We start from the raw sequence: 48,566 nt of genomic DNA, 5'->3' as shown, positions 1-48,566 counted from the left end.
AGGTGCCGTAACCGACGCCGTAATGGCCCAGCGTGCTACCGAAGCCGCGCGGCTCTTCCTTAGCCAGTTTCGGGTTGGCCATGGTCGCCACGTCAATAAAGCCGCCCATCCCCAGCAGGGTATTCAGGAAGAAGCGGTTGAAGTGCACCATCGCCTTGTACGGATTACCCTCAATAAAGTAGTTCACCATCGTGGACGGTTCATCAAGGTTGCTGAGGAAGTTGCCCAGCCCGGTACGCGCCGGCACCGGCACGTAATCGCGCCAGACCACCGCCACCGGCCTCACCACGTAGGGATCCAGCACGTTGTAGTTGAAGTTAAACATCGTGCGGTTGAAGCCTTCCAGCGGATCTGAACGGCCCTGTGGATCGTCGGCATTTTTCGAGCTGGCACAACCTACCAGCAGCACGCTTGCCAGCGCCAGGCCCGTCAGGCGATAGTTCATCATGTTCTCCCTGTACTGATTTATTGATTACCGCCCGTCACCTGCTGGTTAATCTCCACCGCAAGCTGCTGCTGACCGTCATAGGGGGTGACCGCGCTCTGACCGAACCAGTCACCCGGCTGCGGGTTGGCGCTGCCGTTGCGCGATATGCGCACCCGCACCTGCACCTGATGCTGCGCCGACAGCAGCCGCTGCGGCATCATGGCGTTGCTGTCATCCAGCGTGAGCGATAAAGGAAAATGGCTTAACGGCATCTTTTTTACCGCGACGGGAACCGGCGTGCTCCCGTCAGAGACGGAAATATACAACACTCCGCCCGCCGGTAACATTTTTTCTGCCCCGGCGGCCAGGCTGACCGTTAACGCCAGGTGACTGTTCTGCTTGCCGGATTCCGTCTTTGCCTGCTCGATACTGCGCTGAATCATCGCCACGCGCGCATCGTCAGGCGGTAATAACTGTAACATTTTTTGCCAGACTTCGATGGCCTGCGCATAGCGCTGACGCTCAAAAGCATTAAATGCCAACAAGCCCAGAATGCGCAGGTTACTGCCGTCCGCGGCCGCCATCTCATCCAGCAGCGCGGTGGCCTGCTGGTTATCCTGCGGGTCGGAAGAGCGGGTCAGCACTTCAGCATAGCTCAGCTTTGCCTCGGCATCCTGCGGTGACAGCTGCAACGCATGCCGGAACGCCTGGCCGGCGGTAGCGGCGTTGTTCAGCACCATCCCTAACCGGCCCAGCATCATCCAGTCGTTGACGTTCTGCGGATCCTGCTGCAGCTCGCTGCGGATACCCAATGCCAGCCGCGCCAGCTGCTCCATACTGAGCGGCTTCGCGTTCGGGTCCATCACCTGGGCGCGCAGCGCCGGCAGTTCGTTTTTCACCTGCTGCCAGGCCAGCACCTGCGGCAGCCCGCCGGTCTGCAGGTACAGCCCGAGGCTGGCCAGCACCAGCACCAGCGCCCCCGGCAGCAGCCACAGGCGGCTGACCTGCCGCGCCTGAGGCGGCTGCTGGCCCGGCACGTCCAGCAGCAGGGTTTGCTGCAGCTCACGTACCATCTCCGGCCGCTCCGCCACCACGCCCTGTGCCTCATCTTCCTCCAGCTCCTGCAGGCGGCGCTGGTAGAAGGCGGTATTCACCGTATCACGATCGTCGGTGACGCCAGGCGGGCGCCGGCTGCCGGCGATCAGCAGCAGGGCCACCGCCGCGATCAGCAGCAGCAGTATCGTCAACATCAGGGCGCTCATGGTTGTTTCCTGTCTTTCTGCAGCAGCGCATTGAGGCGCTGCTGCTGCTGTGGATCCAGTTCGGCGGGCTGCACGCGTCTGCGGCTGCGCAGAATAATCACCAGCGCGCCGATCGCCACAAACAGCGCCGGGCCAACCCACAGGATCAGCGTTGAGGGGGTGACCGGCGGCTGATAGGAGACAAAGTTGCCGTAGCGGGCCACCATCCACGCCTTGATCTGTTCCGGCGTCTGCCCCTGGCGCAGCAGCTCATACACCTTCAGCCGCATATCCGCCGCGATCATCGCATTGGAGTCGGCAATGCTGTTGTTCTGGCATTTCGGGCAGCGCAGCGATTCAGTAATGTGGCGGTACTGCTGCTCCTGATTTACCGAATCAAATTTATAGGTATCAATATTGTCCGCCAGCGCACAGAGGCTGCTGACCATCAGCGCCAGCAGTAGCAGGTAACGTTTCACGATCCGGCCCCCTGGCTGTATTTCTGCCACAGCGGCTTCACCTGCTCATTCCACACGCGTTCGTTGAGATCGCCGGCGTGACGGTAGCGAATAATGCCGTTGCCGTCGATCAGGAAGGTCTCCGGCGCGCCGTAGACGCCGAGATCCAGCCCGAGCATGCCGTCACCGTCGTACAGGCTCAGCGCATAAGGGTTGCCCAGCGTATTCAGCCAGTTCACCGCCTTTTGCCGGTCATCCTTGTAGTTCATACCCACCACCCGCACGCCCTCAGCGGCCAGCGTATTCAGGTACTGGTGCTCGGCGCGGCAGGTCGGGCACCAGGTGGCCCAGACGTTAAGCAGCAGCGGCTTGCCGTCATGCAGCACCGACTGGTCAAAGGTTTTTCCCGGCTGGTCCAGCGACTCCAGCGTAAATACCGGCACCGGTTTACCCACCAGCGCCGACTCCAGCCGGGTGGGATCGTCGCCGTTGGCGTTACGGGTCAGCTGCCACAGCAGCGCCGCCGCCAGCAGCAGAAACAGCACCAGCGGGATATAAAGAATTTTCTTGTTCATGCCAGCTCCTGCGGCGCTTTCTTACGCGCACGGTAGCGCGGGTCGAGCAGGCAGAAAATGCCGCCCAGGGCCATAAACAGGCCGCCGAACCAGATCCAGCGCACAAAAGGTTTGTAGTAGATGCGTACCGCCCACGACCGGTCGTCCAGCTGTTCACCGAGCGCCGCGTAGAGGTCGCGGGTGATACCGCCGTCGATCGCCGCTTCGGTCATCATGGTACGCGCCACGCTGTAGTAGCGTTTCTCCGCCCGCAGCGTGGCCTCCGGCTTGCCGTTGCGGGTGACGTCAATAATGCCGACCCCGCCCGAGTAGTTCGGCCCCTGCAGGTTATGCACGTCGCGGAAGGTGAAGTGGTAGCTGTGGATGTCCACCGTATCGCCGGCCTTCATCCGCACGTCGCGCTCGACGCTGTAGTTCTGGCTGAAGGCGATGCCGATCACCGTCACCGCCACGCCGAGGTGCCCGAGCACCATCCCCCAGTGGCTGCGCGACAGATGGCGCAGGCCGCGCAGCAGGCTGTGACGGTGGGTGGCACGCTCGTGCAGCTCCATCAGCGTCAGGATAATCACCCAGACCGCCATCAGCAGCCCGACCACGGTCATCGCTTCGATACGGTCCTGCATCAGCCACGGCAGCAGCACCGACAGCAGCAGCGTTGCCAGCATGGCGATCGCCAGCCGCTTCCACAGCTTCTGCGGCTCATCGCGCCGCCAGCGCACCAGCGGGCCGATGCCGAGCATCAGCGCCAGCGGTGCCATCAGCCAGCTGAACAGCAGGTTAAAGAAGGGTTCACCAATCGAGATGCTGCCCAGCCCCAGCTGCTTATGCACCAGCGGCAGCAGCGTGCCGAGCAGCACCACCAGCATCGCGGCGATCAGCAGCACGTTGTTGCCCAGCAGGAACGACTCGCGCGACCACACCTCGCTCTGCACGCGGCTGCGTACCTTGCCGCCCTTAATGGCGTACAGCAGCAGCGAACCGCCGATGACGATAATCAGGAAGGCGAGGATAAACATGCCGCGCGCCGGATCGGAGGCGAACGAATGCACCGACACCAGCACCCCGGAACGCACCAGGAAGGTGCCGAGCAGGCTGAGCGAGAAGGCGGTGATCGCCAGCAGCACCGTCCACGCCTTAAAGGTGCCGCGTTTCTCGGTCACCGCCAGCGAGTGGATCAGCGCGGTGCCGGCCAGCCACGGCATAAAGGAGGCGTTTTCTACCGGGTCCCAGAACCACCAGCCGCCCCAGCCCAGCTCATAATAGGCCCAGGCGGAGCCAAGCACGATGCCGATGGTCAGGAACACCCACGCGGCGGTGGTCCACGGCCGCGACCAGCGCGCCCAGGCGGTATCCAGCCGGCCGGCCATCAGCGAGGCGATGGCAAAGGCGAAGGCCACCGAGAAGCCAACGTAGCCCATATAGAGCAGCGGCGGATGGAAAATCAGCCCGATATCCTGCAGCATCGGGTTCAGATCGCTGCCGTCAATCGGCAGGTCCGGCAGCGTGCGGGTAAACGGGTTGGAGGTCAGGGTGATAAACAGCAGGAAGCAGAAGTTAATCATCCCCATCACCGCCAGCACGCGGGCGATAGCGTCGGCCGGCATGCTGCGGCTGAACAGCGCCACCGCCAGCGTCCAGGTGCTGAGCAGCAGCACCCACAGCAGCAGCGAGCCTTCGTGTGCGCCCCAGGTGGCGGCCACGCGGTACCACACCGGCAGCAGCGTATTGGAGTTATTGGCCACGTAGGCGACGCTGAAATCGTTGACCACAAAGGCGTGCACGAGGATCAGAAATGCCCCGGCGATGCAGGCAAACAGGCCGTAGCTGAGCGGACGCGCCAGCCCCATCAGCCGCTGGTCAAGGCGCGACGCCCCCCACAGCGGATAGACGCTGAGCAGCAGTGACAGCCCCAGCCCGAGGCACAACAGGAAACTGCCGATTTCCGGGATCATGGCTGCCCCTCCGCCGGCGCGGCGGCCGGATGGTTGTTCTTCATCGCGTCGCTGATCTCCGGCGGCGTGTACTTCTCATCGTGCTTCGCCAGCACCTCTTTAGCGACGATATGCGTGCCGTCCTGCAGCACACCCTGCGCCACCACGCCCTGCCCTTCACGGAACAGGTCGGGCAGGATGCCCTCATAGCTGACGCTGACCACGCCGCTGTTGTCATACAGCTGGAAGCTGACCTGCAGCGTTAACGGATCGCGGTGTACGCTGCCCGGCATCACCATGCCGCCGACGCGCAGGCGCTGGCCCGGCTGCGGCTTCTGCAGGTTTTCGCCCTTGCCGTTGATGATTTCACTCGGAGTGTAGAACAGGTCGATATTCGAACGCAGTGCGTACATCACCAGCGCCGTTGCCAGCCCCAGCCCGACGATCACCAGCAGCACCAGCAGCAGGCGGTTTTTACGGCGCGGATTCACGGTGCTTCTCCTGCCGCAGCGGCGGCTTTTTTGGCTTTGGCGGCGCGGATGCGCTGCTCGCGTAACTGGCGCTGGCGGATCTCATCCAGCAGGCTGCGGCGCTGCAGCAGGGTGTGCAGCAGCAGCCCGGCCAGCGGGATCAGCGTGCAGGCCACCGCCAGCCAGACGTAAAAGGCGTAGCCGCCCATGGCGAAGAACTGCGCCCAGGAAGAGAAAGCCGGATTCATGCTTTGCGCCCTCCGTGGTTAACCAGCGCCAGCACCCACGGGCGATGGCGCTCGGCGGAGAGCAGCAGGTTGCGCAGGCGCATCAGGGTCAGAGAGACGAACAGCAGCAGGTAACCGAGGATCGACCAGCGCAGCGGAATGCGCATGCTTGGATCTATCGCCTGCTGCAGCACGCCGGAGGAGCCCTGGTGCAGGGTGTTCCACCACTGCACCGAGTAGTGGATGATCGGCAGATTCACCACGCCAACCAGGATCAGAATGCTGGCCGCGCGCCCCGCCGTGCGGCGGTCGTCAAAGGCGTGATACAGCGCGATGGTGCCCATGTAGAGGAACAGCAGCACCAGTTCCGAGGTCAGGCGCGCGTCCCAGATCCACCAGGTGCCCCACATCGGTTTGCCCCAGGCCGAGCCGGTTACCAGCGCGATAAAAGTGTAGACCGCGCCCACCGGAGCCATCGCCGCGGCGGCGAGGTCGGCGGTTTTCCACTGCCACACCAGCCCGGTGAAAGCGGCGATGGCCATTGAGGCATAGATGCCCATTGACCACATCGCCGCCGGCACGTGAAGGTAAATGATACGGTAGCTGTTGCCCTGCTGATAATCGGCGGGAGCAAAGCCGAAGCCCCACGCCCAGCCGAGCAGCAGCGCGGCAACGCCGGGCAGGGCAAACCACGGGATAAAACGCCCGCATAACCGGTACAGCCGCTCAGGCTGGCCCAGCTGATGGATCCATTTCCACATTGTCTTCTTGCTCACAGTAAAAATAATCGTTCTGAATCAGGTGCGCCGTTAAGGGTGACAGTCGGTTTTATTATTTTCTTAACGTTTACTGCACGCTTACCCGCAGCGCGGCTGCGGTAGCAAAAGGTGCCAGCGCCGCGCTGCCCGCCAGCAGCGCGCCGAGGATCGCCAGGTAGCCGTCGATCGGCAGCCCCTGGCCGGCGGCATCGATCGCCGCCGTGGCAAAAATCAGCACCGGTACCGCCAGCGGCAGTACCAGTAAACTCAGTAACACCCCGCCGCGCCGCAGGCCGACCGTCAGCCCGACGCCGATCGCCCCGAGGAAACTCAGCGTCGGCGTGCCCAGCAGCAGGGTCAGCGCCACCGCCCGCCAGCTGGCCATATCCAGCGACAGCAGCAGCGCCACCAGCGGCGACAGGATCAGCAGCGGCAGCCCGGTCACCATCCAGTGCGCCGCCACTTTTCCCAGCACGGTCAGCGGCAGCGGCGTGGGCAGCAGCAGCAACTGCTCCAGCGATCCGTCGATAAAGTCATCGCGGAACAGCCGCTCCAGCGCCAGCAGCGAGGCCAGCAGCGCCGCCACCCAGACGATGCCCGGCGCGATGCGCGCCAGCAGCTGCGGCTCCGGCCCCACGCCGAGTGGAAACAGCGTAATCACGATCAGGAAGAACCACAGCGGATTGGCAATCTCGCCGCCGCTGCGCAGGGCGATGCGCAGCTCACGCTTTAACACCCGGATAAACATCAGGCGGCCTCCGGCGCGGTGAGGCAGATGCGGCCGATCGGGTGCATCGCCTCCGGCAGATCCTGGTGGGTGGTGAGGATCACCGCTCCGCCCTGCCGCGCATGGCGCACAAACAGCGCCGTCAGCGCCGCCACGCCGGCTTTATCGATCGCCGTCAACGGCTCATCGAGGATCCACACCCGCGCCTGGCTCAGCCACAGCCGCGCCAGCGCCACCCGCCGCTGCTGGCCGGCGGAGAGCTGGCCTGCCGGCACCGTTTCATAACCGGCGAGGTCCACCTGTTCCAGCGCCTGCCACAGCGCGTCCTGGCTGTGGTCAGGGTGGTAAAAACGCAGATTCTCAAACGGGGTCAGCACCGCCTTCACCCCCGGCTGGTGACCAAGATAGAGCAGCTGCTGATGCCAGCTCTCCCGCTGCTGCAGAATACTTTTCTGCTGCCACAGCACCTCGCCCTGCTCCGCGCGGCTCAGCCCGGTCAGCAGACGCAGCAGCGAGGTCTTACCGGCACCGTTCGCCCCTTCCACCTGCACGATATCCCCCGCCGCTACGGTAAAACTGAGATCGCAAAACAGCACCCGCTCGTCGCGGACAAGGGTCAGGTTTCTGGCTTCAAGCATGAGGGAAGCATCGCGTGATGTTAAATTTGATGGCGGATAGTACCACAATTATTGCGCCTTCCGAAGGCAAGGCAGGCCTGCAACCCCCAGCCGGCCGGGTATTAAGGGCTTTTTCTGCTCAAAATCGCGCCGTTTTTAAAGCTTTGTTACCCTTTTAAACGACTGATGTTACGTGTTGATGTCCGTCCCGCCCTCCCTGACGCGCCGCGTATTTTCTTCTTTTTTGCACCCGAGTGCAAGAAAAGCCGGGCTATGCTTACTATTTGACACTCAGATTGCCGGGGAAATGATGGAAAACGCTCAAAATGATAAAAACGAAACCAACGAAGTCGACAGCGAAGAGAGCGAACGCGGGGAGGAGATTGAGGTAGACGAAGAGGCCCTGCCCTCGCGGGCGGCGGCGGTGCATGAACAGATCCGCCAGGAGGGCGAAAAGGAGCTGGAGCGCGACGCGATGGCGCTGCTGTTTTCCGCCATCGCCGCCGGGCTGTCGATGGGCGCGTCGCTGATGGCCAAAGGCATTTTCCAGGCCAACCTGGAGGGGGTGCCCGGCGCGTTTCTGCTGGAGAACCTCGGCTATACCTTCGGCTTTGTGATCGTGATTATGGCGCGCCAGCAGCTGTTCACCGAGAACACCGTCACCGCGGTGCTGCCGGTGATGCACAAGCTGAACGGCGGCAACCTGCTGCTGCTGCTGCGCCTGTGGGGGCTGGTGCTGGCCGGCAACCTGCTCGGCACCGGGCTGGCGGCGCTGGCCTTCAACCATCTGCCGGTATTTGACGACGCGGTGCGCGAGGCCTTTGTCAGCATCAGCATGAAAATCATGCATAACTCGCCGTGGGAGATGTTCGCCAACGCAATGATTTCCGGCTGGATCATCGCCACCATGGTGTGGATGTTCCCCTCCGCCGGGGCCGCGAAGATCTGGGTGATTATTATGATGACCTGGCTGGTGGCGCTCGGCGACCTGACGCATATCGTGGTCGGATCGGTGGAGATCCTCTACCTGGTGTTTAACGGTGACATCAGCTGGCAGCAGTTTATCTGGCCGTTCGCCCTGCCGACGCTGGCCGGCAATATCATCGGCGGCACCTTTATCTTTGCGCTGATCAGCCACGCGCAGATCCGCAACGATATGAGCAATAAGGCCAAAGCCAAGGCGCAGGCCGAGGCGAAGAAGAAGAAGAAACAGCAGGAGCAGGGACAGAAACAGGAGCAGGAGCAGGAGGGTTAAAGTTTAGCCGCCCTGCCCCCCGGGCAGGGCAATGCTTTCTGTCAGCCAGCCGGCAAAATCGCGCATCGCGTCGGTCTCAACACGGGACTGCAGGCGGGTCAGCCAGTAGCCGCCGAGGCTGACGGTGGTGGCAAACGGCTGCACGATCCGCTCGCCGCGCAGCAGATGTTCAAACATCGACGGCGGGGCGAGCGCGATCCCCAGCCCGGCCTGTGCCGCTTCCAGCATATTCACCGACGAATCAAACATCATCACCTGCTGGGTGGGCAGCGGTGCGGGTTCCCCCACCGCCGCCAGCCACGTGGCCCACTCGTCGCGGCGATAGGAGCGCAGCAGCACGCAGCGCTGCAGATCGGCAGGCTCACGCAGCCCGGCCGCCAGCGCCGGCGTGCACAGCGGGGCCAGCGGCGCGTCACAAATCAGCTGCGCCTCGGTGCCGTGCCAGGCACCGCTGCCATAACGGATGGCATAGTCCAGCCCTTCGGCAACGCTGTCCACGCGGTTGTTATGGGTGGAGAGCTGCACGTCGATATGCGGATGACGCTGGGTAAACGCCGCCAGCCGCGGCAGCAGCCAGCCGGTGGCAAAGGTGCCCACCACGCCAATCTTGATTTTTTCCCGCAGCTGCCCGCGTGAAAAACGATCGAGACTCTCCGCTATGCGATCAAAGGCGTCGTTCAGCACCGGCAGCAGGCTTTCGCCCTCCGGGGTCAGCACCAGCCCGCGCGAGTTGCGGATAAATAGCTGACGCTGCAACTGCTGCTCCAGCGACTTAACCTGCTGGCTGATCGCCGCGTGGGTGACGTGCAGTTCGATAGCCGCCTTAGTAAAACTTAACTGCCTGGCCGATGCTTCAAACGCACGCAGCGCATTAAGGGGAAGATAGCTGCGGGTCACGGGGTTTCCTGTTAGATTTTCTATTATCAGCCGTTATTTATCATCGATTGCCCTCGCCGGTCAATCTCTGCACAATCCACCACAGGAACCCGCACCCCGCCGGGCCAGATCACCCTCCATGGAAGATGACACAATGCTAAAGAAAACCTTAACCACCCTGCTGTTCACCGCTTTTGCCAGCGCACCGCTGATGGCGCAGGTGCAGACGCCGCTCAGCCAGCAGCAGGTGGCAAAAATCGTTAACGACACCCTTAGCCCGCTGATGGCGGAACAGCAGATCCCCGGCATGTCGGTGGCGGTGCTGGTCAACGGCACGCCGCACTACTTCAACTACGGCGTGGCGAATATCAAAAGCGGCCAGCCGGTAACCGCCGGTACCCTGTTTGAACTGGGCTCGGTCAGTAAAACCTTTACCGGCGTGGCCGGCGGCGTAGCGGTGCAGCGTGGTGAAATCCGCCTCGATGACCCGGCAGCGGACTACGCGCCACAGCTGAGCGGCCACTGGCGCGGCATTACCCTGCTGCAGCTGGCCACCTACACCGCCGGCGGCCTGCCGCTGCAGGTACCGGATGCGGTGACCGACCAGGCCGCGCTGTGGCACTACTACCAGCAGTGGCAGCCGCAGTGGCCGGCGGGCAGCATGCGCAACTACTCCAACGCCAGCATTGGCCTGTTTGGCCAGCTGGCGGCGCAGCGCAGCGGGCTGTCGTTTGAAACCTATATGAATAAATACCTGTTTACGCCGTTAAAGCTTAACGACACCTTTATTACGGTGCCCAAAGCAAAGGAGGCTGACTACGCATGGGGCTACCGCGACGGCAAACCGGTGCGCGTCACGCCCGGCATGCTCGATCAACAGGCCTACGGCGTAAAATCGACCGCACGGGATATGGCGCGCTGGATGCAGGCCAATATGGATCCGCAAAGCCTGCCCGCAGGCGACGCCACGCTGAAGAAAGCCATCGCCAGCGCGCAGACCCGCTACTACCGGTTCGGCGATATGTACCAGGGGCTGGGCTGGGAGACGCTGGACTGGCCGGTTGATGCCAAACGGCTGGTTGCCGACAGCGCCAACGGCGTCGCGCTGCAGCCGAAGAAGGCCCTGGCGCTGCTCCCCGCGCAACCGCCGGTGGCCGCCTCGCTGGTCAATAAAACCGGCAGCACCAACGGCTTCGGCAGCTATATCGCCTTTGTGCCGCAGCAGAAGATCGGCATCGTGATGCTGGCCAATAAGAACTTTGCGCTGCCGGTGCGGGTTGAGGCGGCACTGAAAATTCTGCAGGCGCTGGACCGGGAGCAGAGTACGGCGAAGGAGCAACAGCAGAGCGCGGCGAAGGAGCAGCAGCAGAGCGCGGCGAAGGAGCAGCAGCAGAGCGCGGCGAAGGAGCAGCAGCAGAGCGCGGCGAAGCAGTAAGCGGAGGCTCCCGGTGCGGTTTCGTATCGGGAGAGTTCGATACGGCACGGCTGACTAAGGCCGACTGCTGGTTAAATGCGCAGTCAGCCGGGTAAGTGGTTAATCTTTGTCGAGTATTGCGCTATACTGCCCGCCGCTGTCTCCTTAGTTAAATGGATATAACGAGCCCCTCCTAAGGGCTAGTTGCAGGTTCGATTCCTGCAGGGGACACTTTCCTACAGTTCGCCACCCTCCGTAGTAGTTCGCAATAACCCTTTAAACTCAAGTAGTACCATAAACATCAGTTCGTGCCAGTTCGCAACAGTTCGTTGACAGCCGCACGCTTCAGCGGGTAAAAAACGAGTAAATAAATTTACTCACCGGAATTTTACCCATGCTCACGCTAAAGCAGGTAGACGCAGCCAAGCCCACAGAGAAGTCCTACTGACCTCTTCCCTTCGTTCATTACCGGCGTAAAGTAGGAGGTCCGACCTTTCTTTCTCTGAACAAATGAGGTCATCCGGCATGAAAAAAAACACAGTGTTCAAAAACAACCGCAGTCAGGCGATGCGCCAGACCAAAGCTGTTGCCCTGCCTGATGATATGAAGCAGGTCGATATCGTGGCAACTGTCCGCACGCGTATCATTACGCAAGCAACTGAAAGCTGGGACTCCTGGTTTGACAGCAACGGTGTCACCTCTGACTTCATGAGCGCCAGGGAACAACCAGATGGCCAGGTCAGACAGACTGGTCCCCCCCCACAGACGATGCTATCCGCGACTAACCCGAACCTTTAGATCTCTCCGCCCTACCCGGCAACCTCACCCTGAACCGATTCTCACCCTGCTGATGCACCACTTCAATCTCCCCGCCATGCAGCTGCACAATTGCACGGGTAATCGCCAGCCCCAGCCCGCTGCCGGGGGTGTGGCGGGCGTTGTCGGCGCGCCAGAAGCGGGTGAAGAGTTTATCGGCGTCCGCGATTGGGTCGCCGCGGTTGGTCACGCTGAGGGTAACGCCGTTATCGTCGCGGTCGCTGTCGATCCGCACGGTTTCCCCTTCAGGCGAGTGGCGGATGGCGTTGGTCAGCAGGTTGGTCAGCGCCCGCTGCAGCAGCAGTTCGTCAGCCATCACCTCGCCGCTGGCGGTGACCTCCAGGCGGATCTCGCGCTCTTCCGCCAGCGGCGTCAGAAATGCCACCACCCGGTGGGTAAAGCGCGGCAGGTCGACCGGCGTCAGGCTGAGGGCGATATTGCGGTGATCGGCGCGCGACAGAAACAGGATGTTTTCAATCAGCCGGGTCATCTGCTCCAGCTCTTCAATATTGCTCTCCAGCAGCCCTTCATACTCATCCGGCGGACGCGGGCGCTGCAGCATCACCTGATTCTGCGCCAGCAGCACGTTGACCGGCGTGCGCAGTTCGTGGGCGAGGTCGTCGGCAAACTGCGTCAGCCGGGTGAAGTCCTCCGCCAGCCGCTGGCGCATCTGGTTAAGCGCGCTTCCCAGCGGCAGCAGTTCGGCAGGCAGACCCTGCAGCGGCAGCGGCGCGGCCAGCCCGCGGCTGTCGGTCTGTGCGGTTTGCTGGCTGAGCTGCGCGATGGCGCGCAGGCTGCGGCGGATCGCCAGCGGGCCGATCGCCGCCGCCAGCAGCACCGCCGCCAGGCAGAACAGCAGGCTGTGCTGGCGATACTGCCGCAGCACCTGCTGACGCTCTTCGGCGATACGCGCCACGGTGATGATCAGCGGACCCGCCGCATCGCGGCCGCTCAGCGCCAGCGCCGCGGCGTCGGTGCCTTTGCCGGTGCGCCACTGGTGTAGCCGCGCAACGGTGGGGGCAACGTCGGCCGGCAGCGCCTCCATCGCCGGCAGCCGCAGGCCGCTGTGGTTAATGTCGACGATCGCCCCCGCCTCCCCGCGCGTGATGCGCAGGATATCCTGCCGCGTGTTCATCATGCGGTTGAAGTAGAGCGGCAGCGTGCGCGCCTCCGCGCCGTCCAGCAGCAGCTGGCGCAGCTGGGCGGCGCGGTTGACCAGCGTCTGGTTATCGCGCCAGACCAGTTCGGCGGCCAGCGAACGGTAGAGCGAAACGCTGACCAGCCCGCAGGTCAGCGCCACCAGCAGGGTAAAGGCCACCGTTAGTCGAACGGTCAGCGAGGGACGCTGCATCTCAGCCCTCCCCCACGCTAAGCCGGTAGCCCATGCCGCGCACCGTCTCAATCAGTTTCACCTCGCAGGGGTCGTCAATTTTGCGGCGCAGGCGGCGGATCGCCACGTCGACCACGTTGGTTTCACTGTCGAAATTGATGCCCCACACTTCGCTGGCGATCAGCGTGCGCGGCAGGATTTCGCCGGCGCGGCTGGCGAGAAACCACAGCAGCGCAAACTCCTGCGGCGTCAGGTTAATCGCGGTGCCCGCGCGGCTGGCGCTGTGGCGCAGCGCATCAATCTGCAGGTCGGCGAGGGTCAGCTGGCTGGCCACCTGGCTGTGGCGGCGCAGCTGCGCGCGCACCCGCGCCAGCAGTTCGGCAAATGAGAAGGGTTTGATCAGGTAGTCGTCGGCCCCCAGCTCCAGCCCCTTTACCCGGTCGGCCACCGAATCACGGGCGGTCAGGCACAGCACCGGGGTGGATTTGGCGGTGCGCAGGGTGCGCAGCACCTGCCAGCCGTCCATGCCCGGCAGCATAATATCCAGCACGATCAGCGCGTACTCCTGCTCCAGCGCCAGCTGCAGCCCGTCGCGGCCGTCGGCCACCGCGTCCACCTGGATGCCCGCTTCGCGCAGGCCTTTGACCAGCCACGCCTGAGTGCCGGCGTTATCTTCAATCAGCAAAATTTTCATGAGGGAATTCTGGCAGAGTTCCCGGCGTGCGGCACCGGCTTTTTGCTCAGATGACAGGATTGTCATCAGGCTGTCAGCATGGGCGGCGGCCGGGCATGCGAGGATGGCGGTCACTTACTCAGGAGAACTACGATGAAATACACACTGTTAAGCGCGACCTCCGCGCTGCTGCTGGCCGCTGCCTCCCCGCTGCAGGCCGCCACCCCGGCCGCTAACCTGCTGAGCGTCCACGTGCTGAACGAACAGACCGGCAAACCGGCGGCGGGCGTTACGGTTACGCTGGAGCAGAAACAGGGCAGCGGCTGGAAATCCCTCGCCCGCGACGTCACCGATGATCAGGGCCGCATCAAGGCGCTGATGCCCGACGCGGTGAAGCAGACCGGTACCTATCGCGTGGTGTTCGCCACCGGCGACTATTTCCACGCCCACCAGCAGGAGAGCTTCTTCCCGGAGATCCCGGTGGTGTTCACCATCTCCAGCACCCAGGAGCACTACCACGTGCCGCTGCTGCTCAGCCAGTACGGCTATTCCACCTATCGCGGCAGCTAAGTCCCGGTATCTGTGACCGCTTCCCCCGGCTGAACGGGGGAAGCCAGCCGCGCTGGAGGTAAACCCGGATATCGACGATTGTGGAACCTCTTCAGAACCTGCCTTTTATCTCCACTATCGCGGTGGAAAATCTGCTTATCCACTCAATTTCCTCCGCCAGCTGCCGATAACCCTTGCCTGAGCATCCAACTCCGCTTACTTCACCGCAAAGGGATTTCCTATGACCATCCGTTCCCGCTCTGAACTAAATTTCCGTTACACCGCTGGCGCACTGGCAACGGTAGAGATTAACCTGGACAGCCTGGAGCGCGCTGGCTTCGGGCTGGAGGATATTCTTGCCCCGGCGCTGGCCCGGCTGGCGGCAGAGGATCCGGCTGCGTCCGCAACGGTCTACAGCCAGTCTCTGGCCAGCGTTAATTTCGGCCAGCCGTGCTGGTCGCTGTTTCTCGCCGTCTGCGGCAGCCCTGCGGCGCTGCGCGCGCTGGCCGCTGCGTTTCGCCCGTTGCCTGGGGTTGAGTCCCATTTCAGCGATGAGATTGCGGTTAAGCGCGCTCAGGCCCGCTATCACCTGCAGGACGGTGCGCTGTGGCTGCCCGCCGACGAGTTCAGCTGGCAACGTTTCGCGCTGAACGACTCAGAGGGAGAAGATGGTGATGCCGTTGAACCCGCAGCCTCAGCGGACTCTGATGATTGTGCTTATGCCGACAGCGATGATGATAAAAGCCATCTGCAGGTGGGTGAAGACGAAGACGAAGACGAAGACGAAGACGAAGACGAAGACGAAGACGAAGACGAAGACGAAGACGAAGACGAAGATGAGTCTGAGCCGGACGACAACGGCGCGTCAACAGATACCGCACGCCGCAACGGCCGTAAGGTTCGCCGCCAAATCGCCCGCGCCGATGCCAGCGTGGGTACCATCAGGCAAACCATTGAGGAGCTGTTTGGCCTGCCTGCCGGATCGGTCGCGCTGCGCGGTCCCGATGGTCGCCCGCTGCGTGCCGATGCCACCATCAGGACGTTACGTAACCGCTGGTGGGGTGCTTAACGGCAAGCCTGAAAATCGCCCGGCACAGGCCGGGCGTTGTCGGCGCACCGGCTCAGTAAATCCGGTCGGCCTTCGCCTCGTCCAGCCAGGTCTTGAACTCCTCCAGCAGCAGGTCGTAAAGCCTTTCGTCCGGCAGGCTGGCAACGTCGTCGATGGCGAAGAAGTGGGTGTTATCTATACGCCGGTCTGTGAAGCGAAGTCGTCATCGCCGCGGACCTTACCGGCCGCGTTGAGCAGGAACACGCAGGTGTCGGGTTCACTGCGAAACGCGGCGCCTGCCTCATACTCCAGCCGTAGCGTCAGCGTCGGGCGGCTTAACGGTATGTTCTGACCAGCCTGCAAATCCATCGGGCCATCTCCTCAAAAAAAAGCTAAAAAAAACCCCGGACCAGCCGGGGTTTGCTGCTGCGGGGTGATTAGATGTTAACACCGTGCTGGGAAGCCAGCGCGGAGAGGCCACCGGCGAAGCCCTGGCCGACCGCTTTAAACTTCCACTCTGCGCCGTGACGGTACAGCTCACCGAATACCATCGCGGTTTCGGTTGAGGCATCTTCAGACAGGTCGAAACGGGCGATTTCGCCGCCGTTGTCGTTGTTGAAAATGCGCATGTAGCTGTTGCTGACCATGCCGAAGTTCTGCTTACGCGCTTCCGCATCGTAAATGGTGACCGCGAACACCAGCTTTTTCACCTCTGCCGGCACCTGAGACAGGGTAATTTTAACCTGCTCATCGTCGCCGTCGCCTTCACCGGTGCGGTTGTCGCCCTGGTGCTCAACGGAGCCACAGGCGCTGGTTTTGTTGTTGAAGAAGATAAAGCTGCTGTCGCTCAGCACTTTACCGTCGTCGCCGACCATAAATACGGAGGCATCAAGGTCAAATGCCTGACCGTCGGTGACGCGTGAATCCCATCCCAGACCCGCCATGGCAACGTTCATGGTTGGTGCTTCTTTAGTCAGGGATACGTTACCGCCTTTTACCAGAGAAACTGCCATTTTAAAGCTCCTGCATATGAGTGGTGGAGACGGGCGACGCGTGGCCGCCCGTGATGAGCATTAGATTAGGATGCGTTGATGCCGTACTGCGCGCAGACGGACGCCAGACCACCGGCATACCCCTGGCCGACCGCACGGAATTTCCACTCCGCGCCGTGGCGATAGAGTTCACCGAACAGCATCGCGGTTTCGGTAGAGGCATCTTCGGTCAGGTCGTAGCGCGCCACTTCGCTCTTATCGTCATCGTTAACCAGACGGATAAAGGCGCCGGAGACCTGGCCAAAGCTCTGACGACGGGTCTGCGCGTCGTGGATGGTGACCACGAAGACCACTTTGTCGACGTCGGCCGGGATCAGGTCCAGCTTAATTTTCAGCGATTCATCATCACCGTCGCCCTCACCGGTCCGGTTGTCGCCGGTATGCGAAACGGAACCGTCTTTTGAGGTCAGGTTGTTGTAAAAGATAAAGTCAGTGTCACCGCGCACTTTTCCGCTGGCCGTCAGCAGGAAGGCAGACGCATCCAGGTCAAAGTCCTGACCATCGGTGGAACGTGCATCCCAGCCGAGGCCAACGAGCACGTTCTTCATGGTTGGTGCCGCTTTGCTCAGCGAAACGTTACCGCCTTTAGAAAGAGAAACGCCCATTGTTATTACCTCTTAGTTATCTTTACTCAGATTAGTCGATGGCTACCGCGATCAGTTTCCTGCCTTTTCCTCGGGCTTGCCGGGGAACATCACGCTGATGATGATACCCGCTGCCAGCACGCCAAGGACGACAAACAGGCTTGCCGTGGCCGAAATACTGTAACCGTGGTGCCAGATGTGATCGGTTGCGTTGAGGCCCAGCTTCACCGCGATAAAGAACAGCAGCACGATAACCGCTTTCTCCAGGTGAACCAGATACTGCTTCAGGGCTTCCAGTACAAAGTACAGCGTACGCAGGCCGAGGATAGCAAACATCATGGCGCTGTACACAATCAACGGCTCGCGGCTGACGGCGATAATCGCCGGTACGGAGTCGAAGGCGAACATCACGTCCGAGAGTTCAACCACCGCCACACACAGGAACAGCGGGGTGGCATAGAACGCCGCTTTGCCGCCGCGGCCGATGGTCACGTCTTTGTTTTCCGGCTTTTTCAGCTCCTCATCCACTTCATGCTGCTTCAACAGGAACGCGTTGCCGCGCAGCTTCGGCCAGATCGGGAAGAACCGTTTCACCATGCGGTACGCCAGGTGCTGAGAGTAATCTTCGATCTCGTCGCTGTCATCGCCGCTTTTCAGCATCATCACCGCGGTCCACGCCACGATCAGCGCGAAGACGATTTCAACGTACGGGCCGAGGCTCAGTAAGCCGGTACCGATGGCAACGAAAATGCCCCTGAAGACGATCGCGCCGATAATGCCCCAGTAGAGCACGCGGTGACGATAGCGGTCCGGTACGGCAAACCACGAGAAGATCGCCATCATCACGAACAGGTTGTCGACCGAGAGGACTTTCTCCAACGCATAGCCGGTAACGAACAGGCTGGCGACTTCAGCACCGTGGTGGATGTAGAGGAAGCCGGCGAAACCCATGGCGACCGCCACCCAGAACAGCGACCACAGCGCCGCGCTTTTCAGCGAGATGGGCTTATCGCCCCGGTGCATAAACAGGTCAATCAAAATAGCGCCGACGGAGAGGGCGATAAACACAATCACCGTTTCAGTCGGGAAGCCGATATGCGTGGAAACCATAGAAAATCCTTAGAGAAAAACGACGTTACAGACCGAAAATGGTCGGATCAAAGCCCAGCGCGACGGCAATTTCGCGCACGGCATTTTGTTCATCAGCATCAAAGTTGCCGTCACTTTTACCCACGGCGATACCGACGCGGATCGCCAGCTGGGCGGCTTCAGGCTGGTCTTTCAGAGCGAGAATGTATTTCATGGTCTCGCCCTTACCCACTTCAATATCGAAATCGAAGCTGGTCACCAGCTTGTTGAAGAATTCGATCACTTCCGTGGTGTCAAACACCTTCAGCTCTTCGGAGTTGCGTAAAAAGCCGATCATTTTCTGCTTCTCATCGGCGCTGACGCCGTCAGAAGCCACCGCGATACGGGCGCAGACGGCGACGGTACCCTGCATAAACTTCTTGTTTTTGAAGCGGCTAACCTGTTTGGTCAGCTCTTCACGGCCGGAGTTAAACGCCCCTTTAACCTTGTTTAAAAAACTCATGTTCGATCCTCTGTCAGTGTTTATTTGGAACCCGCGCGCCAGTTGAATCCCCAGCCGAACGCGTTGTCCATATCAGAATGGCCGCTAAAGAACTGGTTGATACGCTCAACCCGGATGCTGCCGTTTTCATTGACCAGCCGGGCAATCGCACACATGTTGCGGCGGTTTTGCCCCTCGGTGAGACGGGTTTCGATCGGCGGCTGGTCGGGAACGTGCAGCGTGACCACGCCGTCGGTTTTGTCCCAGCTGGCCGCGCCTTCGTAGATAAAGGCGAAAATCAGCACCTCACGGATGTTTTTCCACTCGCGGCCGTTAACGTGCAGCCACTCACCGCTGCTGACGTCGCCGGTGCGATCGTCGCCCTGCAGCTGAACGTAAGGTTCCTGCTGCAGTGAACCAAAATTGCCGCCCAGCGCCTGGATCACGCATTTGAAGCCGTCATCCAGCTTAACGAAGGCACCGAGATCAAGATCCACGCCCTTGTTGCCGCCAAACATGCCGCGCAGGCCGCCGCCCGAGGTGGTGCCGCGATGCCAGTTGAGGTTGATGCGGATTTCACCAAAATTATCCCGCTTGGTCAGGCTGATCGACGGTTTTTCCTTGGTCAGCGAAACCTTGCTCAGGCTGATTTTAGCGGCCGGTGGCGCGGCAGGAGCCGGGGCTGGCGCAGCCGCTGGCGTCGGGGCAGGCGCTGGCGCCGGCGCGTCCGAGATATCTACGCCAAAATGCTCGGCCAGCGGCTTCAGGCCGCCGTTAAAGCCCTGGGCGATAAAGCGGAACTTCCATTCGTTATTACGGCGGTAAAACTCGCCGAGGATCAGCGCGGCTTCCTGACGGCCGTGCAGCTCAACGTTGCCGCTCAGCAACAGCGTGCCAGCCTGTTCAATATGGATCGCCAGCCGCTGCAGCCCGGCCACGGTCTGGTTGCCGTCACAGGTGACGGTAAAGGCGATCTTCTGCACGTCCGCCTGCAGGCGGTTGAGGTCAACGGTAAACGCCGTGTTATTCCCGGCGCTGCTCAGGCTGACGGTCTGGTCATCATTTTTTGGCTGACCGTAGAACACCATATCCGCGTCGCCGTTGACCTTGCCGCTGGCAAACAGGCGGAAAGCGGAGGCGTCAACCGCGGCGCCGGCGAGCACGCGAACGGTCAGTTGCGCGGCAGGAACGGCGGCATTGCTGCCGGGAGTCATGGTCATTAGCGCACCACCGTGGCGAGGATATCGCTCTGCATTGCATCGATGGTTTTGCCGCTGCTGGCCTGGCCATGGGCGGTGAAGTCCCACTGGCCGCCGTTGCGGCGCAGCGAGGCGATCACAATACCGGTATGGCTACCCTGCTCGTTCAGCTGATAGCGGGCCAGCTCTTTACCGTTCTGATCGACCACGCGGCAGAAGGCATTTTCCACTTCGTTAAAGGTCTGGCCGCGGAAGCTGTTAACGGTGAAGGCGAGGTACTCGACCTGCGCCGGCAGCCGCGTCAGGTCGACGTTAATCACTTCGTCATCGCCATCGCCTTCGCCGGTGCGGTTATCGCCGCTGTGCACCACCGATCCACAGGAGGAGTCGAGGTCGCGGAACCACACCGTATCAATTTTGTGCCCGGAGGCGTCGAGCAGGATGCAGCTGGCATCAAGGTCGATGGCATCGTTACCGCCGCCAAACAGCTTGCCCATCAGACCTTTCTTTTTGATCGGATCCCAACCCAGGCCGAAATGCAGTTTGTTCAGCGCGGAAGAGTGCTTACTCAGTGAAACCGTCTGGTTCTTGCTTAATGAAACCATGTCATCATTCCTTCAAAAGGGGTTTGAAAAGGCAATGGTGTTCACCACCCTGCTCCATAAGTCAAAAATCATATCATGATGCCCATTTCTCACAAGAATAATTTTTTACCATTGCAGAGAAATTTTATTTATATATTATAAACAATAAGTTAATAACTTATGCGAATGAGTAACGACGCCCGGTAAATGACATTACTTTACATTAAAATGTCTATATTTACCCAACCAGTCTTTCATCATATTATGATTGACAGCATTTTGACGGCTTACTACACTGCTACCCCATTCCCATCCGCAAACCCTCAGCACGGAACCGACTAATGACGCGTAAAATTTGGCTTATGGAAGGATTATCCTCCCAGCGGGATATCATTCAGGGCATCCAGGCGGGTGCCGGGCAGTACCCGCATCCGGTATCCGTTTATGCCTCGCACCGCCATCAGCGTCATGAGATCCTCTCGCTGGCCGATTATGCGCTGAGCGAACCGGCAGACGATGAAGAGCGTCTGGCCTTTATCCTGCACACCGTGCGCAGTCACGGCATTGAGGCGATTCATACCGGCCGCAACGTGCGCTGGTTTGCCGCACGACGCGAGGCGATCGAAGCCAGCGGTGCCCGCCTGACCACCGGCGCGGTGAGCGATGAGTGGCTGGCGCTGGCGGATGATAAGGTCGCCTTTGCCCGCCATATGGAGAGCCTGAATCTGCCGGTGGTGCCCTCGCTGCGCGCCGACTCCGCCAGCCAGCTGCGCGAGCTGATCGCCAGCCGTCCGTTTGACGGCCTGCCGCTGTGCGTAAAACCGGTACAGGGTATTTATGGCATGGGATTCTGGCGATTTGATGACGGTGCGTCGCCGATGGCGGCTTTCAGCCAGCCGGATTCGCGCCGGGTGCAGACCGCCACCTACCTGCAGGCGCTGGAAGCGGCGCCGGAGAGCGAGCCGCTGGTGCTGATGCCGTGGCTGCCGGGGCCGGAGTACTCGGTCGATATGCTGGTGGAGCGCGGAACGGTGCTGGCCGCCGTGGCGCGGCGCAAAGAGGGCGCGCTGCAGCATCTGGAGAACAGCGGCGCGGCCTTCGAGCTGGCGCAGGCCTGCGCGGCGGCGATGCAGGCGGACGGTCTGGTCAACGTACAGACCCGCAACGACCACAGCGGCAATCCGCTGCTGCTGGAAATTAATATGCGCCCCTCCGGCGGCATCGGCTATACCCGCCTGAGCGGAATCAACCTGCCGGCGCTGTTTGCCCTGCGCCAGTTTGGCCTGCTCAGCCAGCAGCAGGTGATGGATGAGGCCCGCCAGGGTTTCACGCCGGCCACCGTGCGCGCGCTGACCACGGCAGTCACGTACTGCCCGTCCCTGACCAACCGCATTGATTAAGGATAGCTTTATGACATCCCCCTGGAGCCGAACGCTCTCCTGCGGCACGCTCAGCGTTACGCCGACCGGCGGCCACAGTCTGCCGGACGATCTGTTTGAGATCGCCGAACGCCGTAACCCGAAGCGGGCCTTTCTGTTCGTCAGCAAGGTGCTCGGCCGGCATATTCCGGTCCGCCCGCAGACCATGCGCGGCGTCTATCGCCAGCTGGCCGACCGCTTCCCGCCGGTTGCCGATGGCCCGGTGCTGTTTATCGGCATGGCCGAAACCGCCGTCGGGCTGGGTGCCGGGGTGTTTGATGAGCTGCGCGGCCGCTTCAGCGAAGCGATCTATCTGACGTCGACACGCCATCCGCAGCCGGGCGAGCTGCTGTGCGAGTTTAAAGAGGCGCACAGCCACGCCACCGATCATCTGATCTACCTGCCGGCCGACCCCGCGCTGCGCCAGCGCGTGCTGGCCACCCGCACGCTGGTGCTGATCGACGATGAAGCCACCACCGGCAATACCTTTATTAACCTGCTGGAGGCGCTGCAGAAAGAGGGCGGCCTGGATCAGGTTGAGCAGGTCATTGCCGTGACGCTGACCGACTGGAGCGGCGACGCGCTGCCGCAGCGCAGCCCGGTGCCGGTCAGCAGCGTTTCGCTGATCCAGGGCCACTGGGACTGGCAACCGCTGCCGGACGCGCCCCTGCCGGTGATGCCGGCGGTGAACGTCAGCGCCGCCGGCAGCGTAACCATCACTGGCAGGCAGAGCTGGGGCCGTCTGGGGATGACCGCACCGGCCGCCGATCTCGGCCGCCACCTGCAGGCGCAGACGGGCGAGACCATTCTGGTGCTGGGCACCAGCGAGTTTGTCTGGGAACCGTTCCTGCTGGCAGAACGGCTGGCGGCGCAGGGGGCCGAGGTGCGTTACAGCTCCACTACCCGCTCGCCGATCGCCCCCGGCTTCGCCATTGAGTCGGCGATCGCCTTCAGCGATAACTACGGCCAGGGTATTCCTAATTTTGTCTATAACGTGGCGCACCAGCGCTTTGACCGCATTCTGCTGTGCAGCGAGACGCCGGCAGAGAGCATCGATCCGCAGCTCACCGAGGCCCTTAGCCGCGTTGCCGACCGCGTGGAGATCGTCAGCTATGATTAAACCAGTAATTTTTTCCGATCTCGACGACACCCTGTTCCAGACCCGCCGCAAAATGGTCGACGAGCTGGCGCTCGAGCCGTTCCGCACCGGCGCGCTGGATCGCAGCCTGCAGCCGCGCAGTTTTATGACCGAAGAGCAGGCGATGCTGGTGGACTGGATGCTGGAACACGGCGAGCTGATCCCGGTGACCGCGCGCGGAACCGAAGAGATCGCCCGCGTGAAGATCCCGTTTCACTCCTGGGCTGTCGCCACCCACGGCGCGGTGATCCTTAACCCGCAGGGTGAGGAGGACGCCGGCTGGCGCGCGCTGATGCTGGAGAAGCTGCGCCCCTACCGCGACGAGCTGCTGGCCATGCAGCAGACGATTACCGCGCTGATGGCCGAACGCAATATTAACGGCTGGGCGCGGATCAACTACGAGTATGACGACACGCCGGTTTACCTGGTGATGAAGCACCGCGACAGCACGCAGCTGGATGAGCTGTACGCCATCGCCGATGAGATCGACCGCCGCTTCCCGGCGACAAAATATTACCTGCACCGCAACAGCAATAACGTCGCGTGGCTGCCGCTGGTGGTGGAAAAAGGGCTGGCGGTCAGCTACCTGCTGGAAAAACTGCGCGCCGAGCGCGGGGTGTTTCCGGTGATCGGGCTGGGCGACAGCCTGAGCGATCACCGCTTTATGAAGCTGTGCAGCTGGTACGGTTTACCGCGCCAGAGCCAGTTTGCCGAACGCATTAACCAGACTATTTTTGGAGAATCGCCGCATGGCTGAGTCGGGCTCTTTTTCCGGATCGTACCGGGCGCAGGACGTCCATTTTCTGCTGAAGCCGGTAGAGATCGAGATGACGCCGGTCGAACGCAAAGAGCAGCTGATCCAGTCCGGCTCGCGCCACTACTCAGAGATGCTCAGCCAGGAGCCGGAGCCGGGGCGCGAGCATCTGGCGCTGTTTGAACAGGCGCTGGAGCAGGGAGCCGACCGGCTGGCGCGCGAAGTCACGCAACTGGCGCGGGCGCTGGCCGCACAGTATGGCGAAACGCCGGTGGTGCTGGTCAGCCTGGTGCGCGCCGGCGTGCCGCTGGGCGTGATGCTGCACCAGGCGCTGCGCGCGATGGGCCACCCGTCACACCACTACGGCATCAGCATTATCCGCGATCGCGGCATTGACAGCGCGGCGCTGAACTGGATTGAGGCACGTCATGGCACCGCGGGCACGGTGTTTGTCGATGGCTGGACCGGTAAAGGGGCGATCACCGGCGAGTTAATTCGCTCGCTGCGCGGGCGGCCCGGCTATCCGGCGCAGCCGCGGCTGGTGGTGCTGGCCGATCCCTGCGGCCGCGCCTGGCTTTCCGCCAGCGATGACGACTGGCTGATCCCGTTCGGCATTATGGGCGCGCCGGTCTCCGGCCTGATTTCACGCTCGCTGTGGGCCGATGAGGGGCTGCACGGCTGCGTGCTCTGCAACCATCTGGCGCAGTACGACTGCAGCCAGCGGCTGACCGATCTCGTGGCCGCCCGCGCCGCGCCGCTGGCCGGGGAGCCCCTGCCCGCCTGCGTGCAGGACCCGGCAGCACAGCAGCGCCTGGCGGCACGCAGCGACGCCACTATCGCCCTGCTGGCGGCGCGGTATCAGGTCGACAGCGTTAACCGCATCAAGCCGGGCATCGCCGAAGCTACCCGTGCCGTTTTGCGCCGGGTTCCCGATCACGTGTTAGTGCGCTCGCTGGACGACGCGGACGTAGCGCTGCTGGTATCGCTGGCGCGGGAAAAGGGGCTGACCATTACCGTCGCCGGTGACGATATCGGTCAGTATCGTGCTGTGACTATCATCAAAAAGGTGCTGTGATGACGCCACGTCTCTCCCCCTGGCAGCTGGGGGCCACGCTGTATATGCCCGCCGTACGCGATGATATTGCGGACGTTATTCTGCATAACAAAATCCCCGGCCTGCGTTCGCTGGTGATCTGTCTTGAAGACGCCATCGGCGAGGACGATCTGCCGCAGGCGCTGCACAACCTGCAGCAGGTGCTGAACAGCCTCAACGCGGCGCGCCAGTCCGCCGGCAGCGCGCACTGGCCGCTGGTGTTTATCCGCCCGCGCCACAGTGAGATGGGCGCGTGGCTGGTGGAAAACTGCGATCTGGCCGCGATAGACGGGCTGGTGCTGCCGAAATTTACCCGCGATTCGCTGCCGGTCTGGTGGCAGATCCTCGAGCACAGCCACCTCAGCCTGATGCCAACCCTGGAGACGGAAGAGGTGTTTGACGTGCTGCAGATGCGCGAGCTGGCAGAGACGCTGCAGCAGCATCCCGTAAGGTCGCGTATCCTGGCGCTGCGCATCGGTGGCAACGACCTGATGAACATTCTTGCGCTGCGCCGTTCGCGCCACTACACGCTGTACGACAGCCCGATGGGTTACACCATTCAGATGCTGATCGCCGTGTTCGGCTCGCGGGACTTCGCGCTGACCGCACCGGTCTGTGAGCATATTGACGACCGGCAGATTATGGACAGCGAACTGGCGCTGGATATTACCCACGGGCTGGTAGGTAAAACCGCCATCCACCCGAGCCAGATCGCCATTATTGAGCAGGCGCTGATGGTGTCGGCCAGCGATCACGAGGATGCGTTGCGTATTCTTAACTCCAGCCAGGCGGTGTTTAAATCGCAGGGTGCGATGTGTGAACCGGCAACGCACCGGCGCTGGGCGGCGGCGATCCTCGCCAGGGCGCAGGTGTACGGCATCGCGCCGGAAGCGGGCCAGCCGCTGCGCCGTGTTTCGGCCGGTTATTTACCTGAGATTTAAGAAATTACTGATATTGTCACCCGGGTTGATGCCAGGAGGGCGCCACATCACCTTCATCTATTAACGCAGGCGTTTACAGAACATGCAGCTGAGTACCCGTCAGGCACGTATTTACCGGTTAGCGTCACTGCTCGGCAGTGGCAAACCCGTCTCGGCAACCGCTATTTTGCACGATCTCGACTGTTCGGAACCGACCCTGACGCGGGCGTTGAAAGAGCTGCGCGACACCTGGTCGGCCGAGATCAGGTACAGCCGCGCCAGCCACACCTACCAGCTGACCGTTGCCGGGCAGCTGGATAAAAAGAACCTGCGGCGCATGACCGAAGCGCTGGAGGTGAACGCCCGGCTGAAACAAAGCGAACAGGTCAGCCACGTGTCGCTGGATAAAGAGAAGAAAAAAGCCGTCTCGCTGTCGCTGCGCATGTCGGTGCTGCGTAAAATCGACCGCATCGTCCGGCTGAGCGAAATCACCCGCAGTGAGGCGGTAGAGATGCTGGTGGAGAGCGGCCTGGATGACCTGCTGAAGCGCCTGCAGGCGCAGCAGCCGCCGCGCAGATCCTGATCTCAGGCTTGTCCCCACCCTGCCGTTACCTGCCGCCGCCTGGCGGCGGGTAACGGCAGAACGGCAGGCCATTTACCCCATCCTCACCTGTTACTCCCCCTGCCGCAGCGCCGCCAGCGACCGTAGATCGCTGCCGGTCGGTGACTGGTGAATGCGCAGGCCAAACTCGTCGACCACCGCAAAGATATGGTCGAAGATATCCGCCTGAATGCTCTCATACTCCAGCCACACCACGGTGCTGGTAAAGGCATACACCTCCACCGGCAGCCCTTCTGCGCCCGGCGCCAGCTGGCGCACCATCAGCGTCATATCCTGGCGGATGCGCGGATGCTGACGTAAATAAGCGTTAAGGTAAGCGCGGAAGGTGCCGATATTGGTCATCCGCCGCTGGTTAAGCGCGGAATCATCCGCCTTGTTATCGACGTTCCAGCTGGCGATCTGCTCGCTGCGCTCGGCCAGATAGGGCTGCAGCAGCCGCGCACGGGTCAGCCGCTGCAGTTCATCTTCGGTGAGAAAACGAATGCTGGTGGTATCAATGTTGATACAGCGCTTGATACGCCGCCCGCCGGAGGCCGACATGCCGCTCCAGTTTTTGAAGGCGTCGGAAACCAGCGCATAGGTCGGAATAGTGGTAATGGTGTTATCCCAGTTGCGCACCTTCACCGTGGTCAGGCCGATATCGGTCACCGCGCCGTCGGCACCGTATTTGGGCATCTCCAGCCAGTCGCCGAGCTTGAGCATGCTGTTCGCCGACAGCTGAATACCGGCCACCAGCCCGAGGATCGGGTCCTTAAACACCAGCATCAGCACCGCGGCCATCGCGCCCAGCCCGCTGATCAGGATCGCCGGTGATTTACCGATCAGCAGCGAGATAATCATAATGCCGAGCAGAATCGCGCTCAGCAGCTTTATCCCCTGAAACAGGCCCTTCAGCGGAAACTGTGAGGCAAAAGCAAAGCGGTGCGACAGGCCGAAAATTACATCCAGCAGCGAGAAAAAGGCCATCAGCGCGAAGACCATCACCCACAGCTGGGCACAGGTGGTGACGATCGCCGCCACGTCGCTGCCCGGCTGCAGCCACAGCAGCGCCTGCACGTTGACAATCACCCCCTGCAGGGTAAACGCCAGCCGCTGGAACAGCTTATTGCCGGTAATCACCTGCAGCCAGAGATGGCTGCTGGCGGCGGCGCGCTTCTCGAAGGTGCGCAGCACCACGCGGTGCAGGATCAGGTGAACCAGCAGCGCGGTGAACAGGATGATGCCAAAGATAACCAGCGGCGAGGTGGTCGGGGTCAGCACGATACCGACGTGCCCGAGGAGTGATTCCAGATGCTGCATGATGCCTCCATAATTTCCAGCGAGGAGGAATGATGCCCAATGATAGCCGGGGGTTCAAGCCTGACGGCCTGCGGGATCGCTGGCCGCCAGGCGAACGACGGCTAAAATAAACGTTTCAGCGCCTCCATCAGCACCTGTTTCAGCGGTTTTCGCGGCCCGCGCTGCGCCTTTTTCAGCGCCTTCTGTTCTTTCTCCCACGCCAGCAGGTCTTTATAGTTACCTAACAGGCCTGACTTTTTGTGGTGAGAAATGGGTTTTTTGAATTCGCCAAGATAACCACGGGCGATAGCCGGCAATAACGTACGCTTGCCGTCATTATCAAGATCGAGAAAACTGTTAGTTTCGTCAAGCTTTTCAGGGATAGACATAACCAATTCCTCAGGCAATATTGATAAAATAGATGAAAACAGCAAAAACAATAAACCCACAGCCGGTAAAAATCATATCATTAAATGCTTTTCCGACCAGTAACGACTTCGCGTTATATTGAACCTCAACGTCTTTAATCACTGCTGAGTACCAGTTAATCAGTAATGAAAGAGTACGCTCCCGATCTTCATTATGAAAATCATCATCCACCTCTTCAAGAGGAAATTCGGCCCGATTGGCGGATGCAACAGCTCTGAATACATAAGACCAGGCGCTGCAAAGAGTAACGAAGGCCACGCCTGCTGCAGTCAGTGCAGCGGCCTGCGCGGGTGAAGGAGCCACATGCAGAAGGACCCCGGTGTTATAGCGGATAATAATCACAAATACCGTGACAAAAATGCTCAGTGATGAAAAAAGCTTAAGCACGTTGCTCTCAAGATTTTTTAACGTCTCAAGAAAATCCTGATAACGACTCGTCTTATATTGATACAGAAGAGTGGCACGGGCAATCTTCTCCTCATATTCATCAATAATGTTACTGACGCGGTTAACCTCTTCCATCCTTCACCTCAGTGCGCTAAAAAGCCACCCTACCACCCGCACTGATTTTTCAAACCCGAAAAAAAATTATTTACGACACTGCACGCAAAATAGATTTTGATTTTCACCGATTGCATAAAAAACCCCGCTATTACGCGGGGATGTTATTAATACAGGTTACTCATTTATCCAACCTGTTTACGCGACTTTAAATACCGCGATATCCTCTGCCAGCTGTGAGGCTTCGGCGTGCAGCGCGTGGGTATTTTCCGCGGTCTGGTTAATCAGCATCAGGTTTTGCTGATTGCTGCGCTCCATCTGCGAGACCGCCAGCGTGACTTCGGCGATGCCTTTGCTCTGCTCGTCGCCGGCGATGCGAATTTCGCCCACCGCCTCTTTCACCTTATGCACGTCCTTCACCAGGTCGGCCAGCTGGCGGCCCGCCCCCTCCACCAGCCGGCTGCCGGTCAGCACGTTGCCGTCAGACTGACCAATCAGCGCCTTGATCTCATGGGCGGCCGTGGCGCTGCGCTGGGCCAGCGCTCTGACCTCGGCGGCCACCACCGCAAAGCCGCGCCCCTGTTCGCCGGCGCGGGCGGCTTCCACCGCCGCGTTCAGCGCCAGGATATTGGTCTGGAAGGCGATACCGTCAATCACGCTGAGGATCTCGCCCACCTGACCGGAGGAGATCCTGATGGTTTCCATGGTATCGATCAGCTGACGCATCGCTTCGCTGCTGGTCTGCGCGATCGCCGCCGTCTGCTCGGTGAACTCATCCGCCAGCCGGGCGTTAACCGCATTCTGCTGTACGGTGGCGTTCAGCTGCTCCATCGCCGCTGCGCTCTGCTCCAGCGCGGCCGCCTGGGCGCTGATTTTATCGGTCAGCTCCTGGTTACTCAGCTCCAGCCCGCTGGCGTTGTGCGCAACGTGCAGGCCGCTGGCCTGGACCCGCACGATTACCCCGGCGATCTTATCGACAAACTGGTTGAATGAGTCGGCTATCTGCGCGATCTCATCGTTACCGCGGGTATCCAGCCGGCGGGTCAGATCGCCGTCGCCGTGGGCGATATCGTCCAGCGCCTGACGGGTCGACTCCAGCCGTTGCGACATCTTACGGGCGATAAACCACGAGGCCAGCAGCAGCAGCAACATCGCCGGGATCAGCAGCATAAAAATATCCTGCATGATGTTGCGCGACAGCGCCGTCACCTGCCGTTCGGGCGTGACCAGGCCAATCACCCAGCCGGTGCCCGGCATGCGGAACAGCGTCAGCTGGCTCTGCTGACCGAGGTAGCCATCCTGCAGAGCGTTGATGATGGCAGGCGTCGCCGCCAGCGACGGCAGCGCCCTGGCCACCGGCTCCAGCCAGCGCTGCTGCTGCACCAGCGTGCTGAACTTACCCAGCTCGCCCGCTTTTACCCCAGGGAACCAGAGCACGTTACCTGCGGCATCCAGCGCAAAGGCGTAACCGCCGGTGACGCCGCCGCTCTGCTGCATAAAGGCGGAGAGGTTATCCAGCAGCACGTCCAGCGTGGCGACGCCGGCAAACTTGCCCGCCTGCTGCCAGGGCACGCTGCAGGTAACCATATTGACCTTTGAGACCGGGTCCTGGTAAACCTCAGACCAGCTGCAGCGATTGGCGGCGGCCTGGCGGCCAGCGGTGTACCAGCTCTCCTGGTGGTAGCTGCTGGCGGCCGGGTCGTTGTAGCCGTCGGAGTAGTCGAGGGTACCGGCCGGGTTACGCGCCCAGAAGAAGCTGCGGCGCTCCACGCCGGCCGTAAAGGCGGCGGGCTCCGGCCAGATGCCACCGCCGGCAATATTTTTATCGCCGCTGCTGTTAATCAGCCCCGGCAGCAGCTGCCTGACCAGCGCCTCATCGTGCGGCACCGCCTCAGCCAGCCGAGCAAGGCTCACCGCTTCCCCCTCAATCCGCAGCAGCTGCTGGTTAAGCTGGCCGACGATGTTCTGCCCGCTCTGCTCAATCAACCGGTTGCTGGCATCGGTAACCCGCGGCTGACCGCGCAGCACCATCGCCAGCCAGACAATAAGCAGGGTCAGCAGCAGCATCAGAACCCCGCCTGCAGTTAATTTCCCTGATAAACGAACCGGCACCCACGACATAATGATTTCCTTGCTAATGAAAGTGAAAACACCCGATCAGAGAAAAGTAAAAGGCTTATAAGTTGTTGTAATGGCCTTTTGCGCAGCGCCTTATGCGCAATCTGCAAAAGAGATCATCGGCCGGGGGTGGGGAAAGCTTTAGCTTTTTCAATAAATTGATGCAGATCAAACTATTACCCACAGGCTGCGGTAGCGAAAAGAACGGTCAATGTCATTCATGGTGCCAAATATGCATTTCATTCCCTCACCACGGCATTTCATGCCGTCTGCAGCCGTCCGCGGCAAGCGGCGTTTTATCATGGCCCCAGTGAAGTTTTTTAATTTTCCCCGGGAGAAACCCATGAGTCGATCAACCCCACGCCCTGGCAGCCACCGCACCCGCTGGTTTACCCTGTGCGGCACCATCATCACCCAGTTTGCGCTGGGTTCGGTGTACACCTGGAGCCTGTTTAACGGCCAGCTGTCGCAGAAGCTGGACTCCACGGTCAGCCAGGTGGCGCTGGCCTTTGGCCTGCTGAGCCTCGGCCTGGCCGTCGCCTCTTCGCTGGCCGGCAAGCTGCAGGAACGTTTTGGCGTGCGTAACGTCACTATCGGGGCCGGGGTGCTGATGGCGATCGGCCTGATGCTGACCTCCCAGGCAAATAGTCTGTGGATGCTCTATATCAGCGCCGGGGTACTGGTAGGGCTGGCCGACGGTGCGGGGTATCTGATGACGCTCTCCAACTGCGTGAAGTGGTTCCCGGAACGCAAAGGGATGATCTCCGCCTGCGCTATCGGTGCCTACGGTCTTGGCAGCCTCGGCTTTAAGTTTATCTGCAGCTATCTGCTCAGCGTTTTCAGCCTGGAGACCACCTTTATGATCTGGGGCGCGATGGCGATGACCCTGATCGTTTGCGGCGCGCTGCTGATGACCGAAGCACCGAAGCTGAAGGCCAGCACCAGCCTGGCACATACCGCACGGGATTACTCGCTGGCCGAGTCGGTGCGCACCCCGCAGTACTGGATGCTGGCGCTGATGTTCCTGACCGCCTGCATGAGCGGCCTGTATGTGATCGGCGTAGCGAAGGATATTGGTGAAAGCCTGGTGCACCTGAGCGCCGCTACTGCCGCCAGCGCGGTGACCATTATCGCCATTGCCAACCTCAGCGGCCGCCTGGTGCTCGGGGTTCTGTCAGATAAGATGGCGCGTATCCGGGTGATCAGCATTGCGCAGGTGGTGTCGCTGGCCGGGATGAGCATCCTGCTGTTCGGCCAGATGAATGAAACGCGCTTCTTTATCGCCGTGGCCTGCGTGGCGTTCAGCTTTGGCGGCACCATTACCGTTTACCCTTCCCTGGTCAGTGACTTCTTTGGCCTGAATAATCTGACTAAAAACTACGGCCTGCTCTACCTCGGGTTTGGTATCGGCAGCGTGCTCGGCTCGCTGATCGCCTCGCTGTTTGGCGGCTTTACGGTCACCTTCAGCCTGATTATGGCGCTGCTGGTAATCTCACTGCTGATGTCTGCCACCATCCGCCTGCCGCATAAACCGGTGGAGGAGCGTGCTGAATTGCAGCATGCCCGCGCTCAGTAATTTTCCCGCCCGCATCGTTTACGGTGCGGGCTTATTTCGTCCTGCGGCATAAAAGGTTTTAGTTGACGACCGCTGATATTTGGGATTATTCTCACCACCGGCTCACTGCTTTCATCTTATTCTTATTCAACAATCCTACCTTTCCTTTTCAATGCCCTTCTGCTGAATTATTTTGAAATACCTTTTCCAGTAACTCGACACTCGCTGCATTATTCCTCCACTTTCCTGGCGTAATCTTGTATTCATTGCAAAAGCGCAGGAGAAGTATCATGAAAAATATAATCAAAGCGACCTCTGTTCTGGCACTGGTAGTGATGCTCAGCGGCTGTATTGTTGCCCCGCCTCACCACGGCGGCGGTGGCGGCTGGCACGGCGGTGGCGGTGGCTGGCACGGGGGCGGACATCATGGTGGTGGCCCGCGCGGCGGCTGGCACCGCTAAGGATTTCCGGGTGAGTCATTCACCCGACGCGGGCAAAGCCTGCACACGGCAATAATAAAAAAAGCAGTAAAAAATTGGGCGGGGATTTCCCCGCCCTGCTTATTTTAACTTTTTATCTGATAGTTGCACTGATACCAGGCTTTCATCAGCCCGGGCACGTTGCTCTCTTGTGGATTCAGCGCTTCAACCTTATCAAACCCGCGGTCGCTGCAATAACGTTCAACGTCCTGCGTCATCGCCGTACGATTCACCTTCTGCGGGTCAAAACGATACTGCACGGTATTTACCGCCGGATCTTCATCCACTTTTTCAAATGCGCCGGGCTTACTGGCGGTACAACCGCTGAGTAATAACAGTGCCAGCGCGGACGTAATACATTTTTTCATCATGGCTCCCCTCTTGCAGTGCAACATGATAACAACCCGGTCTTCTGCGCCTATCAGACAATGGCCTATTTGCACTCCTTTACCTTTAACCGGCGTGGCACGCACGCGGCAATCCGCCCTGTGCCGGATAAAAGATAAGCAATGCAAAATTTTACCGATGGAATTGATACGGGAAGACGTTTAGCGTTATCCGCGCTGCGGTGCGACTATGCACTCAGACATCGCGAGTTGTCTGCACAACACCAAGGTTTGTTACTAAAATTAGACTGTTTTATGCCCGCGGCGAGCGGGCTTTTTTTTGGAATCAACTACCTGTTCCACTAATAATTATACGTAAAACACTGGCAGCATCTTTACCAGGAAGTGCCAGAACCGACTGATAAAGGTCGATAGTCATATCGCATAACTTACCCCGATCCACATCCGCTTCCGCCGGTGCGTTCAGCGTTTGCAGATCGCTGCCCCAGCGCGCATAGAGTTTTGCCACCACCGTCTGCAGCTGGCTGCGCCCCAGCGACGCATCGAAAGGTTGCCCAGCCTGGCTGTTAGCCAGCAGGCTGTCCATTGCCCGCATCTCCCGGGCCACCAGCCCGGCGGGTAACACCTCCGCCACGCTGACGCCTCCCTCAACCTGCGGGAACAGGTAACGGAAGCACAGCCCGGAGCCGGACTGTTTAAACTGCTGCATCTCCTCCAGCACCACCTGCATATAGCGCAGCAGATCTTCATCACGCGCGTCGTTGACGCGCTGGTTCAGCAACTCGGCCATCAGCGGACGCAGGCCGTCAGTCGCCTGTTTCTCCTGCACCCCGGCGCGCAGCTGGCTGACCAGCTGCTCGTTCGCCTGCTGCCAAAGCGCAGGCTGCTGTACTTTGATAATCCGCCACACCGGCTGCGTGGCAAGCCGCGCCTGCGCATCGGCGATCGCGACGGCCCGCTGCTGCTGGGGCTGCAGCCAGCCGTAAAACAGCAGATTACCCGCCAGTAGCGGTAACACCGCCAGCAGCAGCGCCGCGATACGGCTTATTCTGGCGCGTTTCAGCAGCCAGAACACCAGCAGCAGCCAGATTGCCGCACTGAGGAGTGAAACGGGGATTGCGTAATGATTCACAAAAAATATCCTGAGCCGGGCCGCCGTTTGGGCAGGCCCGGAGAGTGAGGGTTAGTCCGCGCGGACGTCAATCAGCACCGGGCAGCCGGCGCGTTCGATCACCGCCGCGCTGCACGAGCCTTTTAACAGGCGGTTAAACGGCGAGAGGTGGCGGCGGCCCATGATAATCATCGTTGCATCAAGCAGCCGCGCCTGCGCGACGATAGTATCCGCAGACTCACCGGCGACCACGCGACCACGGGCGTTGATCCCGGCGCGCTGCAGTTCGGCCAGCGCACCACGCACCACCGATTCAGCGGTGTTCTGCTCGTCCTGGGCCAGGCTGAAGTCGCCGGGATCTTCACCGGCTTCAATTTCGTTGATGCCGCTAACCGCATAGCTGGCATCCACGCAGCACAGCACGACCACCCTCGCCTGCTGCGCCAGCGCCTGTTCAGCCGCCAGCGACACCACCTTGCGCACCGCCGGCGAATTATCAACGGCGACCAGTAACGTTTTCATATCCCTCTCCTTAATCCCGTAAAGCGGCTTTGCCGATTTCGTCAATCAGCGCCAGTTTGCATTTGAGAATTTCGGCGCGGTTACGCGCTTCATGCTGCGCGAAACGCGCGCCGGGGATCAGCAGGCTGATGGAAAAGCGCCCGAGGATGGTATCGATGGCCACCGCCATGGTGGAGATACCTTCCAGCGTTTCGCCGCGGTCATAGGCCAGACCGGTACGGCGGATTTCCGCCAGGTGAGCGGTAAGCGCCGGGAAGTCGCGCACCGTCAGGTCGGTCATCGCCTCGTAGGCTTCACCAACCAGCTGACGCGCGGCGGCGTCATCTTCCAGCGCCAGCAGCGCCCGGCCACCGGAGGTGCTGTACAGGGGCAGATTCATGCCGATACGCGGCACCACCCGCAGTTCGCGGTCGGCGACCACGTAATGCACGATCGCCAGCTGCAGGCCGCTGGCCCTGGCCAGCGACACCGTTTCGCCGGTAGCATCAGAGAGCGCCTGCAGCCACGGCTGGGCAATGGCCACCACGTCGGTATGCACGCTGGCAATCAGGCGCAGCAGCGCCGGGCCGAGACGCACGCCACCGGCAGTACCGTTGCTGCGCACCAGCTGCACCGAATCCAGCGCGCTGACGATGCGCTGCACGGTGGAACGCGGTAAATCAACTTCCTGAGCGATCTCACCGAGGCTCATGCCGTTCGGTGTCGCGCCCAGCGCATCAAGAATTCTGGCCGCGCGGCTGATGACCTGAATTCCACTGGTCTTATCATCATCGCGGCACTGTGCAGATTCAGCCATAAAAAAAGTCTCTTTCCTTGCTATCGCAGCCCACTTTACCACTAAATGCACGTCCGGACACGCTGTACCACATTGCAATACAGCGAATCACGCTGTAATATTCACGATCAATGTACCACGATGCAATACATTGCATCGATAATGAAAATTTCGGAGTCCTGCTATGAATCCCCAGCCCGCGGTGCTGCCGCCGCCGCATCCCTTTTCGCTTCGCCTGGCGCTGGGGCTGGTCGGCGTGCTGATGGCGACGCTCTGTTCCGGCTTAAACGATCGCGTCACGGACATTGCTCTGGCCGATATCCGTGCGGCGATCGGCATCGACTATGACGCCGGCAGCTGGATCACCTCGGCCTACCAGGCCGCCGAAGTGGCGATGATGATGCTGGCACCCTGGCTGGCGGTGACCTTTTCCCTGCGTCGTTTTACGCTGGTAATCACGCTGGCATTTGCGCTGCTGGCCGCGCTGCAGCCGCTGGTGGTTAACCCGACGCTGTTTATCGGCCTGCGGGTGGTGCAGGGTCTGTCTGGCGGCGCGCTGCCGCCGATGCTGATGACGGTCGCCCTGCGCTTTCTGCCGCCGACCATCAAGCTGTATGGCCTGGCGGCCTATGCGCTGACCGCCACCTTCGGCCCGAATATGGCCACTTCGCTGGCGGCGCTGTGGACCGACTCGGTCGGCTGGCAGTTCACTTTCTGGCAGGTGATCCCGCCGTGCCTGATTGCCGCGCTGCTGGTCGGCTGGGGCATCCCGCAGGATCCATTGCGGCTGGAGCGCTTTCGTCAGGCCGACTGGCTGGGCGCGCTGACCGGCTGCAGCGGCATCGCCCTGCTGGTGTTGTCACTCACCCAGGGGGAGCGGCTGGAGTGGTGGGATTCGCCGCTGATTAGCGGCATGTTGCTGGCCTCGCTGGCGCTGCTGCTGGTGTTCTTTATTAACGAATGGTTCCACCCGCTGCCGCTGTTTAAGCTGCAGATGCTGGCGCGGAAAAATCTCACCCACGGCCTGCTGGTGCTGGCCGGGGTGCTGATGGTGTCGCTGTCCGGTTCTGCGCTGCCTTCCGCCTATTTTGGCCAGGTGGCCGGCTTCCGCAGCGCGGAGTTTGCCCCACTGGCGCTGACCATTGGCCTGCCGCAGCTGCTGATTGCGCCGCTGGTGGCGTCGCTGCTCAATCTGCGCTGGATCGACTGTCGCTGGGTGCTGACCGCCGGTGCCGGGCTGATAATCCTCTCCTGCCTGCTGGGCAGCCAGCTGACCGGCGACTGGGCGCGGCAGAACTTCTGGCTGATCCAGAGCCTGCAGGCCTTTGGCCAGCCGATGCTGATCCTGCCGGTGCTGATGAGCGCCACCAGCGTGGTACAGCCGCCGGAAGGGCCGTTTGCGTCGGCGATGTTTAACACCGTGCGCGGTTTTTCCAGCGTGGCGGCCGGCAGCCTGGTGGAGAACTTTCTCAGCCATCGCGAGAAATTTCACTCGCAGGTGCTGGTCGACGGACTGGGTAACCGCCCGTGGCTGCTGACCGCCGCAGACGCCAACAGCGCCAGCGCGCTGCGGCCGCTGCTGGCCGACGGGTCGGTGAGCTCCGCGGAAAACCTTGGCCACTTCAGCACGCTGCTCAGGCACCAGGCGACGATCCTTAGCATCAGCGACGCCTATCTGATGATTATCGGCTTCGCGCTGCTGCTGGTGCTGCTGACCGCCTGGCTGCCGAAGCGCGTCTGGCCGCCACAAACCCTTTTATCCCCCGTTATGCCAACCGCGAGAACATAATAATGAGCTTTACACCTGCGAAACGCACCGCCCTCCTCGTTCTGTTACTGCTGATTTTGCTGGCGGCCGCGTGGTGGGTCTGGCTCGCCGTCAACCGTCACAGCTACCGCACCGATGATGCGGTGGTCAGCGCCGACTACACGCTGGTAGCACCGAAAATCTCCGGCTATATCCGTGAGGTCAACGTGCGTGATAACCAGCAGGTACAGGCCGGTGACGTGCTGGCCACGCTGGACGATCGCGACTACCGCGTGGCGCTGGAAACCGCCGAAGCCAGCCTGCAGGTCAGCGAGGCGAAGCTGAGCAGCGTGCAGGCGCAGCTGGAACAGCAGCAGGCGAGCATCGCCCAGGCGGAAGCGGCGGTCAGCGCCAGCCAGGCCTCGCTGAGCTATGCCGGGCAAAACGCGGCGCGCTACCGTCAGCTGTTGAAAAGCGGCACCGCCACCGCCGATGAACAGCAGAAATCCAGTTCGACCATGCTCAGCGCTGCCGCTCAGGTGAAGCAGTATCAGGCCGCCGCGCTGGCCGCCCGTAAAGAGGTGGCGGTGCTGCAGGCCAGCCTGAAGCAGGCGCAGGCGGATATCGCCGTCTCGACCGCCAGCGTCGACCAGGCCAGACTTAACCTCTCCTATACGCGCATTACCGCGCCGATCGCCGGTACCGTCGGCCAGCGCGCGCTGCGTCAGGGAGCGTGGGTGTCGGCCGGTACGCGGATGCTGGCGGTGGTGCCATTGCAGCAGAGCTACGTGCTGGCAAACTTCCTTGAAACCCAGCTGGCGCACGTCAGCCAGGGGCAGCCGGTTAGCATCATCGTGGATGCGCTGCCGGGGGTGACCCTGCGTGGTCATGTGGACAGCATCGCGCCGGCCACCGGTTCGACGTTTGCCGCTATTACCGCCGACAACGCCACCGGGAATTACACCAAAGTGGTTCAGCGGCTGCCGGTAAAAATCGTTCTGGATCAAGGGCAAGCCGATCTGGCCCGGCTGCGCGTGGGGATGTCGGTGGTGCCTGAATTAGAGATGCCATAAATGTGATAAAGATCGCAGCAAGATGATCTTTATTTTGCAGGGGTTTGCGGGTAGATTAGCCGACGATCCTGCCGTGAGTTACTCACGGCGACCCGATCCCGCTACCGTGGTGCTCTGCCCGGCCGGGATCGATTCTGTTCGCGTTACGCAGGTCCGGGATCGCCATTGCCGTAACCGCGCAGAGGAGCAGTACGTGAAATACGCGATGATGGGGATCTCTTTTATCCTGTTTATCTGGGCAGGAACATTTTACCTGATGCTGTAGCAGGTAAAACGGCGGGGCAAGCCGTGGCCTGCCCCGCAACGTTTCTCAGCCCTCTTCCGCGCCCGGTTTTGCCACCGGCGGGGCAATGCCGTCGTCTCGAAACATCGCCTTAATTCCTCTGACCGCCTGACGAATGCGATCGCTGTTTTCAATCAGCGCAAAGCGCACGTGGGTGTCGCCATAATCACCGAAGCCGATGCCCGGCGAAACGCAGACTTTGGCCTTCTCCAGCAGCAGTTTGGCGAACTCCAGCGAGCCCATCTGCGCATAGCGATCGGGGATTTTCGCCCAGACGTACATTGAGGCTTTCGGGTTATCCACCATCCAGCCCGCCTCATGCAGCCCTTTCACCAGCACGTCACGGCGGCGCTTGTACTGCTCGGCGATATCACGCACGCACTGCTGATCGCCCTCCAGCGCGGCGATCGCCGCCACCTGCAGCGGTGTAAAGGTGCCGTAGTCGTGATAGCTTTTGATGCGTGCCAGCGCCGCCACCAGCTCTTTGTTACCGACCATAAAGCCGATACGCCAGCCGGCCATATTGTAGCTTTTCGACAGGGTAAAGAACTCCACCGCCACGTCGCGCGCCCCCGGCACCTCCATAATCGACGGCGCTTTCCAGCCATCGTAAACGATGTCGGCATAGGCAAGGTCGTGGATCACCAGCACGTTGTACTGCTTCGCCAGCGCGATCACCCGCTCGAAGAAGTCCAGCTCCACGCACTGCGCGGTCGGGTTAGACGGGAAGCCGAGGATCATCATTTTCGGCTTGGGATAACTTTCGCGGATCGCCCGCTCCAGCTCGTTGAAGAAGTCCACGCCGGCCACCAGCGGCACCGAACGCACCTGTGCCCCGGCGATCACCGCGCCGTAAATATGAATCGGATAGCTGGGGTTCGGCACCAGCACCGTATCGCCGTGATCCAGCGTGGCCAGCATCAGGTGCGCCAGCCCCTCTTTCGAGCCGATGGTGACGATCGCTTCCGATTCCGGGTCGATCTCCACCTGGTAGCGATCGGCGTACCAGCGCGAGATCGCCCGGCGCAGGCGCGGAATGCCGCGTGAGGTCGAGTAGCCGTGGGTGTCGTCACGCTGTGCCACCGCGCAGAGTTTTTCCACGATGTGCGGCGGCGTCGGGCCGTCCGGGTTACCCATGCTGAAATCGATAATATCTTCGCCGCGTCGGCGCGCGGCCATTTTCAGTTCGGCGGTGATGTTAAATACGTAAGGGGGCAGGCGTTCAATACGGGAAAAACGGCGAGCGGAGCTGTTATCAGCCATAGTTATTTTCTCTCTTAACGTTAGCGCCCGGACCATCCGAGCGACGCTGACCACTGCGGTGGTCGAGCAATGAACATAACCGGAGAACGGAACCGCTGTCGAGAGGCTGATTAAAATTTTTATTCGCCGGGATTGATGCGTCCGAACAGCCAGTCGTTGACCCAGCGGCCGCGCAGCAGGTAGTTATCACGCAGCGTGCCTTCCAGTTCAAAACCGTTTTTTTCCAGCACCCGGCGTGATGCCCTGTTGCCCTCCACCACCTGCGCCTTGAGCTTGTGAAACTCACAGTCGGCAAACAGCCAGCGGCTCACCACCCCCAGCGCTTCCGTGCCGTAGCCCTGGCCAAAGGCGTCGCTGCACAGGGTGTAGCCGATCTCCGCCTGACGATACGGTGCCCACTCGGCGGTAACGCCGATCATCCCCAGCGACCGTCCGTCCTGCCGCCGACGGATGACGAGGCACAGCATATGAAAACTGGTCACCTGCCAGGGTGCCAGCCGGTCCTGGAATCGCTGACGAATATCCGCCAGCTGCGGTACGGCGCTGATAAATTCCATGCACACCGGATCAGAGTGGATCTGCAGGAACAGCGGCCAGTCTGTCGGCTGCATCAGGCTCAGAGTCAGTCGTTCACTGTTCAGCTGCATTTTTTGCTCACTAAAAGGGGAAGTCTCAACGAAAATGCCTCTCTTTTACCTGCCGCTTTTCGTCGTGTAGTGGACCATCATCGCAGATAACTTCGCGAAGAACGACCATGACCCGTCTCAGAATCGACAATATTCCGGACGCGATTCGACCGATCGCCGCGCGGCTGCGCAGGGCGCTGCCGGAGCATGTTCAGATCTTTAAACCGGCCAGCAGCTGGACGACGTGGCGGGCGATTTTGAGACGGATTTTCACGGCCGCCTTACGCCAGCCGAGCTTACGGTGACGGGAGAACGGCAGATCAAGTAGCGGATTACGCTGGCTTTCCCTATCATAGGGCTATTCTGTTCCGCCAGCCGAGACGCCCGTGCATTCGATGTTTGAGATGTTGCTCGCCGTGTTTGATCGCGCAGCGCTGATGCTAATCTGCCTGTTTTTTATCACCCGCACCCGCCATTTTCGTCAGCTGTTGCAAAAGGAGGAGCACTCCCGTCAGGAGCTGGCGGCGGTCACCGCCATCTTCTCGCTGTTCGCGCTGTTCAGCACCTGGACCGGCGTCAACGTCGACGGCTCGCTGCTCAACGTGCGCACCATCGCCATTATGTCCGGCGGCATTCTGTTCGGCCCCTGGGTCGGCATCGCCACCGGGGTGATTGCCGGCACCCACCGTTTCCTGATCGACATCCACGGCGTCACCTCGGTGCCCTGCCTGATTACCAGCATCACCGCCGGCATTATTTCCGGCTGGATCAACCTTAAGGTGCTCAGGGAGCAGCGCTGGACCGTGGGTATTCTCGGCGGCATGCTGTGCGAATCGCTGACCATGCTGCTGATCGTGCTGTGGGCGACGCCGACCTCGCTGGGGGTGGCGATCGTCAGCGATATTGCGCTGCCGATGATCCTCGGCACCACCAGCATCGGCATTATCGTGCTGCTGGTGCAGAGCGTGGAGGGAGAGCGCGAGGCGATAGCCGCCCGCCAGGCCAAACTGGCGCTGGATATCGCCAATAAAACCCTGCCGCTGTTTCGTCAGGTCAACAGCCAGTCGCTGAGCCAGATTTGCGCCATTATCCGCGAGGATATTCACGCCGACGCGGTAGCGATGACCAGTAAAGAGCAGATCCTCGCCTACGTCGGCGTCGGCGAGGAAAATTACCATAACGGCGATGACGGCATCAGCCCGACCACCGCCACGGCGATCGCCGAGGGTAAAATCATCATTAAGAACAATGATGAGGCGCACCGCACGCCGGAAATCCACTCGATGATCGTCATCCCGCTGTGGGAAAAAGGCGAAGTGACCGGCACGCTGAAAATCTACTACCGCCACGCGCACCGTATCACCTGGTCACTGAAGGAGATGGCGGTCGGGCTGTCGCAGATTATCTCCACCCAGCTGGAGGTCTCCCGCGCCGAACAGCTGCGGGAAATGGCCAATAAAGCCGAGCTGCGCGCGCTGCAGAGCAAGATTAACCCGCACTTCCTGTTTAACGCGCTGAACGCAATTTCCGCCTCGATCCGCCTCAATCCGGACACCGCCCGCCAGCTGATCACCAATCTGTCACGTTATCTGCGCTATAACCTTGAGCTGAATGACGATGAGATAATCGATATCAAGAAAGAGCTGTATCAGGTGATGGATTATATCGCCATTGAGCAGGCGCGCTTCGGCGACAAGCTGTCGGTATTTTACGATATTGAAGAGGACGTCAGCTGCTCGCTGCCCAGTCTGCTGATCCAGCCGCTGATTGAGAACGCCATCGTGCACGGCATCCACCCCTGCCGCGGCAAAGGCGTGGTGACGCTCGGCATCAACGACCTCGGCGATCGGGTGCGGATTACCGTGCGCGATACCGGCAACGGCATCAGCGAAGAGGTGATGGCGCGCGTGAGAAACAACGAGCTGCCCGGCAATAAAATCGGCCTGCTTAACGTTCACCACCGGGTCCGCCTGTTATATGGCGAGGGGCTGTCCATTCAGCGCCTGAATCCCGGTACCGAAATTTCCTTCTGCGTGAGTAAAAACGGCGACCTGCTGCCGGGAAACCCACGCGTAACGCTGTCGGTCTGAGGCGGATAAACATATGAAAGCGATTATCGTTGAGGATGAGTTCCTCGCCCAGCAGGAGTTGAGCTGGCTGGTGCGCCAGCACAGCCAGATCGAGATTGTCGCCACCTTTGACGACGGGCTGGAGGTGCTGAAGTACCTGCAGACCCACCAGGTGGACGTGATTTTTCTCGACATCAACATTCCGTCGCTGGACGGCATGCTGCTGGCACAAAATATCAGCAAGTTTGCCAGTAAACCGCTGATCGTGTTCATTACCGCCTACAAAGAGCATGCGGTGGACGCCTTTGAGCTGGAGGCGTTTGACTACATACTGAAGCCGTATCACGAGATGCGCATCATCACCCTGCTGCGCAAGCTGGAGAGCCACAGCCAGCAGCATCCGCCGCTGAGCAGCGCGGCGTCACGCCCGGCGGCGCACACCGTCAATCTGGTGAAGGATGAGCGGATTATCGTTACCGATATCAATGATATCTACTACGTGGAAGCCCATGAGAAGCTGACGTTTGTCTATACGCGGCGGGAAGAGTATGTGATGTCGGTGAATATCAGCGAGTTTTGCAGCCGGCTGCCGGAAGCGGAATTCTTCCGCTGCCACCGCTCGTACTGCGTCAATATCAGCAAGATCCGCGAGATCGAACCCTGGTTTAACAGCACCTATATCCTCAAGCTTCGCGACCTGGAGTTTCAGGTGCCGGTCAGCCGCAGCAAGGTGAAAGCCTTCCGCCAGCTGATGCGCCTGTAGCGCAGCGGCTGGCGAAGCTTAGGCTTACAGCACGCGGCCCAGCGCCTGGCGCAGGTGCGCACCGGCGCCCAGCAGGCCCGGCTGATCGTGGGTGATCAGGTACACCGGGATATCGGCAACGTACGCTTTAAAACGCCCTTTATCTTCAAAGGCCGCGCGGAAGCCGGAGGCCTTAAAGAATTCGAGGAAGCGCGGCACGATGCCACCGGCGATATAGACGCCGCCGAAGGTGCCAAGGTTCAGCGCCAGGTTGCCGCCGAAGCGCCCCATAATCACGCAGAACATCGCCAGCGCGCGGCGGCAGTCGGTGCAGCTGTCGGCCAGCGCGCGTTCGGTAACGTCGCGCGGCTTCAGCGGTTCCGGCACCCGGTCATCGGATTTGACGATCGCCCGGTAGAGGTTAACCAGCCCGCCGCCCGACAGAATGCGTTCGGCGGAGACGTGGCCCAGCTCGCCGCGCAGCACTTCCAGAATCTGGTCTTCTTCTTCACTGTTGGCAGCGAAGTCAACGTGGCCGCCCTCGCCCGGCAGGCTGACCCAGCGCTGGTCAACGTGAACCAGATGCGCCACCCCCAGCCCGGTACCGGCACCGTAAATCGCTACCGGCTTGTCTTTGACCGGCGCGCCGCCGCCGAACTGCAGCAGATCGTCGGCAGACAGCATCGGCACCGCCATCGAAACGGCGGTGAAGTCGTTGATGATCTCCAGCTGATGCAGGCCAAGGTTGCCCTGCATCTCGCGGGTGGAGAAGCTCCAGTCATGGTTGGTCATCTCAACCCGATCGCCGGTAATCGGGCAGGCGATAGCGATGCACGCCTCGCGGATCTCCAGCTTCTGCTCGTCCAGGAACGTGCGGATCACCGCCTCCAGACTGGCGTAATCAGAGGTTGAAAAAGTTTTGGCCTGTGAAATGGCCCCGGTTTCGATCTCGCACAGCGCGAGACGCGCGTTGGTGCCGCCGACGTCGCCGACTAGGGCAAACTGCGTCATGGTGGTTTAGCTCCGCTGAAAAGAATGAGCGTTACTATAAGTATCTGCAGGCAAAACAACAACTGCCGCCCTCACTCCACGCTGTTACGCTGCTCCAGCGACTGCGTCACCGCCGCCAGCAGCGGCGGAACATCCTGCTGCGGCAGCACCACCTCAATCAGTGACAGGCGCGAGGCATCCGCAATCTGTTCCAGCACGCCGTGCAGCTGCACGCCCTGGGTCACCCGCCAGCACTGCGCCTGGCTGCCGAGCTGCATCGCCTGCGGCAGGCGCGTCCAGTCCCAGCCGGGGATATCGTTATAGCGCTGCTCAGCGCCGTGAATCGCCCGCTCGACGGTGTAGCCGTCGTTATTCAGCACGAAGATCAGCGGGTGCAGCCCGTCGCGCTGCATGCTGCCCAGCTCCTGGATGGTCAGCTGGGCAGCCCCGTCGCCGATAATCAGGATCGTCCGGCGCTCGGGCGCGGCCGTCTGCGCGCCAAAAGCGGCGGGCAGCGTGTAACCGATCGATCCCCACAGCGTCTGTACCACCAGCCGCGCCTCCGCCGGCAGACGCAGCGCCGCCGCGCCAAACGCGGCGGTGCCCTGATCGGCCAGCAGGATATCGCCGGGGCGCAGGAAGGCCTGTATCGCCTGCCAGAACCCCCGCTGGGTCAGGTCGTCCGCGTCCTCCTGCTCCATCTCCGGCGGGGCAATAATCTGCCGCTGCCACCCGCTGCCGTACCGCAGCGCCAGCCGGTGCAGCTCCGCCAGCGCCTGCGCCATCGGGATGCCGCTGAACTCGCGGCCGGCGACCCGGCTGCTGAACAGGCCAACGTCGATATTTTTTTCCACGGGGATCTGCTGGGTGAAACCGGCGGTGATGGTATCGGTGTACTTAACGCCGACGGTGATAATCACCTCGCTCTGTTCAATCACCTCGCGGGTGGCCGGGGCGCTGCAGCGGCCGGCATAGGTGCCGGCAAAGCCGTACAGCGACTCCGGCAGCACGCTTTTGCCCATCAGCAGGGTGGCAAACGGCATCGGCACCTCGCTCAGCCAGGCGCTGAGCCGCTCGCGCTGCTGCGCCCGGTCGGCGAGAAAGTCGGCCAGCAGGGAAACGCGTTGAGCGGCGGCCAGTTGCCGCTCTGCCGCCACGCTAAAAGCCTGCAGCTGTTCGCTATCCACGCTCTGAGCGCGATCCAGCGGCGTTACCGGCGGCAGGATGCGGCTGGCCGCTACGTTGGTCGCCAGCAGCAGGTAGACCGGGCGGCGCTCGCGCAGGGCGCAGACCAGCACCCGGTCAATTTCCGCCGCAGCGTTGTCGGCGGTCAGCACGCTGCTGGCGACCACCACCTCCTGATGCATACGCAGAAAGTGGCGGAAGTCGCCGTCGCCCAGCGTGTGGTGCAGCAGTTCCGCGCTGCGCTGCGAGGCCTGCGCCGGGGCACCGACAATGTGCACCACCGGCAGATACTCGGCGTAGCTGCCGGCCACGCCGTTCAGCGCGCTCAGCTCCCCCACGCCGAAGGTGGTCAACAGGGCCCCTGCGCCGCGGCAGCGGGCGTAACCGTCTGCCGCGTAGGCGGCGTTCAGCTCGTTGGCACAGCCGACCCACGCCAGCTGCGGATGCGCAATCACGTGATCGAGAAACTGCAGGTTGTAGTCACCGGGCACGCCAAACAGATGATCGATGCCGATCTCATTCAGGCGGGCCAGCAGATAGTCGCTAACGGTATAGCTGTTCATCGCACACTCTCCGGTTGAGCTAACGCTTTGAGTATCTGCGATAATCAGACCTCTGGCCGCAATCGAACGTGCGACGGCCGCAGAATTTCCACGGCAAAACTGGCAAGCCAGCGTTACGCGCTACAAAGTCTCTGAGTTGCGATCTGCCGCGCGCTTTCGCATAGTGTAAACGTATACACTAAACCGCTGCGTTACCGGACTCATCTTCTTTTTATGGGATAATATTATGTTTTATCAGGCAGATGGACATCGTTATGACGGCATGACCTACCACCGCTGCGGGCGCAGTGGCCTTAAGCTTCCGGCGATTTCTCTTGGGTTATGGCACAATTTTGGTGACAGCACCCGCGTCGATAACAGCCGTGACCTGCTGCGCCACGCGTTTGATAACGGTATCACGCATTTCGATCTGGCCAATAACTACGGCCCGCCGCCCGGCTCCGCCGAGGAGAATTTTGGCCGCATCCTGCGCGAAGACTTTCGCCCGTGGCGCGATGAGCTGGTGATCTCCAGCAAGGCCGGTTACACCATGTGGGATGGCCCTTACGGCGACTGGGGTTCACGTAAATACCTGATTTCCAGCCTTGATCAGAGCCTGAAGCGCATGGGGCTGGAGTACGTGGATATCTTCTATCACCACCGTCCCGATCCGGAAACCCCGCTGGAAGAGACCATGACCGCACTGGACCACATCGTGCGTCAGGGCAAGGCGCTGTACGTCGGGCTTTCCAACTACCCGGCCGGGCTGGCGGCAGAGGCGATTACGATGCTGAAACAGCTGGGCACCCCGTGCCTGATCCACCAGCCGAAGTATTCGATGTTTGACCGCGCGCCGGAAGGTGGCCTGCTGGACGTGCTGTCTGAGCAGGGCGTTGGCTCAATCGCCTTCTCACCGCTGGCCGGCGGCATGCTTACCGACCGCTATCTGAACGGTATTCCGCAGGACTCGCGCGCCGCCAGCGGCAGCCCGTTCCTCAGCAGCGACCGCTTAACGCCGGAGACGCTGGATAAGGTCAGCCGCCTGAACGCGCTGGCGCAGCAGCGCGGGCAGAAGCTGTCGCAGATGGCGCTGGCGTGGGTGTTGCGCGGCGACCGCGTGACCTCGGTGCTGATCGGTGCCAGCAAGGTCAGCCAGATCGACGATGCGCTGGGCATGCTGCAGCAGCGCACCTTTAGCGAACAGGAGCTGGCGCAGATCGACGCTATTCTGGGCTGACACGATCCTCTGAGCGAAACCGTATTCTTTGCAGTCTGTTACGGGCGATGGGCCCTGACAGGCTGCCCTGAATCCTGCTTTATGCCCCAGGCTGACGGGAGCCTGAAATCTGACGGCTCCCGGACCTGTTACCAGGCTGTTTTGCACTTTCAGCGTATCCGGACCTGTGCTTACCCGTTAGTTCCCGGCCGATCTGCCCAGCCGGTTTCACGTTGTCATAACGTCTGTAGCAGCGCAGTGAACCCCGCCCAGTGTCCAGAGACCTTCTCCAGACAACTCTTAAATCCGCGCCGGGGCCGATTTTTCAGAATCAGCCAGATAGTCTCACCGGACGACGCCTTATACTCTCCCCGTCAGGGCGGTGACGTTATGCCGCTGATAAGGAGAAACAATGAAACGCTTTCTGATTATTGCCAGCCTGCTGGCAGGTTTAGCACTTCCGCTTTTCAACACAGCACAGGCCACCGGTGCCAGCATTTCACTGCTGCCCGGCGTCACCCTCCATTTAGGCGACCAGGACGATCGTGGCCGCTACTGGGACGGCGGCCGCTGGCGCGACCGGGGCTGGTGGAAGAATAATTACCGCTACGACGAAGGGCGCTGGTGGCGGCACGCCGAATGGCGACGCCATGAGCAGATGCGCCGCCATCATCAGTGGGAAAAAGAGCGCCGCTGGCACGAGCGTGAGCGGCAGCGCGAGTGGCGTCACCACGAGAAAGAACGTCGCCATCACGAAAAGGAGTGGCGTCGTCACCATTAACCCACAGCACAGCGCATCATGGCGCAGCTAACTGAACGCCATCGCTAAGGCATCATGCGAGTGACAGCGTTGCGCAGTTAAAAAAAAGCGGCTCATCAGAAGCCGCTTTTTTGCGTAAGGGTTCAGGTCTTCCCCGGATGAGCTCAGGTAACGCCATCAGCGCAGGTGGTGACGATCGCAGCGTTGCCTAGCGCAGCATCGATACCAGCAGATAGCCGTTCAGGATCACCACCAGGATGACGATCAGCCAGCCGATGTTCTGCATCAGCCGCGAGTTGGTCATGTCGCCCATCAGCTGACGGTTGCCGGTAAAGGCCAGCAGCGGCACCAGCGCCAGCGCGATACCAAAGCTCAGCAGCACCTGGCTCATCACCAGAATGCGCGTTGGCTCGATCCCGGAGAGGATCACGATAAACGACGGCAGCATGGTGATCACCCGTCGCACCAGCAGCGGGATATGGAAGTGGATAAAGCCCTGCATCACCACCTGGCCTGCCATGGTGCCGACGACCGTCGAGGAGAGCCCCGCCGCCAGCAGGCTCAGGCCAAACACCAGCGCGGCGGAGCGGCCCAGCAGCGGGTCGAGGGTGACCCACGCCTCCTCCAGC

The 48,566-nt window shown here is 61.0% G+C and carries 52 protein-coding genes, 1 tRNA gene and 3 pseudogenes; 22 read left to right on the top strand and 34 right to left on the bottom strand.

What is annotated here, in order from left to right; genetic code table 11:
- The 10 genes and pseudogenes from NV64_RS23835 to ccmA form a co-directional block, all read right to left on the bottom strand.
- A pseudogene (locus NV64_RS23835) lies at nucleotides 1-445 on the bottom strand (MlaA family lipoprotein); the annotation flags it as partial.
- Between the two features lie 20 nt (nucleotides 446-465).
- Nucleotides 466-1,689 (bottom strand): c-type cytochrome biogenesis protein CcmI, encoded by a 1,224-nt coding sequence (gene ccmI, locus NV64_RS02265; RefSeq protein ID WP_056239326.1) that lies wholly within the window; start codon nucleotides 1,687-1,689, stop codon nucleotides 466-468.
- Nucleotides 1,686-2,147 (bottom strand): cytochrome c-type biogenesis protein, encoded by a 462-nt coding sequence (locus NV64_RS02260; RefSeq protein ID WP_056239324.1) that lies wholly within the window; start codon nucleotides 2,145-2,147, stop codon nucleotides 1,686-1,688. The genes ccmI and NV64_RS02260 overlap by 4 nt, the downstream gene beginning before the upstream one ends.
- The gene (locus NV64_RS02255; protein WP_056239323.1) at nucleotides 2,144-2,701 is read right to left on the bottom strand and encodes a DsbE family thiol:disulfide interchange protein; all 558 of its coding nucleotides are present in this window, start codon (nucleotides 2,699-2,701) and stop codon (nucleotides 2,144-2,146) included. The genes NV64_RS02260 and NV64_RS02255 overlap by 4 nt, the downstream gene beginning before the upstream one ends.
- Entirely contained in the window at nucleotides 2,698-4,653 is a 1,956-nt protein-coding gene (locus NV64_RS02250; RefSeq protein WP_056239320.1) for a heme lyase CcmF/NrfE family subunit, read from the bottom strand. The genes NV64_RS02255 and NV64_RS02250 overlap by 4 nt, the downstream gene beginning before the upstream one ends.
- Nucleotides 4,650-5,123 carry a cytochrome c maturation protein CcmE gene (ccmE, locus tag NV64_RS02245; RefSeq protein ID WP_056239318.1) on the bottom strand — a complete coding sequence of 158 codons (474 nt, stop codon included), beginning with the start codon at nucleotides 5,121-5,123 and terminating at the stop codon, nucleotides 4,650-4,652. Before ccmE ends, NV64_RS02250 begins: the two co-directional genes overlap by 4 nt.
- A complete protein-coding gene (ccmD, locus tag NV64_RS02240; RefSeq protein ID WP_101505230.1) occupies nucleotides 5,120-5,350 on the bottom strand; it encodes a heme exporter protein CcmD in 231 nt (76 codons plus the stop codon). The genes ccmE and ccmD overlap by 4 nt, the downstream gene beginning before the upstream one ends.
- On the bottom strand, nucleotides 5,347-6,090 hold the full coding sequence (locus tag NV64_RS02235; protein ID WP_056239311.1) for a heme ABC transporter permease: 744 nt from the start codon (nucleotides 6,088-6,090) through the stop codon (nucleotides 5,347-5,349). Before NV64_RS02235 ends, ccmD begins: the two co-directional genes overlap by 4 nt.
- Nucleotides 6,091-6,175: 85 nt before the next feature.
- A complete protein-coding gene (gene ccmB, locus NV64_RS02230) occupies nucleotides 6,176-6,835 on the bottom strand; it encodes a heme exporter protein CcmB (RefSeq protein ID WP_101505229.1) in 660 nt (219 codons plus the stop codon).
- Nucleotides 6,835-7,452: a cytochrome c biogenesis heme-transporting ATPase CcmA gene (ccmA, locus tag NV64_RS02225; RefSeq protein WP_056239306.1), complete on the bottom strand. Its 618-nt coding sequence runs from the start codon at nucleotides 7,450-7,452 to the stop codon at nucleotides 6,835-6,837. Before ccmA ends, ccmB begins: the two co-directional genes overlap by 1 nt.
- 289 nt (nucleotides 7,453-7,741) lie before the next feature.
- Between ccmA and NV64_RS02220 the strand changes: the two genes are divergently transcribed.
- Nucleotides 7,742-8,686, top strand: coding sequence for a formate/nitrite transporter family protein (locus NV64_RS02220; RefSeq protein WP_101505228.1), 945 nt, complete (start codon nucleotides 7,742-7,744; stop codon nucleotides 8,684-8,686).
- A gap of 3 nt (nucleotides 8,687-8,689) precedes the next feature.
- On the opposite strand, the gene ampR is transcribed toward NV64_RS02220, so the two are convergent.
- Nucleotides 8,690-9,583, bottom strand: a complete 894-nt coding sequence (ampR, locus tag NV64_RS02215) for a LysR family transcriptional regulator AmpR (protein ID WP_101505227.1) — start codon at nucleotides 9,581-9,583, stop codon at nucleotides 8,690-8,692.
- Nucleotides 9,584-9,716: 133 nt separating this feature from the next.
- Here ampR and ampC point away from each other — a divergent pair.
- The 3 genes and pseudogenes from ampC to vapB all read left to right on the top strand — a co-directional run.
- Nucleotides 9,717-10,871: pseudogene (ampC, locus tag NV64_RS02210) on the top strand (class C beta-lactamase); the annotation flags it as partial.
- A 264-nt stretch (nucleotides 10,872-11,135) separates the two neighbouring features.
- Nucleotides 11,136-11,207: transfer RNA gene (locus NV64_RS02205), tRNA-Arg, on the top strand.
- Between the two features lie 294 nt (nucleotides 11,208-11,501).
- A complete protein-coding gene (gene vapB / locus NV64_RS02200; protein WP_101505226.1) occupies nucleotides 11,502-11,774 on the top strand; it encodes a type II toxin-antitoxin system VapB family antitoxin in 273 nt (90 codons plus the stop codon).
- Here vapB and NV64_RS02195 read toward each other — a convergent pair.
- Both NV64_RS02195 and hprR read right to left on the bottom strand, forming a co-directional pair.
- Nucleotides 11,758-13,143 (bottom strand): heavy metal sensor histidine kinase, encoded by a 1,386-nt coding sequence (locus NV64_RS02195; protein WP_101505225.1) that lies wholly within the window; start codon nucleotides 13,141-13,143, stop codon nucleotides 11,758-11,760. The two genes, vapB and NV64_RS02195, sit on opposite strands and share 17 nt — an antisense overlap.
- A 1-nt stretch (nucleotide 13,144) precedes the next feature.
- A complete protein-coding gene (gene hprR, locus NV64_RS02190; protein WP_101505224.1) occupies nucleotides 13,145-13,816 on the bottom strand; it encodes a response regulator transcription factor HprR in 672 nt (223 codons plus the stop codon).
- 132 nt (nucleotides 13,817-13,948) lie between these two features.
- Between hprR and uraH the strand changes: the two genes are divergently transcribed.
- Nucleotides 13,949-14,365 carry a hydroxyisourate hydrolase gene (gene uraH, locus NV64_RS02185; protein WP_101505223.1) on the top strand — a complete coding sequence of 139 codons (417 nt, stop codon included), beginning with the start codon at nucleotides 13,949-13,951 and terminating at the stop codon, nucleotides 14,363-14,365.
- A 220-nt stretch (nucleotides 14,366-14,585) separates the two neighbouring features.
- Nucleotides 14,586-15,413 (top strand): hypothetical protein, encoded by an 828-nt coding sequence (locus NV64_RS23630; RefSeq protein ID WP_199177609.1) that lies wholly within the window; start codon nucleotides 14,586-14,588, stop codon nucleotides 15,411-15,413.
- Nucleotides 15,414-15,465: 52 nt separating this feature from the next.
- On the opposite strand, the pseudogene NV64_RS24445 reads toward NV64_RS23630, so the two are convergent.
- The 8 genes and pseudogenes from NV64_RS24445 to NV64_RS02145 all read right to left on the bottom strand — a co-directional run.
- Nucleotides 15,466-15,606, bottom strand: a pseudogene (locus NV64_RS24445) (VWA domain-containing protein); the annotation flags it as partial.
- Nucleotides 15,588-15,761 (bottom strand): TerD family protein, encoded by a 174-nt coding sequence (locus NV64_RS23055; RefSeq protein ID WP_146005433.1) that lies wholly within the window; start codon nucleotides 15,759-15,761, stop codon nucleotides 15,588-15,590. The gene NV64_RS23055 and the pseudogene NV64_RS24445, both read right to left, overlap by 19 nt.
- A 68-nt stretch (nucleotides 15,762-15,829) precedes the next feature.
- Nucleotides 15,830-16,405: a TerD family protein gene (locus NV64_RS02170; RefSeq protein WP_056239266.1), complete on the bottom strand. Its 576-nt coding sequence runs from the start codon at nucleotides 16,403-16,405 to the stop codon at nucleotides 15,830-15,832.
- 65 nt (nucleotides 16,406-16,470) lie between these two features.
- Nucleotides 16,471-17,049, bottom strand: a complete 579-nt coding sequence (locus tag NV64_RS02165; RefSeq protein ID WP_101505222.1) for a TerD family protein — start codon at nucleotides 17,047-17,049, stop codon at nucleotides 16,471-16,473.
- Nucleotides 17,050-17,100: 51 nt separating this feature from the next.
- Entirely contained in the window at nucleotides 17,101-18,138 is a 1,038-nt protein-coding gene (locus NV64_RS02160; protein ID WP_056239260.1) for a TerC/Alx family metal homeostasis membrane protein, read from the bottom strand.
- A gap of 25 nt (nucleotides 18,139-18,163) precedes the next feature.
- Entirely contained in the window at nucleotides 18,164-18,619 is a 456-nt protein-coding gene (locus NV64_RS02155) for a tellurite resistance TerB family protein (RefSeq protein WP_056239257.1), read from the bottom strand.
- Nucleotides 18,620-18,639: 20 nt separating this feature from the next.
- Complete coding sequence (locus NV64_RS02150; protein WP_101505221.1) at nucleotides 18,640-19,818, bottom strand: TerD family protein; 1,179 nt, start codon at nucleotides 19,816-19,818, stop codon at nucleotides 18,640-18,642.
- Nucleotides 19,818-20,402, bottom strand: a complete 585-nt coding sequence (locus tag NV64_RS02145; protein ID WP_056239250.1) for a TerD family protein — start codon at nucleotides 20,400-20,402, stop codon at nucleotides 19,818-19,820. Before NV64_RS02145 ends, NV64_RS02150 begins: the two co-directional genes overlap by 1 nt.
- A 320-nt stretch (nucleotides 20,403-20,722) precedes the next feature.
- On the opposite strand from NV64_RS02145, the gene NV64_RS02140 reads away from it, so the two are divergent.
- The 6 genes from NV64_RS02140 to NV64_RS02115 all read left to right on the top strand — a co-directional run bounded on the left by NV64_RS02140 (nucleotide 20,723) and on the right by NV64_RS02115 (nucleotide 26,287).
- Nucleotides 20,723-21,781, top strand: coding sequence for an ATP-grasp domain-containing protein (locus NV64_RS02140; RefSeq protein ID WP_056239248.1), 1,059 nt, complete (start codon nucleotides 20,723-20,725; stop codon nucleotides 21,779-21,781).
- Between the two features lie 10 nt (nucleotides 21,782-21,791).
- Nucleotides 21,792-22,919, top strand: a complete 1,128-nt coding sequence (locus tag NV64_RS02135; RefSeq protein ID WP_056239247.1) for a phosphoribosyltransferase domain-containing protein — start codon at nucleotides 21,792-21,794, stop codon at nucleotides 22,917-22,919.
- Nucleotides 22,912-23,694, top strand: a complete 783-nt coding sequence (locus tag NV64_RS02130; protein WP_101505220.1) for a hypothetical protein — start codon at nucleotides 22,912-22,914, stop codon at nucleotides 23,692-23,694. Before NV64_RS02135 ends, NV64_RS02130 begins: the two co-directional genes overlap by 8 nt.
- Nucleotides 23,687-24,766 (top strand): cysteine protease StiP family protein, encoded by a 1,080-nt coding sequence (locus NV64_RS02125; protein ID WP_101505219.1) that lies wholly within the window; start codon nucleotides 23,687-23,689, stop codon nucleotides 24,764-24,766. Before NV64_RS02130 ends, NV64_RS02125 begins: the two co-directional genes overlap by 8 nt.
- Complete coding sequence (locus NV64_RS02120; protein ID WP_101505218.1) at nucleotides 24,766-25,725, top strand: HpcH/HpaI aldolase/citrate lyase family protein; 960 nt, start codon at nucleotides 24,766-24,768, stop codon at nucleotides 25,723-25,725. Before NV64_RS02125 ends, NV64_RS02120 begins: the two co-directional genes overlap by 1 nt.
- 82 nt (nucleotides 25,726-25,807) lie before the next feature.
- Nucleotides 25,808-26,287, top strand: coding sequence for a tellurium resistance protein TerW (locus NV64_RS02115; RefSeq protein WP_101505217.1), 480 nt, complete (start codon nucleotides 25,808-25,810; stop codon nucleotides 26,285-26,287).
- Nucleotides 26,288-26,377: 90 nt separating this feature from the next.
- Here the strand turns inward: NV64_RS02115 and NV64_RS02110 are convergent, their stop codons facing one another.
- The 4 genes from NV64_RS02110 to NV64_RS02095 all read right to left on the bottom strand — a co-directional run bounded on the left by NV64_RS02110 (nucleotide 26,378) and on the right by NV64_RS02095 (nucleotide 30,655).
- Nucleotides 26,378-27,625: a mechanosensitive ion channel family protein gene (locus NV64_RS02110; RefSeq protein WP_056239235.1), complete on the bottom strand. Its 1,248-nt coding sequence runs from the start codon at nucleotides 27,623-27,625 to the stop codon at nucleotides 26,378-26,380.
- A 101-nt stretch (nucleotides 27,626-27,726) separates the two neighbouring features.
- The gene (locus tag NV64_RS02105) at nucleotides 27,727-27,993 is read right to left on the bottom strand and encodes a hypothetical protein (protein WP_101505216.1); all 267 of its coding nucleotides are present in this window, start codon (nucleotides 27,991-27,993) and stop codon (nucleotides 27,727-27,729) included.
- Between the two features lie 10 nt (nucleotides 27,994-28,003).
- Complete coding sequence (locus NV64_RS02100; RefSeq protein WP_101505215.1) at nucleotides 28,004-28,555, bottom strand: hypothetical protein; 552 nt, start codon at nucleotides 28,553-28,555, stop codon at nucleotides 28,004-28,006.
- Nucleotides 28,556-28,732: 177 nt separating this feature from the next.
- A complete protein-coding gene (locus NV64_RS02095; protein WP_101505214.1) occupies nucleotides 28,733-30,655 on the bottom strand; it encodes a methyl-accepting chemotaxis protein in 1,923 nt (640 codons plus the stop codon).
- Nucleotides 30,656-30,995: 340 nt separating this feature from the next.
- On the opposite strand from NV64_RS02095, the gene NV64_RS02090 reads away from it, so the two are divergent.
- Together NV64_RS02090 and NV64_RS23625 are read left to right on the top strand one after the other, a co-directional pair.
- Nucleotides 30,996-32,228 (top strand): MFS transporter, encoded by a 1,233-nt coding sequence (locus NV64_RS02090; protein WP_056239226.1) that lies wholly within the window; start codon nucleotides 30,996-30,998, stop codon nucleotides 32,226-32,228.
- 269 nt (nucleotides 32,229-32,497) lie between these two features.
- Nucleotides 32,498-32,668 (top strand): hypothetical protein, encoded by a 171-nt coding sequence (locus NV64_RS23625; RefSeq protein ID WP_199177608.1) that lies wholly within the window; start codon nucleotides 32,498-32,500, stop codon nucleotides 32,666-32,668.
- A 104-nt stretch (nucleotides 32,669-32,772) separates the two neighbouring features.
- Here NV64_RS23625 and NV64_RS02085 read toward each other — a convergent pair whose 3' ends face one another.
- The 4 genes from NV64_RS02085 to NV64_RS02070 form a co-directional block, all read right to left on the bottom strand.
- The gene (locus tag NV64_RS02085) at nucleotides 32,773-33,054 is read right to left on the bottom strand and encodes a hypothetical protein (RefSeq protein ID WP_056239733.1); all 282 of its coding nucleotides are present in this window, start codon (nucleotides 33,052-33,054) and stop codon (nucleotides 32,773-32,775) included.
- Between the two features lie 304 nt (nucleotides 33,055-33,358).
- Nucleotides 33,359-34,165 carry a hypothetical protein gene (locus tag NV64_RS02080; RefSeq protein ID WP_056239222.1) on the bottom strand — a complete coding sequence of 269 codons (807 nt, stop codon included), beginning with the start codon at nucleotides 34,163-34,165 and terminating at the stop codon, nucleotides 33,359-33,361.
- Nucleotides 34,166-34,216: 51 nt separating this feature from the next.
- Nucleotides 34,217-34,666, bottom strand: a complete 450-nt coding sequence (locus NV64_RS02075; protein ID WP_056239218.1) for a universal stress protein — start codon at nucleotides 34,664-34,666, stop codon at nucleotides 34,217-34,219.
- Between the two features lie 10 nt (nucleotides 34,667-34,676).
- A complete protein-coding gene (locus NV64_RS02070) occupies nucleotides 34,677-35,462 on the bottom strand; it encodes an IclR family transcriptional regulator (protein ID WP_056239215.1) in 786 nt (261 codons plus the stop codon).
- Between the two features lie 163 nt (nucleotides 35,463-35,625).
- Here NV64_RS02070 and NV64_RS02065 point away from each other — a divergent pair, with 163 nt between their 5' ends.
- The 3 genes from NV64_RS02065 to ypdK are packed head-to-tail and all read left to right on the top strand — an operon-like array spanning nucleotide 35,626 to nucleotide 38,526.
- Complete coding sequence (locus NV64_RS02065; RefSeq protein ID WP_101505213.1) at nucleotides 35,626-37,230, top strand: MFS transporter; 1,605 nt, start codon at nucleotides 35,626-35,628, stop codon at nucleotides 37,228-37,230.
- Nucleotides 37,231-37,232: 2 nt separating this feature from the next.
- Nucleotides 37,233-38,261, top strand: a complete 1,029-nt coding sequence (locus NV64_RS02060; protein WP_056239208.1) for an HlyD family secretion protein — start codon at nucleotides 37,233-37,235, stop codon at nucleotides 38,259-38,261.
- Nucleotides 38,262-38,283: 22 nt separating this feature from the next.
- Complete coding sequence (gene ypdK, locus NV64_RS24440; protein WP_056239204.1) at nucleotides 38,284-38,526, top strand: membrane protein YpdK; 243 nt, start codon at nucleotides 38,284-38,286, stop codon at nucleotides 38,524-38,526.
- 45 nt (nucleotides 38,527-38,571) lie between these two features.
- Here ypdK and alaC read toward each other — a convergent pair whose 3' ends face one another.
- Nucleotides 38,572-39,807: an alanine transaminase gene (alaC, locus tag NV64_RS02050; RefSeq protein ID WP_056239201.1), complete on the bottom strand. Its 1,236-nt coding sequence runs from the start codon at nucleotides 39,805-39,807 to the stop codon at nucleotides 38,572-38,574.
- 119 nt (nucleotides 39,808-39,926) lie between these two features.
- Nucleotides 39,927-40,454, bottom strand: a complete 528-nt coding sequence (locus NV64_RS02045) for a GNAT family N-acetyltransferase (protein ID WP_056239198.1) — start codon at nucleotides 40,452-40,454, stop codon at nucleotides 39,927-39,929.
- 107 nt (nucleotides 40,455-40,561) lie between these two features.
- Between NV64_RS02045 and NV64_RS23325 the strand changes: the two genes are divergently transcribed.
- The 3 genes from NV64_RS23325 to NV64_RS02035 all read left to right on the top strand — a co-directional run bounded on the left by NV64_RS23325 (nucleotide 40,562) and on the right by NV64_RS02035 (nucleotide 43,265).
- Complete coding sequence (locus NV64_RS23325; protein WP_158239870.1) at nucleotides 40,562-40,738, top strand: hypothetical protein; 177 nt, start codon at nucleotides 40,562-40,564, stop codon at nucleotides 40,736-40,738.
- A gap of 99 nt (nucleotides 40,739-40,837) precedes the next feature.
- Nucleotides 40,838-42,523, top strand: a complete 1,686-nt coding sequence (locus tag NV64_RS02040) for a sensor histidine kinase (protein ID WP_056239729.1) — start codon at nucleotides 40,838-40,840, stop codon at nucleotides 42,521-42,523.
- A gap of 13 nt (nucleotides 42,524-42,536) precedes the next feature.
- On the top strand, nucleotides 42,537-43,265 hold the full coding sequence (locus NV64_RS02035; RefSeq protein WP_056239195.1) for a LytTR family DNA-binding domain-containing protein: 729 nt from the start codon (nucleotides 42,537-42,539) through the stop codon (nucleotides 43,263-43,265).
- A 24-nt stretch (nucleotides 43,266-43,289) separates the two neighbouring features.
- On the opposite strand, the gene glk is transcribed toward NV64_RS02035, so the two are convergent.
- Together glk and NV64_RS02025 are read right to left on the bottom strand one after the other, a co-directional pair.
- Nucleotides 43,290-44,255, bottom strand: a complete 966-nt coding sequence (gene glk / locus NV64_RS02030) for a glucokinase (protein ID WP_056239193.1) — start codon at nucleotides 44,253-44,255, stop codon at nucleotides 43,290-43,292.
- A gap of 71 nt (nucleotides 44,256-44,326) precedes the next feature.
- A complete protein-coding gene (locus tag NV64_RS02025) occupies nucleotides 44,327-45,982 on the bottom strand; it encodes an alpha-keto acid decarboxylase family protein (RefSeq protein WP_101505212.1) in 1,656 nt (551 codons plus the stop codon).
- 226 nt (nucleotides 45,983-46,208) lie between these two features.
- Here NV64_RS02025 and NV64_RS02020 point away from each other — a divergent pair, with 226 nt between their 5' ends.
- Both NV64_RS02020 and NV64_RS02015 read left to right on the top strand, forming a co-directional pair.
- Nucleotides 46,209-47,198 (top strand): aldo/keto reductase, encoded by a 990-nt coding sequence (locus NV64_RS02020; protein ID WP_056239186.1) that lies wholly within the window; start codon nucleotides 46,209-46,211, stop codon nucleotides 47,196-47,198.
- A 391-nt stretch (nucleotides 47,199-47,589) separates the two neighbouring features.
- Nucleotides 47,590-47,958, top strand: a complete 369-nt coding sequence (locus tag NV64_RS02015; RefSeq protein ID WP_056239184.1) for a DUF2502 domain-containing protein — start codon at nucleotides 47,590-47,592, stop codon at nucleotides 47,956-47,958.
- 187 nt (nucleotides 47,959-48,145) lie between these two features.
- On the opposite strand, the gene NV64_RS23825 is transcribed toward NV64_RS02015, so the two are convergent.
- Nucleotides 48,146-48,566 (bottom strand): Nramp family divalent metal transporter (locus NV64_RS23825; RefSeq protein ID WP_233208904.1); only part of this gene is annotated, 421 nt, incomplete at its 5' end.

The organism is Erwinia sp. B116 (assembly GCF_002865965.1).
Classification (GTDB): Bacteria; Pseudomonadota; Gammaproteobacteria; order Enterobacterales; family Enterobacteriaceae; genus Erwinia.
This window is presented reverse-complemented; position numbering and strand designations above follow the sequence as displayed.

Coding starts and splice junctions, on each gene's coding strand:
- ccmI (WP_056239326.1), bottom strand. CDS start 1,689: ATGAGCGCCCTGATGTTGACGATACTGCTGCTGCTGATCGCGGCGGTG.
- NV64_RS02115 (WP_101505217.1), top strand. CDS start 25,808: ATGCAGCTGAGTACCCGTCAGGCACGTATTTACCGGTTAGCGTCACTG.
- NV64_RS02090 (WP_056239226.1), top strand. CDS start 30,996: ATGAGTCGATCAACCCCACGCCCTGGCAGCCACCGCACCCGCTGGTTT.
- ccmD (WP_101505230.1), bottom strand. CDS start 5,350: ATGAATCCGGCTTTCTCTTCCTGGGCGCAGTTCTTCGCCATGGGCGGC.
- NV64_RS02040 (WP_056239729.1), top strand. CDS start 40,838: ATGTTGCTCGCCGTGTTTGATCGCGCAGCGCTGATGCTAATCTGCCTG.
- uraH (WP_101505223.1), top strand. CDS start 13,949: ATGAAATACACACTGTTAAGCGCGACCTCCGCGCTGCTGCTGGCCGCT.
- NV64_RS02250 (WP_056239320.1), bottom strand. CDS start 4,653: ATGATCCCGGAAATCGGCAGTTTCCTGTTGTGCCTCGGGCTGGGGCTG.
- NV64_RS23055 (WP_146005433.1), bottom strand. CDS start 15,761: ATGGATTTGCAGGCTGGTCAGAACATACCGTTAAGCCGCCCGACGCTG.
- NV64_RS02085 (WP_056239733.1), bottom strand. CDS start 33,054: ATGAAAAAATGTATTACGTCCGCGCTGGCACTGTTATTACTCAGCGGT.
- NV64_RS02195 (WP_101505225.1), bottom strand. CDS start 13,143: ATGCAGCGTCCCTCGCTGACCGTTCGACTAACGGTGGCCTTTACCCTG.
- NV64_RS02060 (WP_056239208.1), top strand. CDS start 37,233: ATGAGCTTTACACCTGCGAAACGCACCGCCCTCCTCGTTCTGTTACTG.
- NV64_RS02135 (WP_056239247.1), top strand. CDS start 21,792: ATGACATCCCCCTGGAGCCGAACGCTCTCCTGCGGCACGCTCAGCGTT.
- NV64_RS02065 (WP_101505213.1), top strand. CDS start 35,626: ATGAATCCCCAGCCCGCGGTGCTGCCGCCGCCGCATCCCTTTTCGCTT.
- NV64_RS23625 (WP_199177608.1), top strand. CDS start 32,498: ATGAAAAATATAATCAAAGCGACCTCTGTTCTGGCACTGGTAGTGATG.
- NV64_RS02105 (WP_101505216.1), bottom strand. CDS start 27,993: ATGTCTATCCCTGAAAAGCTTGACGAAACTAACAGTTTTCTCGATCTT.
- NV64_RS02160 (WP_056239260.1), bottom strand. CDS start 18,138: ATGGTTTCCACGCATATCGGCTTCCCGACTGAAACGGTGATTGTGTTT.
- ccmA (WP_056239306.1), bottom strand. CDS start 7,452: ATGCTTGAAGCCAGAAACCTGACCCTTGTCCGCGACGAGCGGGTGCTG.
- alaC (WP_056239201.1), bottom strand. CDS start 39,807: ATGGCTGATAACAGCTCCGCTCGCCGTTTTTCCCGTATTGAACGCCTG.
- NV64_RS02120 (WP_101505218.1), top strand. CDS start 24,766: ATGACGCCACGTCTCTCCCCCTGGCAGCTGGGGGCCACGCTGTATATG.
- NV64_RS02070 (WP_056239215.1), bottom strand. CDS start 35,462: ATGGCTGAATCTGCACAGTGCCGCGATGATGATAAGACCAGTGGAATT.
- NV64_RS02140 (WP_056239248.1), top strand. CDS start 20,723: ATGACGCGTAAAATTTGGCTTATGGAAGGATTATCCTCCCAGCGGGAT.
- NV64_RS02170 (WP_056239266.1), bottom strand. CDS start 16,405: ATGGCAGTTTCTCTGGTAAAAGGCGGTAACGTATCCCTGACTAAAGAA.
- ypdK (WP_056239204.1), top strand. CDS start 38,284: ATGATCTTTATTTTGCAGGGGTTTGCGGGTAGATTAGCCGACGATCCT.
- NV64_RS02145 (WP_056239250.1), bottom strand. CDS start 20,402: ATGGTTTCATTAAGCAAGAACCAGACGGTTTCACTGAGTAAGCACTCT.
- NV64_RS02255 (WP_056239323.1), bottom strand. CDS start 2,701: ATGAACAAGAAAATTCTTTATATCCCGCTGGTGCTGTTTCTGCTGCTG.
- NV64_RS02110 (WP_056239235.1), bottom strand. CDS start 27,625: ATGCAGCATCTGGAATCACTCCTCGGGCACGTCGGTATCGTGCTGACC.
- NV64_RS02100 (WP_101505215.1), bottom strand. CDS start 28,555: ATGGAAGAGGTTAACCGCGTCAGTAACATTATTGATGAATATGAGGAG.
- NV64_RS02125 (WP_101505219.1), top strand. CDS start 23,687: ATGGCTGAGTCGGGCTCTTTTTCCGGATCGTACCGGGCGCAGGACGTC.
- ccmB (WP_101505229.1), bottom strand. CDS start 6,835: ATGTTTATCCGGGTGTTAAAGCGTGAGCTGCGCATCGCCCTGCGCAGC.
- NV64_RS23630 (WP_199177609.1), top strand. CDS start 14,586: ATGACCATCCGTTCCCGCTCTGAACTAAATTTCCGTTACACCGCTGGC.
- NV64_RS02095 (WP_101505214.1), bottom strand. CDS start 30,655: ATGTCGTGGGTGCCGGTTCGTTTATCAGGGAAATTAACTGCAGGCGGG.
- NV64_RS02150 (WP_101505221.1), bottom strand. CDS start 19,818: ATGACCATGACTCCCGGCAGCAATGCCGCCGTTCCTGCCGCGCAACTG.
- NV64_RS02155 (WP_056239257.1), bottom strand. CDS start 18,619: ATGAGTTTTTTAAACAAGGTTAAAGGGGCGTTTAACTCCGGCCGTGAA.
- NV64_RS02045 (WP_056239198.1), bottom strand. CDS start 40,454: ATGCAGCTGAACAGTGAACGACTGACTCTGAGCCTGATGCAGCCGACA.
- NV64_RS02165 (WP_101505222.1), bottom strand. CDS start 17,049: ATGGGCGTTTCTCTTTCTAAAGGCGGTAACGTTTCGCTGAGCAAAGCG.
- NV64_RS02220 (WP_101505228.1), top strand. CDS start 7,742: ATGGAAAACGCTCAAAATGATAAAAACGAAACCAACGAAGTCGACAGC.
- glk (WP_056239193.1), bottom strand. CDS start 44,255: ATGACGCAGTTTGCCCTAGTCGGCGACGTCGGCGGCACCAACGCGCGT.
- NV64_RS02020 (WP_056239186.1), top strand. CDS start 46,209: ATGTTTTATCAGGCAGATGGACATCGTTATGACGGCATGACCTACCAC.
- NV64_RS02075 (WP_056239218.1), bottom strand. CDS start 34,666: ATGAAAACGTTACTGGTCGCCGTTGATAATTCGCCGGCGGTGCGCAAG.
- NV64_RS02025 (WP_101505212.1), bottom strand. CDS start 45,982: ATGAACAGCTATACCGTTAGCGACTATCTGCTGGCCCGCCTGAATGAG.
- NV64_RS02015 (WP_056239184.1), top strand. CDS start 47,590: ATGAAACGCTTTCTGATTATTGCCAGCCTGCTGGCAGGTTTAGCACTT.
- NV64_RS23325 (WP_158239870.1), top strand. CDS start 40,562: ATGACCCGTCTCAGAATCGACAATATTCCGGACGCGATTCGACCGATC.
- NV64_RS02035 (WP_056239195.1), top strand. CDS start 42,537: ATGAAAGCGATTATCGTTGAGGATGAGTTCCTCGCCCAGCAGGAGTTG.
- vapB (WP_101505226.1), top strand. CDS start 11,502: ATGAAAAAAAACACAGTGTTCAAAAACAACCGCAGTCAGGCGATGCGC.
- NV64_RS02235 (WP_056239311.1), bottom strand. CDS start 6,090: ATGTGGAAATGGATCCATCAGCTGGGCCAGCCTGAGCGGCTGTACCGG.
- hprR (WP_101505224.1), bottom strand. CDS start 13,816: ATGAAAATTTTGCTGATTGAAGATAACGCCGGCACTCAGGCGTGGCTG.
- NV64_RS02130 (WP_101505220.1), top strand. CDS start 22,912: ATGATTAAACCAGTAATTTTTTCCGATCTCGACGACACCCTGTTCCAG.